Origin of the sequence: Sanguibacter inulinus (assembly GCF_013415325.1) — a bacterium.
Classification (GTDB): Bacteria; Actinomycetota; Actinomycetes; order Actinomycetales; family Cellulomonadaceae; genus Sanguibacter; species Sanguibacter inulinus.
The window spans coordinates 1-56,061 of record NZ_JACBYE010000014.1 but is presented as its reverse complement, the minus strand read 5'-3'; the positions used below and the strand labels follow the sequence as shown (position 1 = coordinate 56,061).

The window sequence follows — 56,061 nt, the reverse complement described above, 5'->3', positions numbered from 1 at the left end:
ACGTCAACGAGGGCTTCTCCGGCGGTGAGAAGAAGCGCCACGAGATCCTGCAGATGGAGCTCCTCAAGCCGAAGTTCGCGATCCTCGACGAGACCGACTCCGGCCTCGACGTCGACGCGCTGCGCATCGTCTCCGAGGGTGTCAACCGCGTGAAGGGGAACACCGACACCGGGTTCCTGCTCATCACGCACTACACCCGCATCCTGCGCTACATCACGCCGGACTTCGTCCACGTGTTCGTCGACGGACGCATCGCCGAAGAGGGCGGCCCCGAGCTCGCCGACCGCCTCGAGAACGAGGGCTACGACCGCTTCCTCACGAGCGCGACGGCCTGACCCTCCTCTGACCCGATGTCGTCGGGCGACCCTGCGGGGTCGCCCGACGAGCCCCGTGGCGGGCTGCACGGCGCAGCCCACCACCACGACCGAATCGAGGGACCATGACCGCGACAGACCTGTCGGGTGCCACCACCCACGCGTCGCTGACCGCTGCCGAGCTGGCCGCTGTCCGTGCTGACTTCCCGCTGCTGAGCCGCACGCTCCGCGGTGGTCGTCCGCTCGTCTACCTCGACTCGGGGGCGACGTCCCAGAAGCCCGACCCGGTGCTCGACGCCGAGCAGGACTTCTACCTCCAGCGCAACGCCGCCGTGCACCGCGGAGCCCACCAGCTCGCCGAAGAGGCGACGCTGGCCTTCGAGGAAGCCCGCGCTCAGGTCGCCGGCTTCGTCGGGGTCGACGAGGACGAGATCGTGTGGACGTCCAACGCGACGGCCGCGATCAACCTCGTCGCCTACGCGATCTCCAACGCGACCGCTGAGCGCGGGGGAGCGGCCGCACGCCGCTTCGCGCTCGCCCCGGGCGACGAGATCGTCGTGACGGAGTCCGAGCACCACGCGAACCTCGTGCCGTGGCAGGAGCTCGCCGCCCGTACGGGCGCCGTGGTCCGCTGGATCGAGGTCGACGACGACGGCCGTCTGCGCCTGGACCAGCTCGCGACGGTGGTCACCGACCGCACCCGGGTGCTGGCCTTCACGCACGCCTCGAACGTCACCGGTGCGATCACGGACGTCTCCGCCTTCGTGGCGCGGGCCCGGGAGGTCGGGGCCCTGACGGTCCTCGACGCCTGCCAGAGCGTCCCGAACCTGCCCGTGGACCTCCACGCCCTCGGCGTGGACTTCGCGGCCTTCTCCGGGCACAAGATGCTCGGGCCGACAGGGGTCGGTGCGCTCTACGGCCGCCGCGAGCTGCTGGCCGACATGCCGCCCGTCACCACGGGTGGATCGATGGTCGAGGTCGTCACGATGACCGAGACCACCTACGCGCCGCCGCCGCAGCGCTTCGAGGCCGGCACCATGATGGTCGCCCAGGCTGTCGCCATGGGCGCCGCCGCGCAGTACCTCGGTGACCTCGGCATGGGGGCCGTCGCCGCCCACGAGTCCGAGCTCGCCGCCGAGATGCTCAAGATCTCCGAGATCCCGGGCGTCCGGGTGCTCGGTCCCCTCGACACCGTCGACAGGCTCGCCGCGGTGTCCTTCGTCGTCGACGGCGTCCACGCCCACGACGTCGGCCAGGTGCTCGACGACGCAGGCATCGCCGTGCGGGTCGGCCACCACTGCGCGCAGCCTCTGCACAGGCGCTTCGGCGTCGCGGCCTCGGCCCGTGCGTCGGCGTCGGTCTACACGACCGTCGACGAGGTCGTGGCCTTCCGGGAATCGTTGGGTACCGTCCGAGCGTTCTTCGGACTATGAGAGGACGTGTGTCATGAGCAGCCCCATGGAGCAGCTGTACCAGCAGGTGATCCTCGACCACTCGAAGAAGCCACACGGCCGGGGTCTGGTCGACCTCACCGCTGCCTTCGCGAGCGAGTCGCACCAGGTGAACCCGACCTGCGGTGACGAGGTCACTCTGCGTGCCCAGTTCACCGAGACCGAGGACGGCCGCAGGGTCGTCGAGTCGATCAGCTGGGAGGGCCAGGGCTGCAGCATCTCGCAGGCCTCGCTGTCGGTGCTGACCGACCTCGTCACCGGCCAGGACGTCGCGACCACCGAGCACCTCGGGTCGGTGTTCCGCGACCTCATGGGCTCGCGCGGCAAGGGCCTCGACGAGGCCCGCGAGGACGAGCTCGGCGACGCAGCAGCCTTCACGGGCGTCTCGCAGTTCCCGGCCCGCATCAAGTGCGCCCTGCTCGGCTGGTCCGCGCTGCGCGACACCCTGGCGACCTCGGGCGTGCTCGAGGATGCACAGACCGCCACAGCGTCGACCACCCACGAGCACGAGCACGTGTGACCACGAACGTCTGCACGACCCACCCGTACCCACCTTCCGAGGAGAGCAGCTGACATGAGCAGCGACACCGCGAACGACACCCCGCAGGGTGCACCGGCCACGGCCGGGGCCCCGGTCAACGTCGCCGACGTCGAAGAGGGGCTCCGGGACGTCATCGACCCCGAGCTCGGCATCAACGTCGTCGACCTCGGCCTGATCTACGGCATCGCCCTGGACCAGAACCACCACGCCGTCATCGACATGACGCTCACGTCAGCGGCTTGCCCCCTGACCGACGTCATCGAGGACCAGGCCGGCCAGGCCCTCGAGGGCCTCGTCGACGGCTTCCGGATCAACTGGGTCTGGATGCCGCCGTGGGGCCCCGAGAAGATCACCCAGGACGGCAAGGACCAGCTTCGCGCCCTCGGCTTCAACGTCTGAGCCGAGCGACGCGGCTGCGGCCTGCAGCCTGACTCTGAAGGCCCGGTACCCATCAGGGTGCCGGGCCTTCGTTCGCGCGGGCGCGGGTCTTGGCGGGCTGGGCGAGCGGCGGTCCGGCGGCCTGGCAGAGCGCCGGTCTGGCGGACCGGCGGGCTGAGGGCGGCCTGCGGTCAGGCGGTCGCCGTGCGCCCGAGGAGGGTCAACCACCGGGTCGGGGTCGCGTCGTCGAAGGGAGCGGAGTGCTCTTCCACCTCGTCTCGCAGCGTGCTCGCGACGGCCTCGAGATGCGTGACGACCTCGGGCGGATAGCCCCACAGCGCCGCGTGCGCCTCGAGCTCATCCTCGTCGTCGACCCAGGTCCCCCGGACCGGGTCGCGGACGACGTCCAGGTCCATGTCGATCCCGACGACCGTCGCCGGAGCGTCCGGCGACCAGCCGACGGAGTGCCCCAGGTCGATGTAGACCTCCAGGCCGGCGGCGTGGCCCGGAGCGTAGAACGTCGCAGCCCAGTCTCCGCCGGGCGGGACGAGCACGACGGTGGCGGTCTCGGCCTCGAAGCTGCGGCCAGGACGCCACGATCTCGTGCCCGGACGCTGCCCGAGCCAGTCGCCGTGCTCGTCCGAGCCGAGCCAGACGCACTCGTGCTCCCAGTGCTCGGTCCCGGGCCACTTGGTCCAGCGGACCGGGACGGGGTCCCCCGGGACTAGGTCAGCCCGGACGTCGGTGCCAGCACGGTCTGGGTGTCGCGGGGCCGGGGACGGCTCGCGGGTGTGAGGCGTCGCGTCGTCTGTCGGGGGCATCAGCGCAGGATATGCGCCGGGGGAGGTGTGACGTGCTGCGTGCCACTGACGGGGGTTGATGATGGGCCCCGCGCTGCCCGTGCCCCCGACGCCTGTGCGCCCCGTTCCCCGCCACCCGGCGACCTGCGCCGGAAGGCTCAGGTCGAGCGTGCCGCCTGCCGATGCTCTCGTCATGGGGGAACATCACGACACCAACCTGCCCGGAGCAGGGGCCGAAGAGCTGGCCTCGCGTGCCTCGAGACGGGCCGCTCGACTGCGCCACGACCAGGCGATGGGCCACGGCGCCGACGCAGCGGTCGACGAGCAGCTCCGGCAGGCAGAGAGGCGGCTGCGGACGTACTCCCAGGGCGCCGAGGGGGAACGGCTCGTCGCGCAGGCCCTCGGGTTCCTCGAGCGGTACGGCTGGGTCGCGCTCCACGACGTCCACTGGCCAGGCCGCCCGAAGGCGAACATCGACCACATCGCCGTAGGCCCCGGTGGCATCGTCGTGATCGACGCGAAGAACTGGACGGGCGACGTCGCCGTCCGGGACGGCGTGCTGCGGCAGAACGGTTACTCGCGCGAGCGGGAGACCACCTCGGCTGCCACGGCGACCTCGGCCGTGGCGGCACGCATCGCGGCGATGCACCGCAGCGCCGTCGTCCCAGTGCTGTGCCTCGTCGCGCAAGACGTCGAGCCGGTGGTCCTCGGGCAGATCACCGTGGTCGGACGCTCATCCCTCGCCGCGCACCTGGTCTCTCTGCCCGTGCGCCTGACGGCCTACGAGGTCGCCGACGTGGCACGGTTCCTCGCGTCCGACCTCGGCGGCCCGAGGTCACCCGCGGTGCTGACATCAGCCGACCTCGCCACGCAGACACTCGCGAGGGCTGGCTTCACGGTGACCACCCCGCGGGCGCCGCGCAGGGCGCCCAGCCGATCACGTGCGTCCAGCATCGCGCGTCAGCAACCGCCGCGCACGCGGACGTCTGCGCCGACCAGCGCCAGACGGGGGAAACGTCAGCGGGTCGGGCCGTTGCTCCTGCGGCTCACGCTCGGGATCGCCCTGGTCCTCTCGCTCCCGTACAGCCTGCCGTGGTTGGCGGAGACCGTCGGACCTGTCCTCGGCTCGCTGGTCGTGCCGGAGGTCCCGACCCAGCAGCCCACCGAGCAGCCCTGACAGCCGACCAGCGTGACCGCCGACCAGCGTGACCACCGAGCAGCCCTGACCGACGGTCAGCGAGGTTCTTCGTCGGGATCCTCGCCGTCGAGGATCCCGCGGGCGGCGAGGGCGTCGCCCGTGCGGTGCGCACGCGCGACGGTCCGCAGCACGAAGGGGACGAGGTAGGCCCTGGGTGAGCGTTCGAGCCCACGAGCGCGGGCGGCGTCACGCACCTCCCACGCGAGCTCGACGAGCAGCGGGACCGACCGGAGCATCAGGGTGACGGTGAGCCCCACGACCTCGGGGGAGACGCCGACCCGTCGCAGCGGCCCCGCTGCCCTGACGACTGTGTCGAGGACCCTGTCAGCGGGGGAGGTCACCGTCACCACCGTGGCCAGCACGACCAGCGCGAGCAGCGTCCCGGTCACCGCGACGGCTGCCGAGAGGTCGCGGGACCACCACTGGAACACCCCGAGCACCACACCCACGACCACGACGGGGAGCAGCGCCCGGGAGGTCTGGCGCAGGGGAGCGCCCGTGGCGAGCAGCAGGACCACCGCGACGCCCAGGGCGCTGAGCCCGACGGCGGGGGTCCGCCACACGGTCAGGACGACCGAGAGCGCGGCGAGAGCGGCGATCTTGTACCCGGGGCTCAGCCTGTGCAGCCAGGTGCTGCCCGGTGTGTAGAGGCCGAGGGGACCTGTCCACCGCGCGCGAGCCGGCCGGCGCCGGGGCGGCTGTGTCGACGGGGACGGCGTCGAGGGGGACTGCGCTGAGAGGGGCTGCGCCGAGCCCGACTGCTCCGAGGGGGACCGCGCCGAGGTAGACCTCGCAGACCCGAACTCCGCCGTCATGGCTCGTCCGTCGTTCCGACCCGGGTCGCCATGAGGTCGCGGTACGCGGCGACGGAGGTCTCCGGGGTGCCGTCGGCCACGACGCGCCCGTGGTCGACGACCAGCACCCTGTCGGCGAGCAGCGCGGCGTCGAGGTCGTGGGTCACGTGGACCACCTGCTGCTCGAGGCGTCCCAGCAACGCCGTGACGTGGGTACGCCAGCGCAGGTCGAGCAGCGTGGTCGGCTCGTCGCAGACGAGGACGCGCGGCTCGGTCGCGAGCACCCCGGCCAGGGCGAGCAGCTGCTTCTGACCGCCGGAGAGCGCGTGCACGCTGACGTCGGCCAGGTGTGCCAGACCGACGGAGCCCAGCACCTCCTCGACCCGCTCCGCACGGAGAGAGCGCTCCACGCCCGTCCGGCGGACCGACAGCGCGACGTCTTCACGGGGGGTCGGCATCACCAGCTGGGCCTCGGCGTCGGAGAACACGAAGCCGACCATCCTGCGCACGGCGCGCCCGTCGTCGTGCGTGTCGAGCCCGTGCACCCGCACGTACCCGCGGGTCGGCAGGACCAGCCCGTTGAGGAGGCGCGCGAGCGTCGACTTCCCCGACCCGTTCGCCCCGATCACCGCGACCGACCGCTCGGTGAGGGACAGCGTCGTCGGGTGCAGGATCGTGATCTCGCCAGGGGGGCCATGGTCGGCCCGGCCCCAGCGTCGCCGCGCGCTCGCGGGCTCCGCACCTGGCGAGGCGGCAGGGGTGCTCGCGCTCGCGGGGACGGCGACCGAGACCGCGTCGAGCTCGATCACCCGCGTCGCCGGCTCACGGGGGCGAGCGTCGGGAAGGCACGCAGGACGGCCGTCGCGACGACACCGACGGCGACGCACTTGACGAGGTCCGCGGGGACGAAGGCTGCGTTCGCCGTGAAGGCGGCACCGAAGGAGAGGTCGGCGCGCCGCATCATCCCGGTGATGCCGAGCGGGTAGACCACGGCAGCCGTCGCGACAGCGCAGGCGAGCATCACGAGAACGCTGCGCAGCGTCTGACCGGCCCGCGCGGGCAGCAGCCTCACCAGCAGCCCGACGACCACCGCGGCGAGCGGGAAGGAGACGGCGTACCCGGCCGAGACACCTGTGAAGATGACGAGGCCCGAGACCCCCATCGAGAACACGGGCACCCCGGCGACCCCGACCGCGAAGTACAGCAGGACCGCGAGCAGCCCGCGCCACGGTCCCAGGACCGCGCCGCACAGCAGCACCGCGAAGGTCTGCAGGGTGATCGGCACCGGGACCACGCCGACGGTGATCGCCGGGAGGATCGAGCAGACCGCGAGCAGGGCCGCGAAGGTCGCGACCAGGGCGACGTCGGTCGCTGTCGTCGACCTCGTGAGGTCTCGGCGCTCCCCGAGCCTGGCGGGCTGCGCGCCCATCGGGTCTGAGGCGTCTGTCGAGCCAGTCGAACCTGTCGTCGTGCCGGTCATCGGAACCTCGTGGTCGCAGGTGTGATGCAGCGAACTCCTCGCCCGCCGGTTGGCCCAGCATCCGCCCACAGCCTCGCGGAGAGCGGGCGTGGTGGCCGTCGGCTGCCCCAGAGCGGCTCCGCGGGTAGGCCCGCAGCGATATCGGGTGCCCTCGGAAGCCTATCCACCGATAGAATCGGTGGCGTTTGTGCCCGCCCCCAAGTCTGGCCCCAGGTCTTGTGGGCATCCTACGGAGGACTACCTGTGATCTCTGCCCATGCCGTCGAGCTTCGAGTCGGAGCCCGTGTGCTCCTCGAAGAGGCGACCTTCCGCATCGCACCTGGCGACAGGATCGGGCTGGTCGGCCGCAACGGTGCCGGCAAGACGACCCTCACCAAGACCCTCGCGGGAGAGACGCTGCCCTCGGGCGGCCAGATCACCCGCACCGGCGACATCGGCTACCTGCCGCAGGACTCCAAGTCCGGCGACATGGAGATGATCGCGATGGACCGCGTGCTCTCCGCGCGCAGCCTCGACAAGCTCGTCCGCCAGATGCGCGACACCGAGGGCGAGATGGCCTCGGCCGACGAAGAGACCCAGACGGCGGCCATGGACCGCTACCCCGGCCTCGAAGAGCGCTTCACAGCGGCCGGCGGGTACGCCGCCGAGAGCGAGGCCGAGCGGATCGCCTCGAACCTCGGGCTCTCCGAGCGTGTCCTGGAGCAGAAGCTCGGCACGCTCTCGGGTGGTCAGCGCCGCCGCGTCGAGCTCGCCCGCATCCTCTTCTCGGGTGTCGGGACGCTCCTGCTCGACGAGCCCACCAACCACCTCGACGCCGACTCGATCATGTGGCTGCGCGAGTACCTCAAGTCCTACGCCGGCGGATTCATCGTCATCAGCCACGACACCGAGCTCATGCGGGCCACCGTCAACAAGGTGTTCCACCTGGACGCCAACCGTGGCGAGATGGACCAGTACAGCCTCGGCTGGGACGCCTACCTCGAGCAGCGCGAGACCGACGAGCGTCGCCGCCGTCGCGAGCGTGCCAACGCCGAGAAGAAGGCCGGCGTGCTGCTCGTCCAGGCCGAGAAGATGCGTGCGAAGGCCACCAAGGCCGTCGCCGCGCAGAACATGATCCGGCGCGCCGAGCGCATGCTGTCCTCCCTCGAGGGGGAGCGCGTGAGCGACCGCGTGGCCAAGCTCCGCTTCCCGACACCGGCCCCCTGCGGCAGGACGCCCCTCACGGCCTCGGGCCTGAGCAAGGCCTACGGCTCGCAGGAGGTGTTCACAGGGGTCGACCTCGCGATCGACCGTGGTTCGCGCGTCGTGATCCTCGGCCTCAACGGTGCCGGGAAGACGACGCTGCTGCGCATCCTCGCAGGAGTCGAAGAGTCCGACAGCGGCGCGGTCAACCCGGGCCACGGCCTCAAGCTCGGGTACTACGCGCAGGAGCACGACACCCTCGACCTCGACGCGACGGTCCTGGAGAACCTGCGCCACAGCGCCCCGAACCTCAGCGACACCGAGGTCCGCTCCGTGCTCGGCTCGTTCCTGTTCTCCGGGGACGACGCCGAGAAGCGCACCAACGTGCTCTCCGGTGGTGAGAAGACGCGTCTCGCGCTCGCGACGATCGTCGTCTCGGGTGCTAACGTGCTTCTGCTCGACGAGCCCACCAACAACCTCGACCCTGCGTCCCGCGCCGAGATCCTCGGAGCCCTCAAGACGTACGAGGGAGCGGTCGTCATGGTCACCCACGACCACGGCGCCGTCGAGGCGCTCTCGCCCGAGCGGGTCTTGCTTCTGCCCGACGGCGACGAAGACCACTGGAACGACTCCTACGCGGAGCTCATCGAGCTCGCGTAGCGGTCCGCACGTCCGTGCTCACGCCGCGCCGCAGCTGGTATGCGGCGACCGAGAAGGAGTAGAAGTGGCAGGACAAGGCCAGAGACGATCTGGGCGTGCGCACGACGCGAAGGGCACCTCAGGCGCGAAGGGCGGCCAGGGAGCCTCCGGCGGCCAGGGGGCCAAGAGCGCCCGCGGGGCGAAGAGCCCCCGGGGCGCGAAGGCGGCTCAGGGGGCGTCCGGCGCTCAGCGCCGCCGTGCCCCGCGCCGGACCCCGCAGGGGATCGTCGAGGTGCTCGTCGAGGTCGCCCGCGACGTCGACGCTGCCGTGAAGCGCCCGCCGTCGAGCCCGGCGGTGCGCACCAAGTTCCAGGTCGTCGCCCTCCTCGTGCGTGAAGAGCGCGCCAGGGTCAAGGCGGACGACAGCCTGACGACGTCCAAGCGCGCCGAGGAGCTCAAGCGCCTCGACGGTGTCGCGACGATGCTCGCGAAGACCGCTGCTCGGGACACGTCGTTGCTCGCCCTGCTCGCCGACGACGCGAGGGTCTCCGACGCGGCCCGGGCGCTCAAGGCGAAGGTGATGCGTGCGGGTGGTCTCGAGCCCCCGGAGCCGTCCGAGGACCCGACGCCCGTGGCCCCCACGACGCCGACCTTCAGCTCGTCACCCCAGGTGGTGCCCCGGTCTGTCGTCTCCCGCCAGATGGCGAACCCCTTCTTGGCCCCGGACTTCGAGGCGGCTGCCCAGCGCGCCGCGCCGCGTGCTCGCAGGCTCGCCGGCTGGGAGCTGCTCGAGCCGCTCTTCAGGTCCTTCGAGAAGGCAGCCACCGGCGCGCCGGCCTGCATGGCCCTGCCCGACCCGCGCCCGGTGCCGGTCCCGAGCGGCCGCGACCTCATGCCGCACCAGGCGCAGGTCGTCACCGCTGCGGCTCGCGGGCACCGGACCTTCTTGCTCGCCGACGAGCCCGGGCTCGGCAAGACGGCCCAGGCCCTGCTCGCCGCCCAGGCCGCTGACGCCTACCCGCTCCTGGTCGTGGTGCCCAACGTCGTCAAGGCGAACTGGGCGCGCGAGGTGGCCCTGTGGACGCCGTCGCGCCGCTCGACGGTCGTCCACGGAGACGGCGACCAGATGGACGGCTTCGCCGACGTGGTGATCGTCAACTACGAGATCTTGGACAGGCACGTCGGGTGGCTCGGCGACCTGGGGTTCCGCGGGATGGTCGTCGACGAGGCCCACCTCATCAAGAACAAGACCTCCCAGCGGTCCCAGCACGTGCTCGCGCTCTCCGACCGGATCCGGACCCGCGTCGCCAGGCCGCTGCTCATGGCGCTGACCGGGACACCGCTGATCAACGACATCGAAGACTTCCGCGCGATCTGGCAGCTGCTCGGCTGGATCGACGCCAAGGGACCGCTCGGCGCGCTCGCAGACGCTCTCGAGGACACCGGGCTCACCCCGGCCGACCCCGGGTTCTCGGCTGCCGCGCGTGCCAGCGTCATCGACATGGGGATCGTGCGACGCCGCAAGATCGACGTGGTGGCCGACATCCCGGCCCGCCGGGTCGCTGACCTGCCCGTCGAGCTCGACGGAGCAGCGGGACGGTCGATCCGCGCTGCTGAGGCAGCCCTGACCGCCCGGCTCGTCCAGCGCTACACCACCGCCCTGGAGCTGCGGACCGGGGGTTCGGTCGTCGACGAGATCGACGGGATCGACCACGAGCTCGTCCGCCGGGTCGCGGCGGCCGAGCTCAAGGACTCGACCTCGAAGGCCGGCGGCGAGAACGTCTTCACGATGGTCCGTCGGATCGGCCAGGCCAAGGCGGGCCCGGCGGCCGACTACGCCGCGCAGCTCGCCCGCAACGTCGGCAAGGTGGTGTTCTTCGCCAAGCACGTGGACGTCATGGACCAGGCCGAGCAGCTCTTCGCCGAGCGCGGCATCCGCTACGCCTCGATCCGTGGAGACCAGACGACGAAGGTGCGGGAGAAGAACATCACCGCCTTCGTCGAGGACCCCGACGTGCAGATCGTCGTCTGCTCCCTGACAGCCGCAGGCGTGGGCCTCAACCTCCAGGTGGCCTCGAACCTCGTGCTGGCCGAGCTCTCGTGGACCTACGCCGAGCAGACGCAGGCGATCGACCGCATCCACCGCATCGGGCAGGCGGAGCCTGTCACGGCGTGGCGGATCATCGCGGCGCAGACGATCGACTCGAGGATCGCCGAGCTCATCGACAGCAAGTCCGGGCTGGCTGCCCGGGCCCTCGACGGGGCGAGCGAGGAGGACGTCACCTCGGCGACGTCCGTCCAGCTCGAGACGCTCGTCGGCCAGCTGACCGACGCGCTCCGGCCGCCTGAGCTGGTCTGATCTCGCAGCAGGACAGCTGGGTCAGCGGGTCGAGCTCGAGTCGATGAGGGCGTCTTCGATCTCTTCGGCGCTCTGACGTCCGCCGCGACGCCCTGGCCGGCTCGAGCGGCCGGTGTGCGGCCCGCCGGTCGAGGAGGGCCCGTCGAGCGGGCCGTCGCCGTCGCGCGCCCCGCCGGCGTCGCCGAGCGCGGCGAAGGGGTGCGGGAGGTCGCCGAGGGCCTCGATGGTCGCGTCTCGGCGCTCGCGTCGGATCAGCACGACGAAGCCTGCGACACCGCCCACGGCGAAGACCCACCACTGGAAGGCGTACGACAGGTGGGACCGCGGGTCTGTGTCGGGGACGGGCAGGGTCGCGAGCCCTTCGGCGGGCTGGCCGTCCTCAGCCGCGAGGGCCCCGTAGCCCCCGTAGGTGCGTCCGTCGGCCCAGGCCGCTCCGTCGGGCCCGGCAGCGAGCACCTGGGACGTGTTGATCGCCTGCACCTGACCGGGAGGCGCGCCGTTGTCCGCTGCCGGCTCGTCGGCGCGCAGGCGGAGCGTCAGCTCGACCTCGCCTCCCGGGGGAGCAGGCAGCGCGTCAGGGGTCGAGCTGTTCGAGCCGTAGGGGATCCACCCGCGGTTCACCACGATGACAGTGCCCTCGTCCGTGACGAAGGGCACCAGCACGTGGAAGGCCGCCTGGCTCTCAACAGGGCGGTTGCGGAGCAGGACGGTCTTGTCGGCCTCGTAGGTCCCCGAGACCGTGACACGTCGCCAGACCTCTGAGGCCGGCACCACGTCGCCGGGGCCGTCGAGCAGCTCGTCGATCGGGACGGGGTCGGAGGCGTAGTTGGCCTCGATGACCGCGATCTGCGCGTCGCGGTCGACGTGCCGGTTCCACTGCCACCGCCCGGCGAGCACACACCCTGTGAACAGCACGGCGACGCCGAGGGCGAGGGCGACCCACTGCCGAGGGGTCCGCAGCTGGACGCGAGGCGCTGCGGCCTCGGGTGCTGGTGCCTCCGCGGTGCGCTGCGCGGTGGTCGCCTCGGTGCGCTGCGCGGCGGTCGCCTCCGCGCCCTGCGCGGCAGTCGGCTTGACGGGCGTCTGCCTCTCGCGGGGCGCCCCGGGGGCAGGGGACGGTGCGTCGGTCACTGTGCCGGCTGCTGCTCGAGGTCGGTGACCGGGACCGTGCCGTGGCGGAACCCGCGTGCGTCGAGGAAGGTCTCGAGGTGCTCGCGGTGGTCGTCGCACGCGAGCCACACCTTGCGGCGCTCAGGGGTGTGGATCTTCGGGTTGTTCCACAGCAGACCCCACCGGGCCTCGGCGCGGCAGCCCTTGCCGCTGCACACGAGGTCGTCGGAGATGGGGTCGGCGAGGCCGAGCAGGTCGATCATGGGTGCCTCTCGTCGTGCTGGGCTGCCGGGGGAGCGTCGTCGGCCGGCGGGGTGGTCGACCCTCCATCTTCGCCCGAACCTGACGTCGGGCGTGACTGCGGGCCGTCGCCCGGCCCCTCGGGGTCCATCACGTGGACGTAGACGGGCGGGTCCTCGGTCGTCGGCCGAGCAGACGCCGGACCGAAGGGCCCTGTCGCGCCCTCGGCAGACGGCAGCTGGTAGTACTCCATGAGCGGACCTTGGGTCTCCTGCCCCTTGACCCTCGTCTCGTTGGCGCTGACGACGGCCACGTAGGGGAGCAGGACCGCGCCGGCCAGCAGAGCCCACATCAGCCACCCGTCGGCGAAGAACGCACCGGCGAAGCACGCGAGGCGGATGCCCATCTGGAGCAGGTACCGCTTGGCGCGTCGGGACTGGTCTTGCCTGAGGGAGTCGGCGGCGTTCGTGATCCGGTGCACCTCGTCGCGGTGCTCGGAGCGCCCGCGGGTGCCAGGAGTCTTCACGCCCTCGAGTTTACGCGCGGAGGGCTCGTGACGCCCCTCACGATCTTTGTCGGTGACGCACAGTGGAAGCCGTGTCCGACCAGCACAGGACCCCCACACTCTGTAGGGTTCCCACTAGTGCTGACCCGCCGACCTGAGGATTCCTGCGCGCCTGGGCGACCTCGTGTCGGCTACCGTTCTGACGCAGGGTCCGCATCGTGCGGGCCCAGAGACCGGCTCACCGCACCCGCGGACCGGTCAGCACGACCCACCAGACGAACGATCTCCAGGAGGACCTGTGGCAGCGGCTGAGACAGCGACGGCTGAGACGGCGGGACACACGCCACGGGTGGTCCTGGTGACCGGTGCGAACCGCGGCATCGGCCGCGCGATCGCGGAGCGCTTCGTCGCCGAGGGCGACCGCGTGGCGACCATCTACCGCAGCGGTGACCTCCCCGAGGGTGTGTTCGGAGCCGTCGCGGACATCAGCGACACGGCCGCAGTCGACGCTGCCTTCACCGCCATCGAGGCCGAGCTCGGCCCCGTCGAGGTGCTCGTGGCGAACGCGGGCATCACCCGCGACCAGCTGCTCATGCGCATGACCGACGAGGAGTTCGAGAGCGTCGTCGACGTCAACCTCACGGGGACGTTCCGCTGCGTGCGCCGGGCGTCCAAGGGCATGATCAAGATGCGCCGAGGGCGCATCGTCCTGGTCTCCTCGGTCATCGGCCTCTTCGGCGGCGCCGGTCAGGTCAACTACGCGTCGTCCAAGGCGGCGCTGGTCGGCATGGCCCGCTCGATCACCCGCGAGATCGGCTCGCGCAACATCACCGCGAACGTCGTCGCCCCGGGCTTCATCAACACCGCGATGACCGCCGAGCTCCCCGAAGAGCGCCAGAAGGCCTACAAGGCGTCCATCCCGGCCGGCCGCTTCGCCGAGCCGTCCGAGGTCGCCGGTGCTGTGTTCTTCCTCGCCTCACCCGACGCCGGCTACATCAGCGGCGCCGTCATCCCCGTCGACGGCGGCCTCGGCATGGGTCACTGACCCGAGCCTGGCTGTCCGTCTCCTCGCACCCCTCTCCTCGCACCACCCCTCCGTCGGAAGGAACAGGCATATGGGCCTGCTCGAAGGTAAGAAGCTGCTCGTCACAGGCGTCCTCACGGACCACTCGATCGCGTTCCACGTCGCGCGCCTCGCGCAGCAGGAAGGCGCGCAGGTCGTCCTGACGTCCTTCGGCCGCCAGTTCCGCCTCACCCAGGCGATCGCCAAGCGCCTCCCCGAGGCCGCGCCTGTCGTCGAGCTCGACGTCACCGACGACGAGCACCTCGCCGCGCTCGAGGCCAACGTGCGTGAGCACGTCGACCACATCGACGGGGTCGTCCACTCGATCGGCTTCGCGCCGCAGTCCGTCATGGGCGGCAACTTCCTCAGCGGAGAGTGGAAGGACGTCGCGACGGCCCTCGAGGTCTCGGCCTTCTCGCTCAAGTCCCTCGCCGTCGCCGCGAAGCCCCTCATGACCAACGGTGGCGGGTCCATCGTCGGTCTGACCTTCGACGGCAGCTTCGCGTGGCCGGTCTACGACTGGATGGGTGTCGCGAAGGCGGCCTTCGAGTCGACCTCGCGCTACCTCGCCCGCGACCTCGGCGCAGACAACATCCGCGTCAACCTCGTCTCGGCAGGACCGATCCGCACCACCGCGGCCAAGTCCATCCCCGGGTTCGAGAAGATGGAGGGCGGCTGGCCCGAGCGCGCCCCCCTCGGCTGGGACCAGACGAACCCGGAGCCGACGGCCCGCGCCGTCGCCGCCCTGCTCTCCGACTGGTTCCCCGCGACCACCGGTGAGATCGTCCACGTCGACGGTGGCGTGCACGCGATGGGTCTGTGACCTTGTCCACTCCCACGGTCCGCCGTCTGGTCCTGCTGCGCCACGCGAAGGCGGAGCCTGGCGGCACCGTGCCGGACGTCCTGCGCTCCCTCGCCCTCTCGGGCCGGTCGCAGGCGTCCGCAGTCGGGCGCTCCCTCGCGGAGGCCGAGATCGCTCCCGAGGTCGTGCTGTGCTCGGACGCCGTCCGCACGCGCCAGACCTGGGACCTCGTCCGTCCCGGACTCGGTGACGTCGAGCCTGACGTGACAGTGACGCCGGACCTCTACACGGCGGACGTCGCGCAGGTGCTGGCCCTCGTCGGAGCCGTCGACGAGCGGGTCCGTACGGTCCTCGTGGTGGGCCACGAGCCGATCATGTCTTCGGTCGCCGAGCACCTCGCCGGCCCCGGCTCGGAGTCGGCAGCACTGCGGCAGGTGCAGGTCGGGGTCCCGACAGCCTCGTACTCCGTGCTGGAGTCCGACGAGCCGTGGGACGCGTGGGGTCGCAAGACCAGCACGCTGCTGCGGCTGGTCCGTCCGAAGGACTGAACGTCTCTCGTGCCGGCCGTCTGACGGTCTGAGCCAGCCCCGGCCGGGCGTCGCTCCCGCGGCGCCTCGCCGGGGCTGTCTGGTACGCGGGCAGCCCGCGTGTGCTCGGGGAGCCAGCGACGGACGGCCCGCACAGGAGAAGGTCCTGCGGTCGGCTCGTCCGGTCTCCCACCGGTGTCGGCCTTCAGACCGCGTCGATGATCTCCAGCACGGCGTCCAGGCGGGGACCGTCGACCGAGTGCGGTGCCTGCTCCCGCACGACAGGCTTGGCCGCGAAGGCGATGCCGATCCCGGCCGCACCGATCATGTCGAGGTCGTTGGCGCCGTCACCGATCGCCACGGTGTCTTCGATCGCGATGCCCTCCTCCGCGGCGAGCTCGCGGAGCGTCTGCGCCTTGTACGCACGGTCGACCACCTGGCCGGTGGTCCGGCCGGTGAGCACACCGTCCGTCACCTCGAGGTGGTTCGCCCGGAAGCGCGTGATGCCGAGCTCCGCGGCGAGCGGCGCGACGACCTCGGTGAAGCCGCCCGACACGAGCGCCACGACCCAGCCCCGCCGGTGGCACTCGTCGACCAGCTCGCGGGCACCAGGCGTGAAGGTGGTGCGTCGGCGCACCTCGTCGAGGGCCGACACCGGAACCCCGGCGAGGGTCGCGACACGCTCGCGCAGCGACTCCGCGAAGTCCAGCTCGCCCCGCATCGCGCGCTCGGTCACCGCGGCGACCTGGGCCTGCGTGCCCGCGTGCGCAGCGATGAGCTCGATGACCTCCTGGGTGATGAGCGTCGAGTCGACGTCCATGACGACGAGGCGGCGGGGGCCCGTGCCGGCACCCTCGGGCTGGGTGGCTGCCGTGGCGGCGGGGACAGCGGGCTGGGCGTCAGGTGCTGGCGTCTCGGTCACCGGGCAAGCCTAGGCGCAGCCTCACGACGCAGAAGGCCGCGCCCGGCCAGCGGACGAATTCATCGTCAGGCTGCGTCGAGGACGACAGCCCGCCCGGACCAGCTGGACCAGAACCGCCGGCTCTCGACGCTGCGGTGCGTCGCACCCCAGCGGGACGGGTCGGCGAAGACAGTTCGGGCCCCGGAGGCAGACTGCCTCTCGCCGAGGAGCACGACGAGGTGACCGCCGCGGCTCCCGTCTTCAGGGAAGGTGATGCTGCACGAGACGATCGACGGGAGCCCGCGCTCGCAGGCCTCGACCAGCTGGTCTCGGCTGTGGGACCCCGTCGGGTGTGCAGGCACGCCCAGTGCGGTGAGCATCTCGGCTAGCCCGGAGTGGATCCAGCCGCGCTCGCTGAGCGCACCGGCGTCCACGCCCGCCCTGACCAGGCCGAGGTAGTCGGGGGCGGCACCTCGGACGAACCTCGTGATCATGTGGACGCATGCGACCCCGCACAGGGTGTCGCCAAGCTCTGTCCTGTCGTGGCCGGGGAAGGCCGCATGGACTTCGTCGTCGGTGTACTCGTCAGGATGCTGGCACCTGCGCACGAGGGAGGCCATCGGGAGGGGTGTTCCGTCGTCGATCATCGGAGCCTAGGTCGGGTCGTGGTCCACATCAGACCATTGTCGGTTTATCAATGTTTTGGGTCAACTCGCGAGTTTTCACTAGTTGTACGGGATCTGTCGTGAGGCTTCCCCTCCCACGACGCACGAGAGCCGCGCCCGCACAGCGGACGCGGCTCTCAGGTGCCGGGCTCGGGACGAGCCGAGGCGAGGCGCTCTCGGGGAGGCAGTCGCCTACTCGACGATCGACCCCTTCGGGACCACGGTGATGCCGGAGTCGGTCACGGTGAAGCCGCGGGCGCGGTCCTCCTCGGCGTTGAGGCCGACGCGGGCGCGCTCCTTGATGATGACGTTCTTGTCGACGATCGCGCGGTGGACCTGTGCGTGCCTGTGCACCTGGACGTCGTCGAGCAGGACGCTGTCCGACACGGCGGCCCAGGAGTGCAGGTGGACACCGGGGGAGAGCACTGAGCCGACGACGGTCGCCCCGGAGATGAGCACACCAGGGGAGACGATCGAGTCGGCTGCGTGGCCGAGACGACCAGCACCGGCGTGGACGAACTTGGCGGGCGGAAGCCCGACGTAGCCCGTGTGCAGCGGCCACTCGTGGTTGTACAGGTTGAACACCGGGGTGACCGCGATGAGGTCTTTGTTGGCCTCGTAGTAGGACTCGATGGTCCCGACGTCGCGCCAGTAGTCGCGGTCGCGGTCGGTCGAGCCGGGCACGTCGTTGCGGATGAAGTCGTAGACGCCCGCGGTCCCGCGGTCGACGAAGTACGGGACGATGTCGCCGCCCATGTCGTGGCGCGACTCGAGGTTGTCGGCGTCCTTGGTCACGGCCTCGACGAGGGCGTCGGCGTTGACGACGTAGTTGCCCATCGACGCGAGGATCTCACCGGGGGAGTCGGCGAGACCGACCGGGTCGGTCGGCTTCTCGAGGAAGGCGCGGATCTTGTCGGGGGAGGCGGGGTCGGTGTCGATCACGCCGAACTCGGTCGCGAGGGCGATCGGCTGGCGGATGCCGGCGACCGTGAGCTCGGCGCCCGAGGCGATGTGCGCGTCCACCATCTGGGAGAAGTCCATGCGGTACACGTGGTCTGCTCCGACCACGACGACGATGTCAGGACGCTCGTCCTCGATGATGTTGAGGCACTGGTAGATCGCGTCGGCGGAGCCGAGGTACCAGTGCTTGCCCACACGCTGCTGCGCGGGGACGGGTGCGACGTAGTTGCCCAGCAGCGCTGACATCCGCCACGTCTTGGAGATGTGACGGTCCAGGCTGTGGGACTTGTACTGCGTGAGCACGACGATGTGCAGGTAGTGCGAGTTGACGAGGTTCGAGAGCGCGAAGTCGACCAGCCTGTAGATCCCGCCGAAGGGGACAGCTGGCTTGGCGCGGTGCGCCGTCAGCGGCTTGAGTCGGTTGCCTTCGCCGCCGGCCAGGACGATCGCGAGAACTTTAGGGGCTGCCATGCCATGACCTTAGAGCCGTGCGCCCCCAGATGCACCCAGAAGCGCTACCGTGTCGACCGTGAGAATCGACCTGTTGACCCGTGAGTACCCTCCGTTCGTCTATGGCGGGGCTGGTGTTCACGTCGCCGAGCTGTCGGCCGTGCTGCGCAGCCGCGTCGACGTGCGCGTCCGCTGCTTCGACGGTCCCCGGACCGCCCCTGACACCCCGGAAGGAGTGACCGGCTACGGCGTCCCCGGCGGCCTGGACGACGTCAACCCAGCCCTGGCCACCTTCGGCGTGGACCTCGCGATGGCTGGCGACGTCGCCGGAGCCGATCTCGTGCACTCCCACACCTGGTACGCGAACCTCGCCGGGCACCTCGCCGGTCTGCTGCACGGGGTGCCGCACGTGCTCTCCGCACACTCCCTCGAGCCGTTGCGCCCGTGGAAGGCCGAGCAGCTCGGCGGGGGCTACGCGCTCTCCGGCTGGGCCGAGAAGACCGCGTACGAGGGCGCCGCGGGCATCATCGCGGTGAGCGCCGGGATGCGCGAGGACATCTTGCGCTCCTACCCGGACGTCGACCCCGCCAAGGTGCACGTGGTGCACAACGGCATCGACCTCGACGGATGGGTCCGACCCACGGGTGACGAGGCGGTCCGTGCCGACTCTGTCGTCCGTGCGCTCGGCATCGACCCCGACAGGCCTGCCGTGGTGTTCGTCGGCCGGATCACCCGCCAGAAGGGCCTGCCGTACCTGCTGCAGGCTGCCGCGCGTCTCCCGGAGGACGTCCAGCTGATCCTCTGCGCCGGTGCGCCCGACACGCCCGAGATCGCCGAAGAGGTGTCCTCGGCCGTCGCCGAGCTCTCGACGCGGCGCAGCGGGGTGGTCTGGATCGAGGAGATGCTCTCGCGCCCCGACCTCGTCGCGGTGCTCGCGGCGTCGACGGTCTTCGTCTGCCCGTCGGTCTACGAGCCGCTGGGCATCGTGAACCTCGAGGCGATGGCCGTCGGGCTCCCTGTCGTCGGCAGCGCGACGGGCGGCATCCCCGAGGTCGTCGACGACGGCGTCACCGGGCTGCTCGTGCCGATCGACCAGGTGCAGGACGGCACCGGGACGCCGACAGACCCGGAGACCTTCGTCAGCGACCTCGCCCGGGCGCTCACCGACGTGGTGACCGACCCCGAGCGTGCCGCGGCGATGGGTGTCGCCGCCCGCCGCCGGGTCGAAGACCACTTCGCGTGGGACGCGATCGCCGACCGCACCCTCGCGGTCTACGAGACCGTCCTCGAGCAGTGGGCGGCGCGCTAGGCGCGAGCAGAGTCAGTCGTCGGCGGGGACGTGCAGCGTCGCCGCCGACATCGCGCGGCGGGCCGCCCTGTCGACCTCGCGCAGGGCTGTCGACCGCTGGTCGGCCTGCCACAGGTTCACTGCACCGCCGTCGTCCATCGTCGCGAGGTCGACGATGGCCCGCAGGCGGGCCGCCGACTGGAACACCTCGGCGCGCCGCGCGTCCACCCCGCGCGGCAGGACCGACCGCAGGTCGACGGGCTCCCGCAACGACGCGATGATCCCGGCAGCGTCTTCGCGCCACCTCGACACGTCGAGCTCCATGAGTGCCTCGGTCGCCTCCCGCAGGCCCAGGCGGAGCTGGCGCTGCGCGTCGTCGAGCGTCCCCACGGCGCCGACGGTCCGCAGCTCCCACGGATCGACCCGGACCCCGTGCCACGTGACGAGGTGACCGGGCTCGAGGTCCGACCCGAACCTCTCGACCTCGGGAGCGAATGCCCAGTGCTCGAGGACCTCGGGGGCGTCGGGCCCAGCGGGGACCAGGGGAGCGGGCGCGGCGTCCGCCGCGACGGTCACCAGGACGCACTCCTCGGCGTCCACGGCCCGGGCGCTCACCGGGGCGGGCACGCCCATCGCGTCGCCCGGGCCGGGGAACACAGCGGCGACCGAGCGCACACGTCCGGCCCAGGCCGTGAACAGGCTGCCCACCGTCGGGGTGTCGAGCCCAGCCGGCACGTCGCCGGCGAGCTGGTGCGGCTCGTCGTCGTCGACGACGGTGCGGGCCGCCGCGGCGGCCTCCTCGGTCGACGAGACGGCCCACAGCCACAGGGCGAGCGAAGCGGATCGGGGCACGATCGCCCCCGGGTCTGGACGCGCCGACGAGCGCGGAGAGAGCGAAGTCACGACGACCAAACTACGCCGCTCACAGCCAGACGTGGCGTGCCACGGTCGGCGACTGTCACCGGATGCGGATAGGGTCGGTGACCATGACCTGGGTGCTTGACCTCGAGAACGTCTCTGTCCGCCGCGGTGAGAAGAACATCCTCGACGACGTGTCGTGGCAGATCGCCGAAGGCGAACGGTGGGTGATCCTCGGCCGCAACGGAGCCGGGAAGACGACCCTCCTGCAGATCGCCTCTGCGCGCATGCACCCGACGAAGGGTGTCGCCAAGATCCTCGACACCCAGCTCGGCAAGGTCGACGTCTTCGAGCTCCGCCCGCGCATCGGCCTGGCCAGCGCAGCGCTCGCCGACCGCATCCCCGCCTCCGAGACCGTCTCCGACGTCGTCCTCACCGCCGCCTACGCCGTGACCGGCCGCTGGCGCGAGTCCTACGAAGACCTCGACGTGGCGCGGGCGGGCGACCTGCTCGCCGTGTTCGGCGTCGACCACCTCGCCGACCGCCGCTTCGGCACGCTGAGCGAGGGCGAGCGCAAGCGTGTGCAGATCGCCCGCGCGCTCATGACCGACCCCGAGCTGCTGCTCCTCGACGAGCCGGCCGCCGGACTCGACCTCGGCGGCCGCGAAGAGCTCGTCGGCGCGCTGTCCGAGCTCGCCGCGTACCCGCAGTCACCCGTCCTCGTGCTCGTCACGCACCACGTCGAAGAGATCCCGCCGGGCTTCACCCACGTCATGCTCATGCGTGACGGCGGCGTGCACATCGCCGGGCCGATCGACGAGGTCCTCACCGACGAGCACCTGAGCGAGGCCTTCGGTCTGCCGCTCGAGGTGACGCGCTCGGGTGACCGTTGGGCCGCCCGCGCAGCCCAGGTCGAGGCCGTGCGCACCGGGGGCCACGCCGACTGAGCAGGGGACTTCTCCCCGCTGCGAGGCCTACCCAGCACATGCCAGACCGACCCGGATAGGGTAAAGTTTAGGCAAAGCCGGGTTTGGCTTTCTCAGAGCGGAGGCACCCATGGACTGGTACTGGTGGATCGGAGCAGCGCTGCTCCTCGTGGTCGTCGAGATGGTCTCTCTCGATCTCGTCCTCATCATGTTCGCCGGGGGTGCGATCGCCGCCGGGATCGCCAGCGCCCTGGGCCTCGGCCTGGTCGGCCAGATCGTCGTCTTCGGCGTCGTGTCGACGCTGCTGCTCCTCGCCCTGCGGCCCTGGCTGCTCAAGTACCTGCGGCAGCGCACGCCTCTCGTCGAGACAGGCGTCGCGGCGCTCGCGGGCCGCACGGGGACCGTCGTCTCTGAGGTCAGCGACGACTCTGGCCGCATCAAGCTCCTCGGCGAGGTGTGGACCGCCCGGTCCCTCGGTGACGTCATCTTCCCTGTCGGCGCGGACGTCCGCGTCGTGAAGATCGACGGGGCGACGGCAGTCGTCGACGCCGTCGAGGCCCCCTACAGCTCACCCGGCGCGCCGCCCGTCCTCTGAGGTCCGGGCCTAGGGCCCAGCACCTGCGACGGCAGCGCCGGTCGACCGACCACACACCGCACCTCGAGAGGACCCTCATGAACGATGGCAACAGCGGCCAGGTCATCGGCCTGGTCATCGCAGCGCTCATCGCGCTGTTCTTCATCATCGCCCTGGCGCGTGCCGTCCGGGTCGTCCCCCAGACCGCCTCGCTCATCGTCGAGCGGCTCGGTCGCTACTCCCGGACGATGGACGCCGGTCTGCACTTCCTCATCCCCTTCGTCGACAGGGTCCGCGCTGGCGTCGACCTGCGCGAGCAGGTCGTGTCCTTCCCGCCGCAGCCGGTGATCACCTCCGACAACCTCGTGGTGAGCATCGACACCGTCCTGTACTTCCAGGTGACCGACCCGAAGTCGGCCGTCTACGAGATCGCCAACTACATCACCGCGATCGAGCAGCTCACCGTCACCACGCTCCGTAACGTCATCGGGTCCATGGACCTCGAGCAGACCCTCACCAGCCGCGACCAGATCAACGGTCAGCTGCGCGGGGTGCTCGACGAGGCGACAGGTCGCTGGGGCATCCGCGTCAACCGCGTCGAGCTCAAGTCGATCGACCCGCCGCAGTCCATCCAGGGCTCGATGGAGCAGCAGATGCGCGCCGAGCGTGACCGTCGTGCCGCGATCCTCACGGCCGAGGGCTTCAAGCAGTCGCAGATCCTCACGGCCGAGGGTGAGAAGCAGGCCGCGATCCTGCGCGCCGAGGGTGGCGCCCAGGCAGCGATCCTCACGGCCGAGGGTGAGGCTCGCGCCATCCTCCAGGTCTTCGACGCCATCCACGAGGGTGACGCGTCACCCGAGCTGCTGGCCTACCAGTACCTGCAGATGCTCCCGCAGATCGCCAACGGCACCTCGTCGAAGATGTGGATCGTCCCGACAGAGTTCACGGCAGCTCTCGGCTCGATCAGCAAGGGCTTCGGCGGCGACAACGGGGACTCCGGCAACGGCGGCGGCAATGGCGGCGGTCGGGGTGGGGACGACGGCGACAGCCCGCGTCCCCGTCGCGACAGGACGGCCAGCCCCCTGCAGTCTGCCCTCGAAGACCCGACCCAGGCCCTCGCGGAGGCTCGCCGCCTCGCAGAGGCTGCGACGGCCGACGCGACGAGCGCCGGCACGCACTCGGGTGCCCCGACGGACCCGTCGCGGACCGCCGGCCAGCAGCCTGCCGGGTCGCACGGCGCACCGCAGCAGGCCCCCCGGACTCTCGGGACCGAGGGTGGGGGAGCGCGCTTCGCGCCGCCCGTCCCGGACTCGCTCGAGAAGCCGGCGACCCCGCCTGCTCCGCCGACACCTCCGACGGCGCCCGGACAGGCACCGCAGCAGTGACGCGACCAGCCCGCGCGCACCTCAGGGACCGCGTTCGGGCAGCGCACGACGCCTCGCAGACTCCTCCGCCCTGAGCGGACCGGGACCTTCTGCGAGGCACACCGAGGGCCACGCACCGTAGGCTGACAGACGGTCAGCACACTGACCGTCTGTCAGTCCGGGGCGTGGCCCTCGGGCGTTCCGCGGGAAAGTCGAGGATGTCTGTGCTCCTCCAGCTGCTCAAGGCCCACCTGAGGCCCTACAGGTCTGCGCTCGTGCTCGTGATGGTGCTCCAGCTGGTGCAGACCATCGCCTCGCTCTACCTGCCGAGCCTCAACGCCGACATCATCGACAAGGGTGTGACGACCGGCGACACCAGCTACATCATCCGCATCGGTGCGCTCATGCTCGTGGTGAGCCTTGGGCAGATCGTCTGCGCGGTGACGGCCGTGTACTTCGGTGCCCGCGCGGCGATGGGCTTCGGGCGCGACGTGCGCGCCTCGCTCTTCTCGACGGTCCAGAGCTTCTCCGGGCAGGACGTCGGCCGCTTCGGGGCGCCGTCGCTCATCACCCGGACCACCAACGACGTCCAACAGGTCCAGATGGTCGTCATGCTCGGCCTGACCATCATGGTCATGGCACCGATCATGCTCGTCGGCGGCATCATCATGGCGCTGCGCGAAGACGTCGGGCTGTCGGCCCTGCTCGTGGTGATCGTCCCGGTGCTCGGCGTGACCGTGGGCATCATCATCTCGCGGATGGTCCCGTACTTCCGGCAGATGCAGAAGCGCATCGACCGGATCAACTCGGTCCTGCGCGAGCAGATCACCGGCATCCGGGTGATCCGCGCCTTCGTGCGCGAGCGTCACGAAGAAGAGCGCTTCGAGGTCGCCAACACCGAGCTCTACGACACGTCGCTGCGCGTCGGCAAGCTCATGGCGCTGATGTTCCCCGTCGTCATGCTCGTGATGAACCTGTCGAGCGTCTCGGTCATGTGGTTCGGCGCGCAGCGCATCGACTCCGGTGAGATGCAGATCGGCGCTCTCACGGCGTACCTCAGCTACATCATGTACATCCTCATGGCCGTGATGATGTCGACGATGATCTTCATGATGGTCCCGCGTGCCGCGGTCTCGGCCGAGCGCATCAAGGAGGTGCTCGACACCGACTCGAGCGTCGTCGAGCCGGCCCGCCCTGTCGCGATCGGTCAGGTGTCGGGGCGCGTCGAGCTCGACCACGTCGAGTTCCGCTACCCGGGCGCGCAGGACCCTGTGCTGAGCGACATCACCTTCACTGCCGAGCCAGGGCAGACCACGGCCATCATCGGCTCGACGGGCTCGGGCAAGACGACGTTGATCAACCTCGTGCCGAGGCTCTTCGACGCCACGGGCGGGACTGTCCGCATCGACGGTGTCGACGTCCGCGAGGCCGCCGGTCAGGACGTCTGGGCGCACATCGGCATGGTGCCGCAGAAGCCGTACCTGTTCTCGGGGACCATCGCCTCGAACCTCGCCTACGGCCTGCCCGGCGCGACCGAGGAGCAGATGTGGGACGCCCTCGAGGTCGCCCAGGCGGCGACCTTCGTCCGTGACCTGGCTCAGGGCCTCGAGACGCCTGTCGCCCAGGGCGGCACGAACTTCTCGGGAGGTCAGCGTCAGCGCCTCGCGATCGCCCGGGCCGTGATCCGCGACCCGAAGATCTACCTCTTCGACGACTCCTTCTCGGCCCTCGACTACGCGACCGACGCCGCCCTGAGACGGGCGCTGGTCCCACGGACACGAGGGGCGACAACCCTCCTCGTCGCCCAGCGGGTCGCGACCATCCGCACCGCCGAGAAGATCATCGTGCTCGACAACGGGCGCATCGTCGGCCAGGGCACCCACGACGAGCTCCTCGAGAGCTGCCAGACCTACCAGGAGATCGTCTTCTCCCAGCTCTCCGCGGAGGAAGCAGCATGAGCGCGCACACCGAGGGGACCCCGGCCCGCAAGAGCATGGAAGAGCCCGTGGCCGACGCCGCCGCGACGGCGGCCAAGACCCCCCGCGCGGGTCGTGGCCGTCCCGGCGGTCCGATGGGCGGCATGGGGATGCCGACCGAGAAGGCCATGAACTTCACGGGATCGCTCAAGCGCTTCGCGGGGTATCTGCGCGTCGAGCGCCTGCGCGTTGTGATCGTGACCGTGCTCGCTGTGGTCTCCGTGACTTTGTCTGTGCTCGGGCCCAAGCTGCTCGGCAACGCGACCAACATCATCTTCGAAGGGGTCATCGGGCGTCAGCTGCCTGCGGGTGCCACCCAGGCCGAGGTCGTGGCTGGGCTGAGGGCCGAGGGGAACGACACCTTCGCCGACCTCGTCTCGGGCATGACCGTGACCCCCGGGCAGGGGCTAGACACCACGGCGCTGCGCAACGTGCTGATCGGCGTGATCGCCGTGTACGTCGGGGCGTTCCTCTTCGGGTGGCTGCAGGGCCGGACAACCGCTGTCGTCGTGCAGAACACCGTGCTGCGGCTGCGCGCCGAGGTCGAGGCCAAGATCAACCGGCTGCCGCTCGGGTACTTCGACAAGCAGCAGCGCGGCGAGGTGCTCTCCCGCGTCACCAACGACATCGACAACGTGGCCCAGACGCTCCAGCAGACGCTGTCTCAGCTCGTCACGTCGGTGCTGACCATCATCGGTGTGCTCGCCATGATGTTCTGGATCTCGCCGTTGCTGGCCGTCGTCGCGCTCGTCACCGTCCCGCTGTCTGTGCTGGTGACCGCGATGATCGCCAAGCGGTCCCAGCCGCAGTTCATCAAGCAGTGGGCGGCGACAGGGACGATCAACGCGCACATCGAGGAGATGTACTCCGGGCACGCGCTCGTCAAGGTCTTCGGCCACCAGCAGGCCGCGATCGAGACCTTCGAGGAGGAGAACGCGGGGCTCTACGAGTCGAGCTTCAAGGCGCAGTTCATCTCCGGGATCATCCAGCCCGCGATGGGGTTCATCGCCAACCTCAACTACGTGATCGTCGCCGTCGTCGGTGGTCTGCGGGTCGCCTCGGGGACCATGACCCTCGGTGACGTGCAGGCCTTCATCCAGTACTCGCGCCAGTTCACGCAGCCGATCACGCAGGTCGCGTCGATGATGAACCTGCTGCAGTCCGGTGTCGCGTCCGTCGAGAGAGTCTTCGACCTCCTCGACGCCGACGAGCAGACCCCGGACCCTGCGCAGCCCGCGCACGTCGACAAGGTCGAGGGGCGTGTCGCCTTCGAGCACGTGAAGTTCAGCTATTCGCCCGACGTGCCGCTCATCACCGACCTGTCGATCGTCGCCGAGCCCGGCCAGACCGTCGCGATCGTGGGACCGACAGGTGCCGGCAAGACGACCCTGGTCAACCTCATCATGCGGTTCTACGAGGTCGACGGCGGGCGGATCACCCTCGACGGCGTCGACACCTCGACCATGACCCGTGACGAGCTGCGGTCCAGCATCGGCATGGTGCTGCAGGACACCTGGCTGTTCAAGGGCACCATCGCCGACAACATCCGCTACGGGGCGACGGGCGAGGTCTCCCAGGAGCGCCTGCTCGAGGCGTCGGTGGCCACGCACGTCGACTCCTTCGTCAGGTCGCTGCCGGACGGGTACGAGACCGTGCTCGACGACGAGGGCGGGAGCGTCAGCGCGGGTGAGAAGCAGCTGCTCACCATCGCACGGGCGTTCCTGGCCGACCCGCCGATCCTCATCCTCGACGAGGCCACGAGCTCGGTCGACACCCGCACCGAGGTGCTCGTGCAGAAGGCCATGAACGCGCTGCGCCAGGGCCGGACGAGCTTTGTCATCGCGCACAGGCTGTCGACCATCCGGGATGCCGACGTGATCCTCGTGATGGAAGACGGCGACATCGTCGAGCAGGGGACGCACGACGGGTTGCTCGAGGCAGGTGGGGCGTACGCGCGGCTGTACCAGAGCCAGTTCGCTGTGGCGGAGGACTGAGGGCGGGCGGTCGTCGGGGAGAATGGTCTCGTGCCTCTCATCCCGATCACCGACTCGACCGATCCGCGCCTCGACGACTACACGAACCTCACGGACATCGTGCTGCGCTCCAAGCACGAGCCTGAGAAGGGGCTCTTCATCGCGGAGAGCTCCAACGTCATCCGTCGCGCTCTGGCTGCCGGGCTGCGGCCGCGGTCGTTCTTCATGGCGGAGAAGTGGGTCGAGTCGATGGCCGACGTCGTCGCGGAGTGGCCTGAGGTGCCAGTCTTCGTCGGGGAGCCGAAGCTGCTGGAAGAGATCACCGGGTTCCACCTGCACCGTGGGGCGCTCGCGGCGATGCACAGGCCTGTTGAGCCGACTGTTGCCGAGCTGCTGGCTGGTGCGCGGGGCGGTGCCGGGGCTCGACGCGTGGCGATCTTCGAAGACGTCGTGGACCACACGAACCTCGGTGCCGCGTTCCGTTCAGCGGCGGCACTCGGTGTCGATGCGGTGCTGGTGACGCCGCGGTGCTCGGACCCGCTGTACCGCCGGAGCGTGCGGGTGAGCATGGGGACGGTGTTCCAGGTCCCGTGGACGCGCATCCCGTGGCCATCGGGGATTGGCGAGCTGCAGGCTGCTGGGTTCACGGTGGCGGCGTTGGCGCTGTCGGACGACTCGGTGACGTTGGACGAGTTCGTGGAGCAGAAGAACGAGAAGACGGCGTTCATCTTCGGCACCGAGGGCCACGGCCTCGCGCAGGAGACCCTGGAGGCTGTGGACTCGGTGGTGAAGATCCCGATGGCCGGGGGAGTGGACTCGCTCAACGTGGCGGCCAGCGCGGCTGTGGTGTTCTACGCGACGCGGTAGCGTGACGGGACGCGTCGTCCCTCGTCGACCCACCACCTCCGGAGAGTGAGCCCTCAGTGAAGCGCCAGACCGCCGCAGCATCCCTGCTCGCCCTCGTCTTGGTCGTCTCCGGTTGCTCCTCGTCGGAGCCCAAGGACGCGGCCCCTGTCGCCATGACCACCTCGACTCCGACGGCCACAGCAACCCCGTCAGCCACACCTGAGCCGTCCCCGTCAGAGCCATCGAGCGAGCCGACCGCTGTCCCTGACGTCGTCGAACCCCCCGCCTCCGACACCCCCGACGACAGCGCCTCGGACGTCCCGGACGACCTCGAGGACATGCTCGTCCCCGACGACCTCAAGGACGTCACGGCTGACGACATGTACGGCAGCGGCATCGACGACCTCATGGCGGCCTTCGACGCTGGGGACAAGAACCGGAAGGTCGGCGTCTGCCGGACCGGGGCGGTCATCGTCTCCGAGCTGACCCGCACGGAGATCGACGAACGCCGGGCGTCGATGACCCCGGACCAGGTCGAGACCTTGGAAGACTTCATCGAGCAGTGCGGTCGTGTCCTCGCCAGCTAGTCCCGCAGCATCCCCGGGGGACAGCGTGACCGGCCTAGACTCCGTCGTGTGACCGACCGACCTCGTAGCCCGCGCACCGTCGACGCGTGGGTCGCGGGCTGTGGCTGGCTCTTCGCAGCCCTCGCCCTCGTGGCCCTCCCGCTGCTCGACACCGGCGACGACGAGGTGCTCCTCGAGCTGCCAGGCAGCATCGGGTGGTGGCTCGTCCTCGTCACGGTGACTGCCCAAGCCCTCGTGCTCTCGCGTGCCCGGTCGGCTCCTCGCCCAGTGCTCCTGACCGTGGCGGCGATCCCGGTGCTGCTCGCCGTCGCCGGGCCCGGGGCGGTCTACGGCCTCACGGGGATCGCGACGATCCTCGCGGTCTTCCTCGTCACCCTCGCCCTCTCGCTGCCCGACCTGCGCACGCTCCTCCCGGTCGTCGCGGCCTCCGTCGTCCTGGGGGAGACGATCAACGCCGTCCGCAGCACCTCGACCGAGATCCCTGCGGCGCTCGGCTCCGCGCTCCTGCAGGCTGTCGGTGTCGTCGGACTGCCCTTCGTCATCGCCCTGGCCGTCGCGGCCCGGCGCGAGGCCCGCACGGCGCACCGCGGGGAGGAGCAGGCTCTCGTCCGCGAGCGCGACGCGCTCGTCCAGGCCGCGGTCGCCGACGAACGCACGGCGATGGCGCGCGAGCTGCACGACATCGCTGCGCACCACATGTCCGGCATCGCGATCATGTCGGCGGCCATCGCCCTGCAGATCGACACCGACCCCGAGGCTGCCAAGCGCTCGGTGCAGCAGGTGCGCGAGCAGAGCACCGCGGTGCTCGACGACCTGCGTCGCCTGGTCGGGCTGCTGCGGTCCGACGACGGGGAGGCGACGCGCTCGGTCGAGACGCTCTCCGCGCTCCGCGAGCTCGTCGCGAGCCGTCGCGAGGCGGGCCTGACACTCGAGCTGCGCCTGCCCGAGCAGGCGGGACCTCACGGACGGCGGCTGACCGACGATGTCGGGCCGCTCGCCCAGCTCGTGGCGTACCGCATGGTCCAAGAAGCCCTCGCGAACGCCGTGATGCACGCCCCCGGTGCGGCCTGCATCGTCGAGATCGCGAACTCAGGTGACCGCGCGATCCTGGTCCGCGTGGTCAACGGTCCGCCCGAGCAACCTGTCGACCGCGAACGCTCGACCTCAGGCTTCGGGCTCCTCGGCATGCGTGAGCGGGCCGCCCTCGTCGGCGCCGACCTCGCCTACGGCAGCACCGTCGACGGCGGCTGGGAGGTGCGGCTGACCCTGCCCACCGAGACGGGCCGTCCGCCACGCACGACGACCGACCCTCACCCTGGAGACCTCGCATGATCCGCGTCCTCGTCGCCGACGACCAGCCCCTCGTCCGCGCGGGGCTGTCGGCACTCCTGTCGGCCGAACCTGACATCGACCTCGTCGGGGTGGCCTCCGACGGCGTCGAGGCCCTCGACATGGCGCTCGCGCTGCGCCCGGACGTCGCGTGCCTGGACATCCGCATGCCTGGGCTCGACGGCATCGAGGTGACCCGCCGCCTCAACGGCCCCGACTCCGACACCCCGGTCCCGGTGCTCGTGCTCACCACCTTCGACATCGACGACTACGTCTTCGGCGCCCTCGAGGCCGGGGCCTCAGGGTTCCTCCTCAAGGACGCCGACCCCGACGTGATCATCTACGCCGTCCGCCAGGTGGCAGCCGGTCACGGGACCATCGACCAGACGCTGACCCGGCGGATCCTGCGCGAGTTCGTCGACAGGCGCAGCCTGCGGCCCGTCTCCGTGGACCGCGCGGACGGTGTGCTCACCGACCGCGAGCGGGAGATCTTGCTGCTGCTCGCCCAGGGCATGTCGAACGAGGAGATCGCCCGGGAGCTGGTCGTCGAGGTGTCGACGGTCAAGTCTCACCTGGCGCGCATGCTGCCCAAGCTGGGTGTGCGGTCCAGACTGCAGGCCGTCGTGTGGGCGTACCAGAACAGGGTCGTCGCGCTGCCCGACGTCTGAGTTCGGCCGGCCTGCATCGAAAGATGCAAGCCTCCAGGTCCCGCCGGAAGCATCTAGGTCCGCCACCACACGCTCCGTAGCGTCGAGAGCATCACCTCAGAGCCCTCGACACCAGGAGCATCGTCATGCCACTCCGCCCTCAGAATGCGCGCCCTCAGAATGCGCATCCTCAGGATGCGCGCCCTCAGACCTCCCACCCGCACACCGCCCATCCGCAGGCGTCGCTGCCGACCCTCTCGACCGACACGGCCGTCCGCCTCGTGCAGGTCACCAAGACCTACCCTGACGGCCCCGACGTCGTGGCCGCCCTGCGGTCTGTCTCCCTCGCCATCCCGCGCGGGTCCTTCACAGCGATCATGGGTCCTTCAGGCTCAGGCAAGTCGACCTTCCTCAGCTGTGCGGCCGGGCTGGACTCGCCGACCAGCGGTCAGGTGATCGTCGGTGACGTCGACATCACCGCGCTCTCGCCCGACGCCGTCACCAGGTTCCGCCGCGACCACATCGGCTTCGTCTTCCAGGCCTACAACCTCGTGGGCCACCTGACGGTCGCCGAGAACATCCAGCTGCCCATGCTCCTGGGTGGCACCCGGCCCGACCCGGGGTGGCAGGCCTCGCTCGTCGACGCCGTCGGGCTCACCGGGATGGAGGACCGCCTGCCCGGTGAGCTCTCCGGTGGCCAGGCGCAGCGGGTCGCGATCGCCCGTGCCCTCGTGACCCGCCCTGCGGTGGTCTTCGCCGACGAACCCACGGGTGCCCTCGACACGCGGACCGGTCAGCAGGTCCTCGGGCTCCTGCGGCGGATGTCCGACGAGCTCGACCAGACCCTCGTGGTCGTCACCCACGACCCCGGCGTCGCCGCCACGGCCGACCAGGTGCTGTTCCTCGCCGACGGGGTCGTCGTCGGTGACCTCGTGTCACCCACGGTTGCTGACGTCTCGGCCCGCCTCGCAGAGCTGGGGCGGTGAGCCGGATGTGGTCTTTCGCCCGCTCAGCACTGCGTGCCCACGCCTCGAGCGTCGCCGGCAGCTTTGTCATGGTCGCCCTCGCCTCAGCCCTGCTCACAGCGACAGGCGCCTGGATGGAGGCCGGGATCCGCGGCACGTCCTCGGGGGAAGACCTGTCGATGCTCTCCGCCGCGACAGGCTCCTTCGCGGGGACGACGATCCTCGTGGTCGTGCTCGTCGTCGCCTCCGCCTACGCCGCCGCCCTGCGCGAGCGGCGCTCGCAGTTCGCGCTGCTGCGCGCGGTCGGTGCGACACCGACCCAGGTGCGCAGGATGGTCGCGACCGAGGTCGCCCTCGTCTTCGCTGCCGCGACGCTCGTCGGCGCTGTCCCGGGTCTGCTGCTCGCCCGCTCGGCGACGTCCGTGCTCGTGTCGGGGGAGATCGTCCCCGACGGCTTCGTCCTCCAGCTCTCGCCCTGGCCTGTCCTCGCGACAGCCGTGCTGCTCGGCGGGACCGGCGCGCTGACCGCCCGCCTCGCGGCACGGGAGACGGCCCGGCTCAGCCCGACCGCCGCTGTCAGGCTCAGTGCGACCGAGCCGTCGACGCTCTCACCCGTGCGGCGCGCGGCGGCCTGGTGCTGCGCCGTGCTGGGGCTCGGGGTCGCGGTGGTCCCCTTCGTCGTCCCCGGTCTCATCGGGAGCGCGTCGGGTGCGTCGTCGGCATTCCTGCTCATCACGTCTGCGGCGCTCGCCGGCCCGGCGATCGTCGCAGCACTGGCTCGCCGTGGTCTCGCGGCGGCACAGGGCTCGGGGAGCACGAGCCTCACGCTCGCCCTCACCAACGCTCGCGGTTTCTCCCGCCGGCTCACCGCGGCGATCGTGCCGCTCGCCCTGCTCCTGTCCCTCGGCACGGTCCAGCTCGGCGTCAACCGGGCGGTCTCGACAGCAGCCGGTGTCCAGCTGGGCGACGGCATCACGGCTGACCTCGTGGTCCAGAAGACCGGGGGACTGGGCACGACCGACCTCGAGGCCGTCCGCTCGACGCCCGGTGTCGAGGCCCTCACGACCCTCCGATCGCAAGAGGCGCAGGTGCGCACCGACGACGAGATGGACGACGTGGCCTTCCTCTCCGGCCTCGCCTGGGAACCGACCGCCCTCCAGGTCCTGTCCGGCGAGGACGTGCTCGTCGACCCCGACGTGAGGTCTGGGTCGCTCGACGACCTCGCGGAGCCCGGCACCGTGGCTGTCGGCCGGGACTCGCTGCTCGGCACGGGCACGGGGCTCGGTGACAGCCTCACCGTCCGGCTCGACGACCAGGAGCGAGAGCTGACCATCGTCGCGGTCTACGACAGGACGCTCGGCTTTGGCGACTACCTCGTCGGCGAGGCGACGCTCGCCTCGGACGACGCGCAGACGGGCACCGGGACCGCTGCCGACGCGGTCTTGCTCCGCACCGCACCTGGGCAGGCCGACGCTGTGGAGACCGCGATCGTCGCAGCAGGACTCGACGTGCTGACGACCGCCGAGTACGCCGACGCGGCGACCGACGCTGCCGCAGGCCAGCAACAGCTCTCCGCCATCCTGGTGCTCGCGCTCCTGGTCTTCGTCGCCGCCGCAGCCGCCAACACGCTCGCGATGCTCGCCTCATCCCGCCGCCCCGAGCACGCCCTCCTGCGCCGGACCGGGGCGACCCGGCGCCAGCTCGTGACGACAGCAGCCGTCGAGGCTGGGGTCGTGGCCCTGGCAGCGCTGGTCATCGGGACAGCCTCGGTGCTGCCCGCGCTGATCGGTGTCGGGTACGGGCTCGTCGGGTCGATCTTTGCCGGGATCGACGTCATGGCCTTCGGGGTGCTCGCGCTCGCGGTCGTGCTGGTCGCCGGTGCCACGACGGTGATCGGTGCCGTCAGGGCGACCGCGGTGCGACGGGTCGTCCAGGTGGGGTGATGTGCGGTCTCGGTCCTCAGATGAGAGGGTCGATGGTTCGACACAAGGTCATGGCACCGTGCGGTGGCCGTCGACGCAGGGGGAGATCATCGATGACACCATCGAGCACGACGACCGTCCGGGGCCTGGTGGCTGGAGCGCTCGCCATGGCCGTGCTGGCAGGGTGCAGCAGCCCAGACCAGGAGTCTGCGCCGCAGGAGGTCGCGGACATGATCCCGATCCTCGGGGTAGAGCCGCAGCCGCGCGACACCTTGCCCGAGAGCATGGTCACGAACCTCGGCGAGTCGGACGACCTCGTTCAGGGTTCGGCGCGGCTCCTGCGGGAGAGCGACATCGACCGTCAGTGGGTGGCGCTCGACTCAGCAGGCAACGTCTGCCTCATGAACGAGTACGCCGCCGAGGGTGACCTGACGGCCGGCCAGAACGCCGTGGGGTCGTCGTGCATCGCGCCGACGGTCTTCCAGCGGCAGGGTGCGTGGATGGCGAGCGGTGGGCTCGACTACCCGACGAAGGTCGTCTATCTCGTGCCCGCCGACGTCGACGCGGCTGCTGTCACAGACGCCGGTGTCCAGCAGGTCGAGGGTGGGACGAGCTACGTCCCCGAGATCTTCGTTGTGAACCCCGGCGATGCCGACGATGCTGAAGGTGTGGCCGTCGAGCGCGAGTCGGGTGGGAAGTTCTTCATCGCGCGGATGCGCTGATCCAGACCCCGACCCAGACCCAGGCGCAGGCGTGGTCCGGACCTGACCGGACCACGCCTGCTCGAGCCGACAGGGCTGCGCTGGACCCGTCGACCCGGTCTCATTCCTCCGCGACGTACCGCACGAGGGCGCTCATGTTCTCGATGTACCGGCCTGTCGAGATGCCGACGACGGGGTCGTCGGTCGTGAACGGCGACGTGTCGGTCGAGTCGCCGACCTCGGTCTGGGAGTAGTCGCCCTCGGCAGGTGTCGCCGAGCCGTCTCCTGCATAGGGGTTGCTCGTCGAGACGAGCTCCGTCGGCCAGTAGCCCTCGTCGTTGAGCTCGTCGACGAGCTCGCCGACCTCTGTGTCGCTCGGACGCTCGTCGGCCGGGCTCAGCGTGCCGACGTTGAGGTCCGACACGGAGATCTCGCCGGTCGTGAAGTACTCCGGGATGGTCGCGCCCTGGTGGAGCAACGGCGACCCGGCTGTGACCTCGTCGACAGGTGCGGCCCGCAGCTCCTCGTACCGGGCACGCAGGCCCGAGACGTCGATCTTCCGGAACGAGCTGTAGTGCACGATCGTGCCGGCAGGGTCCTTGTCGACTACGTACTCACCGTTGACGACGTTCGACCCCGTGCGGTGCACGTACAGCGGGTCGTTCGTCCCGAGCTCGACGAAGGTCGGGTACTGCCGACCGTCGTCGGTCCACAGGTCCTCCGGGAGCCGGACCGAGTCCAGCCAGTCGAGCGCCGCGGGGACACCGTCGAGGTAGGACGTGTCACCTGTGAGCTCGTAGAAGCCCAGCAGCTTCTCGACGTTGCTCGCCGTCGTGTGGGTCGCGAGCGACACCGGCTCGTAGCTCCGTGCACCGGCCGGCGCGAGGTCGTCGACGGTGTGCTGGAGCGACCAGCCTGCCTGCGGTGCCGGCTGCTGGGTCACCGTGAAGGCATCCATCGCCGCCCGCACCGCAGGTAGCACCGACTCGTCACCCAGGGCCTGGTAGGCCATGAGCAAGATCTCGATGTTCTCCGCCGCGACGTCGTCGTTGAAGGTGACGTGCCCTGTGTAGTCAGGTGCCCCGTCCTTCTCGAAGCCCTCGGCAGGTGCTGGGTAGCGCTGCGGCCAGCCGCCCATCGGGTACTGGCTCTCGAGCACGAAGGCGACGGCCTGGTCGAGCGCAGGCTTGAAGGTCTCGTCGTCCTTCTCGGTGTAGAGCCGCAGCAGCAGCTGTGTGCTCTCCGCGGTGCCGGCATCGTCGAAGGTCGCGTTGCCGTAGTAGTGCTGGAACTCTTCGAGCCGCCAGCCGTTCGCACCGATCGTGTCGTACCACTCCTGGGTCGACTCTTCCCCGGCGAAGTCGTACATGTAGTTCCAACCACCTGTCGGCAGCTGAGCCTCGGCGAGTGCCTGACCGACCTTCGTCGCGGCCTCGTAGTAGAGCTCGTCGCCTGTCGCGTGGTACGCGTCCAGGTAGAGGTGGCCCATGGTCGCCGTGCCGGGCGGCTGGATCCAGATCTGCGTCGAGTACGCCTCCATCTCGCCGAACTGGCGGGACCTGTCCGGCAGGTACGACCACACGTAGCCGCCCTCGTAGGAGAGGTCCTCGGTCATGAACTGGGTGGCGCGCCGCATGGTGTCGAGGGCGGCCTCACGTGTCGCGGCCCCCGTCCCGCCGCCCGGGCCGGAGGGCTGTGCGCCTTCCGGCCCGCACGCGACGACGCCCAGCGCCAGAGCCACGACGATCGGACCCGCGAACCTGTGGTGCCCAGCCCTGCGCCAGGGCGTCATCGCGTTCTTCACGGCGGCCCGATCAGCGGATCTGGTCGACGGGGACGGCGTCCATGTCGTCGAAGGCCTGGTTCTCACCGGCCATCGCCCACACGAAGGAGTACGCCGCGGTGCCGACCCCCGAGTGCAAGGACCACGACGGCGAGATGACGGCCTGACGGTCGGCGACCACGAGGTGCCGCGTCTGCGTCGGCTGCCCGCAGAGATGGATCACCCGGGCGTCCTCGGGCAGGTCGAAGTACAGGTAGCACTCGGTCCGTCGCTCGTGGGTGTGCGCCGGCATGGTGTTCCACATCGAGCCCGGGTGCAGCGACGTCACTCCCATGACGACCTGGCAGGACTGGACGCCGCCGGGGTGGATGAGCTGCTCGAGGGAGCGACGGTTGCTCGTGAGCTGGTCACCGAGCTCTCGCGTGGTCCCCTCGCCCGGCAGCACGAGCCGGGTCGGGTAGGTGGTGTGCGCGGGGGCGGAGAACAGGTAGAGCTGCGCGCCACCTGCCGGGTGCTCTGCGGCGCCAGGACCGTCGGCGAAGACCACGTCCCGCACACCGCGCCCGAGGTAGAGGCAGGCTCCCGTCGGCAGCGTGAAGGTCTCGCCGTCGGCGGTCACCGTGCCGGTCCCGCCGACGTTGACGATCCCGATCTCACGGTTCTCGAGGAAGTACTCGGCGCGGATCTCGTCCGAGGGCAGCAGCGCGAGCTCCTGGCCGGCAGGCTGCGCGCCGCCGACGACCACCCTGTCGTGGTGGGTGTAGACGAGCGTGATCTCGCCCGGGACGAACACGGCCTCGACGAGGAACCGCTCGCGCAGCTCGTCGGTCCCCATGCCGGGGATCTGGTCGGGGTTCGTGGCGTATCGCTGTTCCATGTGGTTCTCCTTGTGGTGCGGTCAGTCAGAGGGGGAGCGCTGATCGGCACGGATCGGTGCCGATCAGCGCTCGTCGCGTCGGTCAGGGCTGGTGAGAGCGGCTCAGCGCACGAGCCAGCCGCCGTCGACCGGGATGATCGCCCCGTTGAGGTAGTCCGAGGCTGACGAGGCGAGGAACACGAAGGGTCCTGCGAGGTCGTCGGGGGTGCCCCACCGCCCTGCGGGGATGCGGTCCAGGATGCTGCGCTCGCGGGCCGCGTCGGCGCGGATGGGTGCGGTGTTCTCCGTCGCCATGTAGCCCGGCGCGATGGCGTTCACGCAGACGCCGTGGACGGCGAGCTCGTTGGCGAAGGACTTGGTGATCCCCGCGACGGCGTGCTTGGACGCCGCGTACCCGGGCACGAAGACGCCGCCCTGGAACGAGAGCATCGACGCGATGTTGATGATCTTGCCCGAGCCCTGCGCGACGAACCTGTGGCCGACCCGCTGCGAGAGGTGGAAGACGGCGTCGAGGTTGATCGCCAGGACGTCGTCCCAGTCCTTCGCGGAGTGCTCGAGCACCGGCGCGCGCCGGATGATCCCGGCGTTGTTGACGAGGACGTCGATCCGTCCGAGCGTCATGACCACCTCGGCCACTGCAGCCTCGAGGTCGTCTGCTGTGGCCTGGACGAGGTCGAGCCGGATGCTGTGCGCGCGGCGGCCCAGCGCCTCGACCTGGGTGACGGTCTCGGTCGCCTCGGCGTAGTCGATCACGGCGATGTCTGCGCCGGCCTCGGCGAGGGCGAGCGCAGCGCTCTGCCCGAGCCCTTGGCTGGCGCCGGTGACGAGGGCGACGCGTCCGTCGAGCCTGAAGGATGGGAGTGTCATGGGTGTCCTTGTGTGTCGTGGTGCCGGGTCCGGCACTCGGGTGAGCCGGTGGTCCCGGCAGCGGTCGTGCAGTCGTGGGGTGGTCGTCGTCGCAGCCCTGCGGCGCAGCCCGGGGTCACACCGTGGTGGTCGAGGGCTCGAGGATGACCCTGTCCATGCGGGGCATGAGGAGATGGATGACCGTGAGCGCGATGAGGTAGGCGAAGGCGCACACCATGAAGATCGGGGTGTAGTTGCCGACCCTGTCGAGGATGTAGCCGGCGTACTGGGCCATGAACATGCCGCCGATGCCGCCGAGCATCCCGCCGAGCCCGACGACCGTGCCCACGGCGCCGCGTGGGAACACGTCGCTGGGGAGCGTGTAGAGGTTGGCTGAGAAGCCCTGGTGCGCGGCTGTCGCGATGCCGATGATCGCCACGGCGACCCACAGGTTGCTCAGCTGCCCGGCGAAGACCATCGGGAGGGCGAGGAGCCCGCACAGGAACATGGTCGTCTTGCGGGAGCGGTTGATGCTCCAGCCACGGTTCATGAACTTGCCCGAGAGCCAGCCGCCGGAGACGCTGCCGATATCGGAGATGAGGTAGATCGCGATGAGCGGGGGGCCGAAGGACTTGAGGTCGAGCCCGTGCTGCTTGCCGAGGAAGTCGGGGAGCCAGAAGAGGAACATCCACCAGATCGGGTCGGTGAGGAACTTGCCGATCGCGAAGGCCCAGGTCTCGCGACGGCGCAGGATGAGCCTCCAGTCGACCTTCTCCTCGGGCTCTTCAGGGTCCTGGGTGATGTGCGCCAGCTCGGCCTCGGAGACGTGCTTGTTCTCCTGAGGGCGCTTGTAGAGCAAGAACCAGACCGGCAGCCAGATGAGACCACCGAGACCCGTCACGATGAACGCGGCCTGCCACCCCCAGGCGAGGACGATCGCGGGGACGACCAGGGGTGTGACGATCGCGCCGATGTTGGTTCCGGCGTTGAACAGACCTGTCGCGAAGGCGCGCTCCTTCTTCGGGAACCACTCGGCGACGGCCTTGATGCTCCCCGGGAACCCGCCTCCCTCACCGACACCGAGTGCTGCTCGGGCGATGATGAAGCCTGTCAGGCTGCGCATCCCCGCGTGGGCGATGTGCGCGATCTGCCAGATGGCGAAGGCCATGCCCAGGCCCCACCGGACGCCGATCCGGTCCATGACGCGACCCCACACGAGGTAGGACGCGGCGTAGGCCGCCTGGAACCAGAAGATCGCGTTGGCGTAGTCCTGCTCGGACCAGCTGAACTCCTCGGAGAGGTCCGCCTTCATCAGCCCGAGCGTCTGCCGGTCGATGTAGTTGATGACCATCGCGGAGAACAGCAGGGCGACGATCACCCACCGGTACTTCGTGATGCGATCCGTGGCCGAGGCCACGTACCTCTTCTTGTCTGCGCTGCTGAGCTCGGGGAACAGCTCCTTGCCGTCCCCGCTCGTCTTCTGCTCGCTCATGTGTCTCCAACTCACGTCTTCGGGATGGACTTGCGACTGGTGTCAGGCCTCGACGACGTCGAGGTCGACCTGGAAGATCTCTCCGAACCTGATCCGGGCGTGCTGCCCGGGGACCACGTCGTGGATCCCTGTGACAGCACCTGTGGCGATGTGGGTCCCTGCGGGGATGTCGCGGCCGCGGCCGCTGACCGTGGCCAGCGCGAACCTGAAGGCTTCGAGGGCGCCACCGGCGATCGAGGTCGCGTCGGCTCTGCCCACGAGCTCTCCCGCGATCCAGGTGCTGGCCTCGAGCTGCTCCCACGCGCCCGAGCGCCACTCCGGGACCTGGGGGCCGAGCACGAGCCCGGCGTTGTTGCCGAGGTCCGAGGCGACGGCCATGGGACCGAGGCCGTTGATCTGCGGGACCGGGCTGCCGGCGAGCTCGACGGCGACGTGGACGCCGCCGAGGAGCTGTCGCGCGTCGTCGAGGGTCTGGACGGCTGTGCCGGCCGGGACGTCGACGCCGACGGTCATGACGATCTCGGCCTCGACGCACGAGGTGCCGCCGACGATCGCGGGGAGCGGTATGACGACGCCTGGCTGAGCAGGCCACAGGTTCGTGGCGAAGACCGGCCCGACGAGGCGCTCAGCACCCGCCCGCTCACGCAGTGCGGGAGCGATGAGCCCGACCTTCCAGCCCACGACGGTGTCGTCGGTGAGGGCGATCACCTCGTCCTGGATCGTGTAGGCCTCGTCGACGGTCGGTGGGATCTCGCCGGGAAACCCCGTGAGGGCCCTCCTGCTGGCTCGGGCTCGCACGAGGAGCTCGGCCGTCTTGGTGGTGTCGTGCTGGGTCACGGTCTTCTCCATCTGCTTGGTAAGCGGTTACGCTAGACCCGGAGTAACCGCTTACGCAAGGCCGGGTCGGAGGTGAGAGGGGAGGCGAGCAGCCCGACGGCACGAGCGGGGGAGCACCACCAGAGGTCGCTGACCCCATCGGTTCCTCCGGCCCTCCGGCATGCCCTCGCGACCTGTGCAGACACTCCGGTCGCGTACTGTGGTCGCGTACTTCTGCGCGCTCTGGACGCGTCGTCTCGAGGAGGGCAGCACCCCATGGCACACGACCGCGAGGCACCGGCGTCGGTCGACCGGCGCCAGGGGAGCCTGACCATGCGGGACATCGCCAGGCTCGCGAACGTCTCGAGCAAGTCGGTCTCGCTGGTCGTCAACGGGCTGCCCGGTGTCGGCGACGAGACGCGTGCCAGGATCGAGGCGCTGATCGCCGAGCACGGCTACGTCCCGCAGGCGCGTGCCCAGGGGCTCGCGACAGGTCGCGCCTTCCTGGTGGGGCACGTGTACAACAACCCCAACCCCGAGTACCTGATCACCATGCAGCAGGGGTTGCTCGACGGGCTCGAGGGCACGGGGTACGCCCTCGTCACCTTCCCGCTGGACCGAGCCCACCCGCAGTTCAGCGAGCGTCTGCGGGAGTTCGTCAGCCGGCACCGCCTCGACGGCGTCGTCTTCTCGTCCTCGGTCGCCGAGGACGAACGGCTGGACCCTCTCCTGGCAGACCTGCGGGTCCCGTACGTCAGGGTGGCATCGACAGCCGTCGACGTCCCCGAGCGCAGCGTCGTGGGAGTCGACAGGGACGGGGCCGTCCTCGCGGGGGAGCACCTCGTCGAGCTCGGTCACGTGCGCATCGGGATGGTCTCCGGGCCGATGTCCTTCTTGTCGGCGAGAGAGCGCCGGAACGGGTTCGAGCAGGCTCTCACCGCCGCTGGCTCGCCGCTGGACGACACTCTGGTCGTCGAGGGTGACTACACCTTCGAGGCTGGTCTGCAGGCAGGTCAGGCGTTGCTCGACCTCGACGACCGTCCGACGGCTGTGTTCGCTGCGAACGACGAGATGGCGGCCGGTGTGCTCCAGGCGGCCCAGCGCGCAGGCCTCGAGGTGCCGCGCGAGCTGACTGTCGTGGGCTTCGACGACTTCAGCATCGCGAGCCACGTGCAGCCACGTCTGACGACGGTGCGGATACCGACCCGTGCCATGGGACACCTGGCGATCCTCGCCCTCCTCGAGACGCAGGCCGGCGCGACGGACCGCGGCCAGGCGCGGGACACCCCGAGCCCTGAGCTCGTGGTCCGTGAGACGTCAGCACCCGCCGTGAGCCCCGAGGGCCCGCGATGAGGGCCACGGGAGCACGCGCCGGCCTGGTCGCTCTCCTGATCGCGGCTGCAGCGACAGGGTGCTCGCCGACGGCGCCGAAGGACGCGTCTCCTGTGCTGACGGCACCGAGCCAGCCGAGCTCCTCTGCGCCGGCCGAGACCTCACCACCGGAGAGCACTCCACCCGACGACCCCACGACCCCGGTCCCGTCCGAGGAGCCCACGTTCACCGAGCCCTCTGCCGAGCCCACGGTCACCGCTGACCCCGACGGGTCGACAGGACAGGACGACTTCCTCATCCCTGACGAGGAGGTGCTGTTCACCGCGGACGAGCTGTACAGCAGCGAGGTGCAGACGCTGTACGCCGACGTCGAGGCTGCCGACAGGCCCAACCGGATCGGCATCTGCCGCTCGGCCGCGATCGTCGTCGGCAAGCTCACCTCCGCGGAGATCGAAGAGCGTCGCGAGGCCATGGCGCCCGAGGACGTCGAGGTCCTCGAAGACTTCGTCTCCCTGTGCCAGCGGGTCCTCGCGAGCTGACGTGCGCCTCGCGCGCCAGCCGGTTCACCCCGCCTGGGCGGCCTCGGCCTCGGCCAGGTCGGCGTACCCGACGAGCAGCACGGTCCACCGCAAGGTCTGCTCGGTGAGGTTGCCGCCCGAGGCCGCGGTCTCCTCGACGAGGCGGGCGTAGCCCTCGAAGGTCCGGTCGGAGTAGGAGCCCAGCTCGCCGCGCAGGTAGGTCTCGAAGGACGTGTCGACGAAGGTGTCCTGCGTCGTGCGCAGCGTCCGCATCGCCCGGCCGAGCCGCGGGTACCGGGCGCAGAAGTCGACTGCCCACGCGACCTGCCTCGCGACGACGTGCTCTTGCTCGGAGACCCGGCTCGGGTCCAGGGCGGGCAGCTGTGGGGCGATCTCGCGCGCGTAGCGACCGGGTTCTGTCGATGCCATCATGCGGGCGTACTTCTCGGTGAGCAGGTTCCTCCCGGTCGACCCCGCCTCGTCGAGATCGGCCGCATAGCTGCGGAGCAGGTCGGTCGGCCAGGTGAGGAACTGGCTCAGGCGCATCTGGTGGAAGGTCGACAGGTCGTCCTGGCACGCTGCAGGTCCGCCCTCGTTGGTGACCTGCGTGAACTGCGCCCACTCTCGCTCGACGACGCTCTCGGCCACCTCCAGCCGTTCCTGCATCGTGCTGGTGTCCTCCGTCGGGGTGGTACTCATCGCTGGTCCTCCGTCGTCTCTCACAGTGCCTTCAACCAGGGGTCGGTGATGTGCGCGGCGACGTGCTCGCGCTGTCGCTCGAGGAAGGTCTCGCCGCTGCTGCTCAGACCTCGGGCCTGGAGCTCGGCGGCGATCGTGGCGCAGAGCCTCTCGATCCGCTCTTCCAGCCGTGCTCGCGCGTCGGGAGAACCCGGTCCGAAGCACGCTGCCGACGCGAGCCTGAGGATCTCGGAGAGGTCGTCGACAGCGCCGGGCAGGCTCGAGCCCATGCGACGGCTCAGACGGCGCAGCGCCGCGAAGTGCCACTTGTAGTACGGCAGGTACCCGGCCGACGAGGGCCCGGTGAGCAGGAAGACCAGTGAGGCGACGGCCCGGGTGAGCTCGCCGACCGACAACCACGCTGCCTCCCCGTCGCCGCGGTCGAGCATCCTGGGGACGTTGTACTGACCTGCCTGCGAGATCATCCCGAGCCTGCGCGAGACGAGAGCCCACCTGACGTCGCGGGACATCCTCGTGAAGGACCCCCGGACCGCGCTGAAGGCGCCGTGCGGGTCGGCGAAGACCGCGCCGTCGGTCGCTGCCGCGAGCGTCGCCTCGTCGAGCATCAGCCATTCGTGAGCGGTCGTGGGCGCCTGCCTGTAGCCGGTGATCTGCTCGTAGAAGGCGCCGATCTCGAAGACACCGACGCGGCGACCTGCACCGTGCGCACGAGGGGTCGTGGGCGTGCGGTCCACGCCGCGGAAGGTGCGGGGCAGCGCGTCGTAGTCGGCCTGGAGCGCGGCGCCGATCTCGGCATGGTCCTCGGCGGTGAGCCACAGGCAGAATCCTGGGCCCGTGTCGTGGTCGCGGGAGATCGCGTCGTCGAAGCCGTAGCACTCGGAGCCGTGGCCGACGAGACCCGCGGCGATCCGACCGCTGTACGCCGGGTACCGGGACTCGAGCATCGGGCGTCCGTGCTCTTCCCAGAAGGCGCGGGCGAGATCGAGGCCAGAGTCGAGCGTGCGCGTCGTCGGGACCGCGGCGGCCGGTCGTGACGCGGCCGCGGCGGTGACAGGGGTGGCGGTGCTCGGACGGTCTGACGGGCCGGTCCCGGGCGCGGCCCCCGCGGCGGCTGCAGCCGCAGCCTCAGCCTCAGCCTCGGCGAGGTTCTCCGCAGTCACCGCGTAGTAGTCGTTGTCCGCGCCGTAGCACTCGGTGATGATCGCGAGCGCCTGGCGGTACATGGTCACGGCGTCGGCGTAGCGCCCGACCCTGAAGCACGCCTCGGCGTGCCCTGCGACGGCCGACGCGTAGTGGGGGTCGTCTTCGTGCCCGCCGTCCTGGTAGATCGCGAGAGACCTGTCGACGTACCGGGCGGCGTCCTCGTGCTGCCCGAGCGTGAAGCTCACCAGGGCCAGGTTGGTGCAGGTGGTCGCGATGTCGAGGTCGCGCTCGGGGTCGACCGACGAGGCCTCGAGGATCGACATCGCCGCTCGCAGCTCTGCCAGCGCCTGGGCGTGGTCCTGCCGCTCGCTGCAGAGGATCGAGAGGTTGTTGTGCAGCCCTGCGAGACGCCGGTCAGTCGGTCCGAAGGCAGCGTCTGCCACGGACAGCGCCTGGCTGTAGAGCGCGCGGGCGTCGTCGGGGCGGCCCGCCGCACGCATCGCTGTGGCCGCGTTGATGAGCGTGGTCGCGTGGGCGTCGGTGCCCGTGAGGCCCATGCTCTCGACGAGGGTGAGGGCAGACCGGCTCGCCATGACGGAGTCGTCGTGCAGGCTCTGCGAGCGGTACAGGCCGACGAGCTCGTTGAGGAGGGTCAGCCGGGCTCCGTCGTCGCCCTGACGCTCGGCATCGGCGAGGGCCTCCTGCAGGTAGGGCGCGGCTCGGGTGGGACCGTCGTGGGCGGCGAAGATCGCGTCGAGACCGCGGAGCACGGCCGCGACGTCGACGGGCTGCGGAGGAGCTGCTGGGCGGGCGTCCGGTGTGCGTGACGTCATGGTGCCGGTCGTGTCGCGCGGTCGGTGTGCATCTGTCCACCGTGCCATGCTGCGCGGCCTGAGATGTGGGGCTTTGGTCGGTCGCGCCAGCGAGGACACGTGGCGTGGAGCAGGCGTTCCCAGCGGCGAGGCATCCCGCTACGGTGGTCCGATGGCAACCGTCAGAGAGCTCCAGGTGACCTTCGACTGCGCAGAGCCCGTGCGGCTCGCCAGGTTCTGGTGCGAGGTGCTCGGGTACGTCGTCCCGCCCGGCCAGGACGAGGCGGCCGTCGAGGGCGGCGGAGACGACGCGCCGGAGGACCAGCCCGGGGGAGCGGTCTGCGTCGACCCGACGGGTGCCGGGCCGCGGCTGTACTTCCAGCGAGTCCCCGAGGGCAAGGTCGTCAAGAACCGGGTGCACCTCGACGTCCGGGCTGGCACCGGCCTGGTGGGGGCAGAGCGTCTCGCGACGCTCGAGGCCGAGGGGGCGCGGCTGGTCGCGCTCGGTGCCACCCGCGTCAGGCTGCTGCCCGCCGACGACGAGGAAGAGTCGTGCCTCGTGATGCAGGACGTCGAGGGGAACGAGTTCTGCCTCGACTGACCCGTTCGACGGACCCGCTCAGCTGATCCTTCGGCGGTAGACGGCCACGGCCGAGGCGTAGGCGATCGCGATGACGCCCACGAGCCAGGCGAGCGCGACCCAGATGTCGTCGCCGACGGGGCTCTGGGAGAACAGCGCCCGGAGGGTGTCCACGACGGCCGTCACCGGTTGGTGCTCGGCGAACCAGGCGACGGGACCGGGCATCGTCTCTGTGGGGACGAAGGCCGAGCTGATGAACGGCAAGAAGATGAGCGGGTAGCTGAAGGCGCTCGCGCCGTCGACAGTCGTCGCCGAGAGCCCGGCGATCACGGCGACCCAGGTCAGCGCCAGGGTGAACAGCACGACGATCCCGGCCACAGCGAGCCAGGCGCCCGCCGACGCCCCGGTCCGGAACCCCAGGAGCAGCGCGACGACGACGACCACGGCGACCGAGACGAGGTTCGCGACCAGCGACGTGAGCACGTGCGCCCAGAGGATGCTGGACCGTGCGATCGGCATGGACTGGAACCGCTCGAAGATGCCGCTCTGCAGGTCGAGGAACAACCTGTACGCCGTGTAGGCGACGCCCGAGGCGACGGTGATGAGCAGCACGCCCGGGAGCATGTAGTCGACGTACGAGCCGTCGGCCCCGGTGTCGATCGCGCCCCCCAGCACGTAGACGAACAGGAGCATCAGCGCGACGGGTGTGACTACCGTGGTGAGGATCGTGTCGGGGCTGCGCAGGATGTGGCGCAGCGAGCGACCCGTGAGGGTCCAGGTGTCACCGAGCGGTCGGGGGAGCATCAGGAGTCCTCTCGTGTGGTGCCGTCACGGTCCGGGTCGCCTGCGGGCGGTCCGTCGTCGCCGACGAGCGCGAGGAAGACGTCTTCGAGGGAGGGCTTCTTCTCGACGTACTCGATCTCGGCGGGTGGGAGGAGGGCTCTCAGCTCGTCGAGGGTGCCATCCTGGATGATCGTGCCCTGGTGCAGGATCGCGATGCGGTCTGCGAGCTGCTCGGCCTCGTCGAGATACTGGGTGGTCAGCAGCACTGTCGTGCCCCGCCCGGCGAGGTCACGGATGGTCTGCCACACCTCGAGTCGGGCCTGGGGGTCGAGGCCCGTCGTGGGTTCGTCGAGGACGACCACGGGCGGGTCGCCGATGAGGCTCATCGCGATGTCGAGCCGGCGGCGCATCCCGCCTGAGAACGTCGCCGCCTTGCGGTCCCTGGCCTCGGTGAGCGAGAAGCGCTCGAGCAGCCTGTCGGCGATCACGCCTGGAGCGTCCAGGTGACGCAGCCTGGCGACGAGCACGAGGTTCTCCCGCCCGGTGAGGACGTCGTCGACCGCGGCGAACTGGCCCGTCAGGCTGATGGACTCGCGGACCTTCTCCGGGTGGGTCGCGATGTCATGTCCGTGGACCGTCGCTGTGCCGGTGTCGGCCTTCAGCAGCGTCGAGAGGATGCGCACGAGGGTGGTCTTGCCGGCGCCGTTCGAGCCGAGCAGCGCGACGATGCTGCCTGCTGCGACGTCGAGGTCGACTCCGCGCAGCACGCGCACGGCCTTGAACGACCTGGTGACGCCGCGGACGCTGATCGCGGGTGCGGGGGACCGGTCGTCGGTCATGATCGTGGTTTGTCCCCTGTGGTGCCAGGGTCGGTGCCGTCAGGGCTGGCGCTGCCTGTCGCAGCGCTGGTCGCCGTGTCGATCGCGGAGACGAGGCGGGCGCGCTCCTTGTCGATCCACTGCTTGCCGGCGTAGGCCTGCGCGAAGGTCTCGGCGAACTCGACGGGGTCGTCTCCGACGATGTCTCGCACGGGTGTGTCGTCGACGGCCGCGCGCTCCCAGAGGTCGGCCAGGTCGCCGAGCATGGTGACGAGGGTGTCGCCGTCAGTCACGGCGGCGAAGTACGTGATGTACCTGTGCATGGCCTTCGCTGCGGCCCCGTAGGGATCGGGGAGAGCGTCGATGCGGGCCTTGTCCTGCCGGTACTGCTTCTTCTGCGAGAGGGGCCCGGTGAGGGTCTCGAACCAGTGTGCCGCCATGATCAGCTCTCTTTCTCGGCCTGTGCGTGATCGGTCTCGTGGAGGTGCTCGATGCGTCCTGCGAGGAAGCTCCAGGACTTCCAGAACTCGTCGAGGTACTCGGTCCCCGCCGTGTTGAGCGTGTAGACCTTGCGTGGTGGTCCCTTCTCTGACGGGACCTTCTCGACGTCGACGAGGCCACGGCGCTCGATGCGTACGAGCAGTGCGTAGACAGTGCCCTCGACGATGTCGGCGAAGCCCTCGTCGCGCAGCCGTGCGGTGATCTCGTACCCGTAGGCCGGTCGCGTGGCGAGGATCGCGAGGACCATCCCTTCGAGGGTGCCCTTGAGCATCTCGGTCATCTGCTTGCCCATACGAGCCCTCCTCTTCACTACTCGGTGTTGCTGACTACCACTAGATAGTAGCACCGAGTACTGAGCGTGCAAGGGTCACGTGCGAGCCGCTCTCACGACGTTCCACGACGCCCCGCACCGGGTCGAGCAGGTGCGCTGCGAGATCGTCGCGCACGGCCGTCGCGCGCAGAGCCCGCGCCGGGGTGCCTGGCGCGGGCTCAGCGAGAGGTCGTCGCCGGCTCAGGAAGAGTGGGCAGGACCGGCGGTCTGCGCCTGCCACGCCACGGCCTCGCCCGCCCGCAACGACGCAGGCACGTCGAGGACGCGCTGGTTCCGGCTGCCGCGGAAGGGCAGCGTGAGGTCGCGCTCGGCCAGCGTGAACGGACCGTCGACGAGCACGTCGAGCATGCCGAGCAGCTCGACCTTGTCCGCGCTCGCGGCGAGCAGCTCTTCGAAGGTGTAGCCCGACCACGCCCAGACGTCTCGGGCGTGGCCGAGCTCGGCGCGGAGACGGCGCGTCACCTGCAGGCACACTCCCGTGTTGAGGAAGGGCTCGCCTCCGAGCAGGCTGAGGCCCTGCACAGACTCGTGCGCGAGGTCGGTGAGGATCCGGTCCTCGAGCACAGCCGTGTACGGCGTGCCGTAGCGGAAGCTCCACGCGGCCTCGTTGAAGCAGCCCTCGCAGGCGAAGAGGCAGCCGCTCACGTACAGGCTGCAGCGCACACCCTCGCCGTCGACGAAGACGAAGGGCTTGTAGTCGGCGACGTGATCCCGGCTGAGCCTCGACGACAGCCAGTCGGGCTGCGGCTCGCGCACGGGTCAGCCCTCGGTGAGCTGCCGGGGAGCGTCAGCCGCCGGACCCGACGTCACGCCGTCCGGTGCGCCGGACGACACCGGCAGGTGCTTCACGCGAGACGAGATCTCCACGTGCCGCCCGTGCACCATCGGCCGGGCCTGCGGGTTGCCGAGGTAGCCGCAGGTCCGCTTGACCACGTCGCAGGTGCGGGGGTCGTCGTTGGCGCACTCGGGGCACGCGAAGCCCCGGGCTGTGGGTGTGAAGTCGCCCGAGAACCCGCAGGCGTAGCAGTGGTCGATCGGGGTGTTGGTGCCCAGGTAGCCGACGCGGTCGTAGGCGTAGTCCCACACGGCCTCGAGTGCCTTCGGGTTCTGCTGCAAGACCGGGTACTCGCAGTAGTGGATGAAGCCGCCCGCAGTGTACTCCGGGTAGTCCTTCTCGAAGTCGAGCTTCTCGAAGGGGGTCGGGTTCTTGCGGACGTCGTAGTGGAAGCTGTTGGTGTAGTAGTCCTTGGCGGTGATGTCCTCCACCTCGCCGAACTTCGCGGTGTCCAGGCGGCAGAACCTGTCGGTGAGGCTCTCGGACGGCGTCGAGTAGACCGAGAACTTGTAGGAGTACGTGTCCGTCCACACCTGTGCGCTCGCGGACAGCGTCCGGAGGATGTCGAGCGTGAAGGCCTTGGCCTCGGCGTCGTGCTCCCACGACCCGCCGAAGAACGCCGCTGCGGTCTCATAGAGCCCGATGTAGCCGAGGGACACGGTCGCCCGCCCGTCGCGGAACAGCTGGTCCACGTCGTCGTCCGGGTCGAGGCGCTGGCCGAAGGCGCCGTACCTGTAGAGGATCGGGGCGTTGCCGGGGGTCGCCTCGCGGCACCGGGCGACGCGGAACAGCAGGGCGTCCTTGACGGTCTCGAGACGCTCGGCGAGCAACGCCCAGAACGCGTCCCTGTCGCCGCGGGTCTCGAGGGCGATGCGCGGCAGGTTGAGCGTGACCACACCGAGGTTCATGCGCCCCTCGACGGTGTCGTTCCCGTCGGCGTCTTCCCAGCCCTGGAGGAAGGACCGGCACCCCATCGGCGCCTTGAAGCTCCCGGTGAGCTCGACGATCTTGTCGTAGCTGAGCACGTCGGGGTACATGCGCTTGGTCGAGCACTCGAGGGCCGTCTGCTTGATGTCGTAGTTGGGGTCGCCCACCTCGAGGTTCACACCGCGCCGCAGCGTGAAGATCAGCTTGGGGAAGATCGCGGTGCGGTGCTCACCGCCGAGACCTTCGATCCGGATGTGCAGGATCGCCTGCTGGATCTCACGCTCGAACCACCCGAGGCCGAGCCCGAAGCCGAGGGACGTGAACGGCGTCTGCCCGTTGGACGTGAACAGGGTGTTGATCTCGTACTCGAGCGACTGCATCGCGTCGTGGATGTCCTTGCGGGTCTTCGCCTCGGCGTAGTCCCGGCGTCGGTCCGGCTCGCTCACCCATTCCTGGGCGTCGGCGAGGTGCTTGGCGTAGTTGCGCTCGGCGTAGGGCGCCAAGAGCTCGTCGATCCGGTTGACCGTGCACCCGCCGTACTGGCTCGACGAGACGTTCGCGATGATCTGCGTGATCTGGGCCGTGGCGGTCTGGATCGAGCGCGGCGGCTCGACCTCGGCGTTGCCGATGCGGAATCCCTCGCTGAGCATCGACCGGAAGTCGATGAGGCAGCAGTTCGTCATCGGTGAGTATGGGTGGTAGTCGAGGTCGTGGTAGTGGATCTCGCCCTTCTGGTGGGCGTTGGCGACGTGCGGTGGGAGCATCGTCAGGCCCACGGCCTTGCCGACGGCGCCGGCCGTCAGGTCGCGCTGGGTGTTGAAGACGTCGCTGTCCTTGTTGGCGTTCTCGTTGACGACGGCGCTCGCCTTGCTCAGCAGCTCGCCGATCGAGTGGTTGACGTCGGTCGACCGGTTGCGGGCGATGTCGCGACGCACGCGGTAGCCGATGTACGCCTCGGCGACGTCGTAGTGGCGGCTCTCGAGCAGCACGTGCTCGACGACGTTCTGGATCTCGTAGATCTGCACGGTGTCGGTGAAGCGGCGCGCCACCTCGGTGCTGACCTGCCGGGTGAGGTCGAGGACCGTCGGCCGCACGAGCTGGGGCGGGCCGTGGTGGACGTCGTCGAAGGCAAGGGTGAGCGCCCGCTCGACGCGGGCCGGGTCGTAGTCGGCGACCCGGCCGTCCCGCTTGAGGACTGCGGGCGCAGGGGGAGCGGCGGGGCGCCGGCGCCCGGTCGCCTCCGTCCCGTCCTCTGCTCGTGCGGTCTGGTCTCCCTCGACGACAGTCACTGCGGGTCCTGCTCCCTCTGGTCACGGCTGCTGGTCCGACGCCCGCCGTCGTGGTGCGCTCGCACGTCTGAGGTCGCGGTGGTCGCGGGAGCCTTCTCACGGATCAGAGACACTACATACGGGGGCTGGGGCGTCTAGAAGAGACTAGATCTTGTGTCTCCCTCGCAGCGGGTCCTAGGTCCCGGGTGAAGCCCGCAGGGCAGTCGTCAGGCCGCACCTGACCCCGCAGCTCAGGCTGCGCTCACCTCGACCTCGCCCGACCCTGTCGCACCGAAGACGATCCGTCGCGTGGCGATCTTGTCGGTGAAGAACCTGTCGTGGCTGACGACCACGACGGCGCCGGGGAAGTGCACGAGGGCGCGCTCCATCACCTGCGTGCTCGACAGGTCGAGGTGGTTGGTCGGCTCGTCGAGTACCAGCACCGAGGCGCCGGAGAGCAGGCACTGCGCCATCGCGACGCGGGAGCGCTGACCACCGGAGAGGTTGCCGATCTTCTGCTTGAGCTCGGCGTCGGAGAACTGGAACATCGCGAGGAAACGGTTGACGGACTTGCGGGTCGCGGTGAGGGCGAGGCTGTCGGGCATCGCGTTGACGGCGTGGCTCACGGTGTCGGCGTCGTCGAGCTCGTCGAGCACCTGGTTGTAGGAGATCACCGACGTGCCCTTGGTCCACGTGGCCTGGCCGGAGTCGGCGTCCTCCTGGCCGGTCAGCACACGCAGCAGCGTCGACTTGCCCGAGCCGTTCGCGCCGAGCACCACGATCCGGTTGCCACGACGGATCTCGAAGGTGAGGTCGTCGAAGAGGCGCTTCTCGCCGTAGGCCTTGCTCAGGCCCTCGACGCGGCACATGACGTCCTTGACGTGCAGGCCGCCGTAGATCTCCGTGATGATCTGGTCGACCGGGCGGGGAGCGCGCGACTTCTTGATCTTCGCGAGCTGGTTGCCCAGTCCCTTGCTCGCGGCCTTCGCCGCCTCGCGACGATCAGCGATGCCTTCGGACTCGAAGGCCAGCAGCTCGGACTCGTGGACGAACTGCGACTCGAGGGTCTTGAGACGGAACTGCTTCTGCACCACGTACTCCTCGAAGTTCCCGGAGTACTCGTGCAGGTGGAAGTTCTCGACCTCGATGGTGCGGGTGATGACGGCGTCGAGGAACTTGCGGTCGTGCGAGACGACGATGGCCGCGCCGCGGAAGTCGCGGAACCACGCCTCGAGCCACTCGACACCGGCGACGTCGAGGAAGTTGGTGGGCTCGTCGAGCAGCAGCACGTCAGGGCGCTCGAGGACGATCTTCGCGAGGGCTGCGCGGTTGCGCCAGCCGCCCGACAGCTCGTCGATCGAGCAGGTGCGGTGCGCCTCGTCGAAGCCGAGGGTCGTCAGCGCGGTGTCGATGTGCCGGGAGTAGTCCCAGCCGTCGAGGTGGTCCATCCGCTCGAAGAGGTCTGCCTGGCGCTGCACGAGGGCGTCGAGCGCGGGACCGTCGGTCGGGTCTGCGGCGATCGCGGTGTCGATTGACGCGAGCTCGGCCTCGACGTCCTTGATCTCGACGAAGAGCCCGTCGAGCACCTCGGAGATGGTCGCCGTACCGTCGAGCTCGGAGAACTGCGAGAAGTACCCGATCTTCAGCCCCTGGTCGAGGGTGACAGTCCCGCTGTCCGGCTCGACCTGCCCGAGCACGAGCTTGAGAAGCGTCGACTTGCCCGAGCCGTTCTTGCCGATGAGCCCGACGCGGTCGCCGGCCTCCAGGCGGAAGAAGGCCTCGCGGAGGATCTGGGTGGAGTCGAAGCGCACGTGGACGTCGTGCAGCCGGATCAGGCTCATCAGGGGGTGACCTCTCGGGTGGGGCGCACAGCTCGGAGAAGTCCGGCCTGGGGGCGGGGTCGATCTTACCGAGTCGGGCGCGGACCCGAGGCGGCGGCCGTCAAGTCAGCTGGACGGGCGGATCGGCACCAGGCAGTCCACCTCGCCCTCGCGACGGTAGTGCTCGATGTGCGGTCTGCTGGTGTCGTGGTCGGCGCGGCCGAAGAGCACGTCGAAGGCCTCGCCGATCTGCTCGTAGACGGCCGGTGCCGTCCCGCGCAGCCGGAGCCGCAGGTAGTCGCCGCCGGGGATCACGGTCTCGTCCAGAGCGAGCGGGTTGTCGGCGTCCCGGTCGAGACGCACGGTCGACAGGCGGTACACACCGTCGTAGACCAGTCCCATCATCGAGCGGCCCCTGAGAGAGTCGAACGTTCCCTCGAAGTCCGGCCAGGCCGCCTGCACCGCTGCGAGGTCGTCGGGCACGTCCCGACTCAGTGCTGGTCTCTCGTCGAGCGTCACGACGTCGATCCGGCCGAGATCGTGGGCTGCGGGATGGTTCCTCATGGGGACAAGGTACCGAGGTCGTCCGTCCATCGTGCCTGGTCTTCGCCTCGAGACGAGCGTCCAGCGAGCGGGGTCCCCGCCGTCCCGGCCACGGGACGCCGTGGCTTGTCAGGTGTCCGCGTAACCCGCGATGCGCCGGGCTGCCTCGTGAGGGGTGAGGTGAGTGGTGTCGACGACCTCGGCCTCCTCGCGGAGCCAGGACTCGTAGGCGTCGGCGTAGAGCTCCAGGTGGCGCATGCGGAAGTCCGAGAAGCCCATCACCGTGTCGTTCTCGATGCGACCTCGGAGCGTGTCTTGGTCGGCGTGGAGCAGCACGTGACGGACCGGGATCGCGTGGGCGGTGAGTCCGTCGTGGATCTCCCGCCAGTAGGGCTCGACGAGCACGGTCATCGGGATCACGAGCGTCCCACCCGTGTACTCGAGCACGCGCCGCGCCGTCTCGACCACGAGCGGACGCCACGGCGGCCAGTGCTGGAAGTTGTCCGTGGCGGGCAGCCCAGGCTTGATGTCCATCAAGGTCTCGCCGACCTTCTCGGCGTCGAAGACTCGGGAGTCCGGGACCAGCGCCTGGACGAGCGCACTGGTCGTCGTCTTGCCTGCGCCGTGGGTGCCGTTGAGCCAGATGATCACCGCACGAGGGTACCGCCGCCCCGGAGACGAGCAGCTCAGGGGGATTCATGGTCCTAGGTGACTAGTCCTCGATGGTGCGGACCACCCGGGCCGGGGAGCCGACGACGACGGTCCGGGCCGGGACGTCCTTGGTGACGACAGACCCGGCACCCACGACGGCGTCGTCGCCGATGGTGACGCCGGGGAGCACGGTGACGTTCGCGCCGAGCCACACGTTGTTCCCGATGACCACGGGTGAGGGGATGAGGTCGCCTCGCCGGGAGGGGGCGATGTCGTGCTGGAGCGTCGCGATGACGGCGTTGTGGCCGATGAGGCAGTCGTCGCCGATGGTGATGCCTCCTTGGTCCTGGAACCTGCAGCCGGCGTTGATGAACACGCGGCGCCCGAGCCGGATGTTCTTGCCGAAGTCTGAGGTGAAGGGTGGGAAGAGGGTCACGGACTCGTCGACGGTGGATCCGGTGAGCTGTGAGAGCAGCTCGCGGACCCGCGCTGGCTCGTGGTACCCGGAATTCAGGTCGCCGGTGATGCGCAGAGCCTCTTGGCTCGTCTCGTGCATGATCGCGTGCGCGGGGGACCCAGCGGTGATGGTCTCGCCCGTCGCGAGTGCGTCGAGCAGGTCGGTGAGTGTCATGGTGCTCCGTTCTCGATGGGGGAGTCGTCTGCGCAAGAGTGTCCCCGGCCCTGCTGCCGGAGCCGCAGGCAGGTCCTGCGCCTGGAGCGTGGTGAGGGGTCGAGCGTGCCACGGGGGCGGGGCGTCTCGCCTGCAGTCTCTCAGGGCACGATGCTGATGGTGACGTCCCCGCCCTCCAGGCCAGACAGCTCGTCCTCGGTGGCGTCGTAGGTGCCGATGTGGACTGTCTCGTCGGAGAACCCGATGTCTGAGGCGTCGTAGTAGAACCCCAGGTTTCCCCAGGGCGTGAAGTAGATCAGGTCACCATCCTCGGGGTCGGACCCTGGTGACCCCGAGGTATCGAGCTGACGGCCGACGGAGGCGATCTTCTCGCGGCCGGCGAACTCCTCGACCGTGGTGGTCACGGGCAGGATCGAGAGAAGGTCACGGACTGTCGGGTTGTCTTCTCCGAGGGTGACGTCGACCGTCGTCTGGCCGGAGGAGAACCGGACGACTGTGCCCTCGACCTCGTCGACCGGCGCAGCCGGTGATCCGGGTACGACGGGTCCCGGAGACTCAGGCGTGGGTCGGGGAGGTGACGCGGGTGACGGCGCGGCGCTCGACGGTGCGGCGCTCGACGGTGCGGCGGGCGCCGGTGGTGAGCCGGCGGTGCTGCACCCGGTGAGAGGGAGCAAAGCCGTGAGCGTGGCGCTGACGATGGCAGTCGTGCGCATCGGGTGTCTCTCCAGTCCCTCGGGGCGTGCAGCAGTGTGCTGATCTCCAGGTCAGCACACCTGATGCAGGTGCCCCTCAGGAAGGCTCTGCTGAGAGGTGTACCAGCAGTACGTCGTCTGGCGGGCCGGCGCCGCGTAGCGTGGCGGGCATGAGCAGCTCGAGCGAGGCACGTGACTTCTTGGTCTCTCGCCGGGCACGGGTGCGACCCGAGCAGGTAGGGCTGACCGCCGGTCCCAACCGACGCGTCGCAGGGTTGCGTCGTGGAGAGGTCGCCGACCTCGCGAACATCAGCGTCGAGTACTACTCCAAGCTCGAGCGGGGCAACCTCAGCGGAGTCTCCGACGCGGTGCTCCGCTCTGTGGCTCATGCCCTCCGTCTCGACGACGCGGAGACCGCGCACCTGTTCGACCTCGCTCGTGCGCTCACCACGAGTCCCACCAGGCGCGGGCGCCCCACCCGCCGCACGCCCACGATCCGAGCAGGGTTGCAGCAGACGCTCGACGCGATCACCGACGGTCCGGCGATCGTCCGCAACGGACGCATGGACCTGCTCGCCGCCAACGCCCTGGGACGTGCGCTCTACTCCGACGTCTACCTGGACCCGCGCCGTCCGGCGAACTTCTCCCGTTTCACGTTCCTCGACCGAGAGCGGTCCGAGCGCTTCTACCCCGACTGGGACGCAGCCGCCGACGTCGCCGTGGCGATCATGCGCCTCGAAGCTGGACGCGACCCTCACGACCGTGACCTCCAGGACCTCGTCGGTGAGCTCTCGACCTGCAGCGCGGACTTCCGTGAGCGGTGGGCCCGCCACAACGTGCGCCTGCACGCTGCAGGAGTGAAGCCTTTCCACCACGCCGCAGTCGGTGACCTCGTCTTGACCTACGAAGCCTTCGACCTGGCCGCGGACCTCGGCCTCAACCTCACCGTCTACTCCGCACCCGCCGGGTCTCCCACGGCAGACGGCCTCCGGCTCCTGGCGCGGTGGGCGGCTACGGGCGAGTCCGAGGAGGCTCCCTCCACCCGTCC

At 70.1% G+C, this 56,061-nt stretch carries 56 protein-coding genes (1 of these 56 only partly in view); 27 read left to right on the top strand and 29 right to left on the bottom strand.

From position 1 onward, the window contains the following. From sufC to HZZ10_RS07845, 4 genes are all read left to right on the top strand, one after another. Positions 1-335: the end of a Fe-S cluster assembly ATPase SufC gene (gene sufC, locus HZZ10_RS07860; protein WP_056133792.1), read on the top strand. The gene continues 427 nt to the left of window position 1, outside the view; the window shows 335 of its 762 coding nt (coding positions 428-762); the start codon falls outside the window, past its left edge; the stop codon is at positions 333-335. Positions 336-439: 104 nt separating this feature from the next. Beyond that, positions 440-1,747: a SufS family cysteine desulfurase gene (locus tag HZZ10_RS07855; protein ID WP_179913092.1), complete on the top strand. Its 1,308-nt coding sequence runs from the start codon at positions 440-442 to the stop codon at positions 1,745-1,747. A 13-nt stretch (positions 1,748-1,760) separates the two neighbouring features. After that, positions 1,761-2,285 (top strand): Fe-S cluster assembly sulfur transfer protein SufU, encoded by a 525-nt coding sequence (gene sufU / locus HZZ10_RS07850; protein WP_179913091.1) that lies wholly within the window; start codon positions 1,761-1,763, stop codon positions 2,283-2,285. Positions 2,286-2,339: 54 nt separating this feature from the next. Then, positions 2,340-2,705: a metal-sulfur cluster assembly factor gene (locus HZZ10_RS07845; RefSeq protein ID WP_012867177.1), complete on the top strand. Its 366-nt coding sequence runs from the start codon at positions 2,340-2,342 to the stop codon at positions 2,703-2,705. Between the two features lie 170 nt (positions 2,706-2,875). On the opposite strand, the gene HZZ10_RS07840 is transcribed toward HZZ10_RS07845, so the two are convergent. Continuing rightward, the gene (locus tag HZZ10_RS07840) at positions 2,876-3,505 is read right to left on the bottom strand and encodes a DUF402 domain-containing protein (RefSeq protein WP_179913090.1); all 630 of its coding nucleotides are present in this window, start codon (positions 3,503-3,505) and stop codon (positions 2,876-2,878) included. Between the two features lie 172 nt (positions 3,506-3,677). On the opposite strand from HZZ10_RS07840, the gene HZZ10_RS07835 reads away from it, so the two are divergent. Continuing rightward, entirely contained in the window at positions 3,678-4,661 is a 984-nt protein-coding gene (locus HZZ10_RS07835; RefSeq protein WP_179913089.1) for a nuclease-related domain-containing protein, read from the top strand. A gap of 56 nt (positions 4,662-4,717) precedes the next feature. Here the strand turns inward: HZZ10_RS07835 and HZZ10_RS07830 are convergent, their stop codons facing one another. The 3 genes from HZZ10_RS07830 to HZZ10_RS07820 are packed head-to-tail and all read right to left on the bottom strand — an operon-like array spanning position 4,718 to position 6,956. Further along, a complete protein-coding gene (locus HZZ10_RS07830) occupies positions 4,718-5,497 on the bottom strand; it encodes an energy-coupling factor transporter transmembrane component T family protein (RefSeq protein ID WP_179913088.1) in 780 nt (259 codons plus the stop codon). Further along, on the bottom strand, positions 5,494-6,285 hold the full coding sequence (locus HZZ10_RS07825; protein WP_179913087.1) for an energy-coupling factor ABC transporter ATP-binding protein: 792 nt from the start codon (positions 6,283-6,285) through the stop codon (positions 5,494-5,496). The genes HZZ10_RS07830 and HZZ10_RS07825 overlap by 4 nt, the downstream gene beginning before the upstream one ends. Further along, positions 6,282-6,956 carry a biotin transporter BioY gene (locus HZZ10_RS07820; protein ID WP_228087254.1) on the bottom strand — a complete coding sequence of 225 codons (675 nt, stop codon included), beginning with the start codon at positions 6,954-6,956 and terminating at the stop codon, positions 6,282-6,284. Before HZZ10_RS07820 ends, HZZ10_RS07825 begins: the two co-directional genes overlap by 4 nt. A 243-nt stretch (positions 6,957-7,199) precedes the next feature. Here HZZ10_RS07820 and HZZ10_RS07815 point away from each other — a divergent pair, with 243 nt between their 5' ends. Next, positions 7,200-8,798: an ABC-F family ATP-binding cassette domain-containing protein gene (locus HZZ10_RS07815; protein ID WP_056133775.1), complete on the top strand. Its 1,599-nt coding sequence runs from the start codon at positions 7,200-7,202 to the stop codon at positions 8,796-8,798. Positions 8,799-9,069: 271 nt separating this feature from the next. Beyond that, a complete protein-coding gene (locus HZZ10_RS07810) occupies positions 9,070-11,136 on the top strand; it encodes a DEAD/DEAH box helicase (protein ID WP_179913109.1) in 2,067 nt (688 codons plus the stop codon). 21 nt (positions 11,137-11,157) lie between these two features. Here HZZ10_RS07810 and HZZ10_RS07805 read toward each other — a convergent pair whose 3' ends face one another. Genes HZZ10_RS07805 through HZZ10_RS07795 form a run of 3 tightly spaced genes read right to left on the bottom strand, consistent with a single transcriptional unit; the run spans position 11,158 to position 13,012 of the window. After that, positions 11,158-12,267, bottom strand: coding sequence for an SURF1 family cytochrome oxidase biogenesis protein (locus tag HZZ10_RS07805; protein ID WP_308507528.1), 1,110 nt, complete (start codon positions 12,265-12,267; stop codon positions 11,158-11,160). Further along, positions 12,264-12,509: a hypothetical protein gene (locus HZZ10_RS07800; RefSeq protein ID WP_179913086.1), complete on the bottom strand. Its 246-nt coding sequence runs from the start codon at positions 12,507-12,509 to the stop codon at positions 12,264-12,266. The genes HZZ10_RS07805 and HZZ10_RS07800 overlap by 4 nt, the downstream gene beginning before the upstream one ends. After that, complete coding sequence (locus HZZ10_RS07795) at positions 12,506-13,012, bottom strand: DUF3099 domain-containing protein (RefSeq protein ID WP_179913085.1); 507 nt, start codon at positions 13,010-13,012, stop codon at positions 12,506-12,508. The genes HZZ10_RS07800 and HZZ10_RS07795 overlap by 4 nt, the downstream gene beginning before the upstream one ends. A gap of 328 nt (positions 13,013-13,340) precedes the next feature. On the opposite strand from HZZ10_RS07795, the gene fabG reads away from it, so the two are divergent. The 3 genes from fabG (at position 13,341) to HZZ10_RS07780 (ending at position 15,404) form a co-directional block, all read left to right on the top strand. Further along, the gene (gene fabG / locus HZZ10_RS07790) at positions 13,341-14,036 is read left to right on the top strand and encodes a 3-oxoacyl-ACP reductase FabG (protein WP_308507531.1); all 696 of its coding nucleotides are present in this window, start codon (positions 13,341-13,343) and stop codon (positions 14,034-14,036) included. Positions 14,037-14,106: 70 nt separating this feature from the next. Beyond that, entirely contained in the window at positions 14,107-14,877 is a 771-nt protein-coding gene (fabI, locus tag HZZ10_RS07785; protein ID WP_179913083.1) for an enoyl-ACP reductase FabI, read from the top strand. After that, positions 14,874-15,404 (top strand): SixA phosphatase family protein, encoded by a 531-nt coding sequence (locus HZZ10_RS07780; RefSeq protein ID WP_308507527.1) that lies wholly within the window; start codon positions 14,874-14,876, stop codon positions 15,402-15,404. Before fabI ends, HZZ10_RS07780 begins: the two co-directional genes overlap by 4 nt. A 184-nt stretch (positions 15,405-15,588) precedes the next feature. Here the strand turns inward: HZZ10_RS07780 and serB are convergent, their stop codons facing one another. From serB to HZZ10_RS07765, 3 genes are all read right to left on the bottom strand, one after another. Further along, positions 15,589-16,305, bottom strand: a complete 717-nt coding sequence (serB, locus tag HZZ10_RS07775; RefSeq protein ID WP_308507526.1) for a phosphoserine phosphatase SerB — start codon at positions 16,303-16,305, stop codon at positions 15,589-15,591. 65 nt (positions 16,306-16,370) lie between these two features. Then, entirely contained in the window at positions 16,371-16,931 is a 561-nt protein-coding gene (locus tag HZZ10_RS07770; protein WP_179913082.1) for a papain-like cysteine protease family protein, read from the bottom strand. Between the two features lie 210 nt (positions 16,932-17,141). Next, positions 17,142-18,380 (bottom strand): glucose-1-phosphate adenylyltransferase, encoded by a 1,239-nt coding sequence (locus HZZ10_RS07765; protein WP_056133761.1) that lies wholly within the window; start codon positions 18,378-18,380, stop codon positions 17,142-17,144. 58 nt (positions 18,381-18,438) lie between these two features. Here HZZ10_RS07765 and glgA point away from each other — a divergent pair, with 58 nt between their 5' ends. Further along, positions 18,439-19,668 carry a glycogen synthase gene (gene glgA / locus HZZ10_RS07760; RefSeq protein ID WP_056134335.1) on the top strand — a complete coding sequence of 410 codons (1,230 nt, stop codon included), beginning with the start codon at positions 18,439-18,441 and terminating at the stop codon, positions 19,666-19,668. Positions 19,669-19,680: 12 nt separating this feature from the next. On the opposite strand, the gene HZZ10_RS07755 is transcribed toward glgA, so the two are convergent. Next, on the bottom strand, positions 19,681-20,550 hold the full coding sequence (locus HZZ10_RS07755) for an Rv1486c family protein (protein WP_179913081.1): 870 nt from the start codon (positions 20,548-20,550) through the stop codon (positions 19,681-19,683). Between the two features lie 83 nt (positions 20,551-20,633). Between HZZ10_RS07755 and HZZ10_RS07750 the strand changes: the two genes are divergently transcribed. The 12 genes from HZZ10_RS07750 (at position 20,634) to HZZ10_RS07695 (ending at position 34,336) form a co-directional block, all read left to right on the top strand. After that, positions 20,634-21,452 carry an ABC transporter ATP-binding protein gene (locus HZZ10_RS07750; protein ID WP_056134332.1) on the top strand — a complete coding sequence of 273 codons (819 nt, stop codon included), beginning with the start codon at positions 20,634-20,636 and terminating at the stop codon, positions 21,450-21,452. 109 nt (positions 21,453-21,561) lie between these two features. Next, complete coding sequence (locus tag HZZ10_RS07745) at positions 21,562-22,026, top strand: NfeD family protein (protein ID WP_179913080.1); 465 nt, start codon at positions 21,562-21,564, stop codon at positions 22,024-22,026. A gap of 77 nt (positions 22,027-22,103) precedes the next feature. Further along, positions 22,104-23,390, top strand: a complete 1,287-nt coding sequence (locus tag HZZ10_RS07740) for an SPFH domain-containing protein (RefSeq protein WP_179913079.1) — start codon at positions 22,104-22,106, stop codon at positions 23,388-23,390. 203 nt (positions 23,391-23,593) lie between these two features. Next, entirely contained in the window at positions 23,594-25,327 is a 1,734-nt protein-coding gene (locus HZZ10_RS07735; protein WP_179913078.1) for an ABC transporter ATP-binding protein, read from the top strand. Next, complete coding sequence (locus HZZ10_RS07730) at positions 25,324-27,339, top strand: ABC transporter ATP-binding protein (protein ID WP_179913077.1); 2,016 nt, start codon at positions 25,324-25,326, stop codon at positions 27,337-27,339. The genes HZZ10_RS07735 and HZZ10_RS07730 overlap by 4 nt, the downstream gene beginning before the upstream one ends. Positions 27,340-27,369: 30 nt before the next feature. After that, the gene (locus tag HZZ10_RS07725; RefSeq protein ID WP_179913076.1) at positions 27,370-28,185 is read left to right on the top strand and encodes a TrmH family RNA methyltransferase; all 816 of its coding nucleotides are present in this window, start codon (positions 27,370-27,372) and stop codon (positions 28,183-28,185) included. Positions 28,186-28,241: 56 nt separating this feature from the next. Next, the gene (locus HZZ10_RS07720; RefSeq protein ID WP_179913075.1) at positions 28,242-28,751 is read left to right on the top strand and encodes a hypothetical protein; all 510 of its coding nucleotides are present in this window, start codon (positions 28,242-28,244) and stop codon (positions 28,749-28,751) included. Positions 28,752-28,799: 48 nt separating this feature from the next. Next, positions 28,800-30,083, top strand: coding sequence for a sensor histidine kinase (locus HZZ10_RS20035; RefSeq protein ID WP_179913074.1), 1,284 nt, complete (start codon positions 28,800-28,802; stop codon positions 30,081-30,083). Next, on the top strand, positions 30,080-30,748 hold the full coding sequence (locus HZZ10_RS07710; RefSeq protein ID WP_179913073.1) for a response regulator: 669 nt from the start codon (positions 30,080-30,082) through the stop codon (positions 30,746-30,748). Before HZZ10_RS20035 ends, HZZ10_RS07710 begins: the two co-directional genes overlap by 4 nt. Positions 30,749-30,873: 125 nt before the next feature. Further along, positions 30,874-31,713 carry an ABC transporter ATP-binding protein gene (locus HZZ10_RS07705; protein ID WP_373367323.1) on the top strand — a complete coding sequence of 280 codons (840 nt, stop codon included), beginning with the start codon at positions 30,874-30,876 and terminating at the stop codon, positions 31,711-31,713. 5 nt (positions 31,714-31,718) lie between these two features. Next, positions 31,719-33,635 carry an FtsX-like permease family protein gene (locus HZZ10_RS07700; RefSeq protein ID WP_179913072.1) on the top strand — a complete coding sequence of 639 codons (1,917 nt, stop codon included), beginning with the start codon at positions 31,719-31,721 and terminating at the stop codon, positions 33,633-33,635. A 92-nt stretch (positions 33,636-33,727) separates the two neighbouring features. Continuing rightward, positions 33,728-34,336 carry a hypothetical protein gene (locus HZZ10_RS07695; RefSeq protein WP_179913071.1) on the top strand — a complete coding sequence of 203 codons (609 nt, stop codon included), beginning with the start codon at positions 33,728-33,730 and terminating at the stop codon, positions 34,334-34,336. Positions 34,337-34,436: 100 nt separating this feature from the next. Here the strand turns inward: HZZ10_RS07695 and HZZ10_RS07690 are convergent, their stop codons facing one another. The 5 genes from HZZ10_RS07690 to HZZ10_RS07670 all read right to left on the bottom strand — a co-directional run bounded on the left by HZZ10_RS07690 (position 34,437) and on the right by HZZ10_RS07670 (position 40,150). Beyond that, positions 34,437-36,119: a pectate lyase gene (locus HZZ10_RS07690; RefSeq protein ID WP_218928547.1), complete on the bottom strand. Its 1,683-nt coding sequence runs from the start codon at positions 36,117-36,119 to the stop codon at positions 34,437-34,439. A gap of 10 nt (positions 36,120-36,129) precedes the next feature. After that, entirely contained in the window at positions 36,130-36,975 is an 846-nt protein-coding gene (gene kduI, locus HZZ10_RS07685) for a 5-dehydro-4-deoxy-D-glucuronate isomerase (RefSeq protein WP_179913070.1), read from the bottom strand. A 102-nt stretch (positions 36,976-37,077) separates the two neighbouring features. Next, positions 37,078-37,842: a 2-dehydro-3-deoxy-D-gluconate 5-dehydrogenase KduD gene (kduD, locus tag HZZ10_RS07680; protein WP_179913069.1), complete on the bottom strand. Its 765-nt coding sequence runs from the start codon at positions 37,840-37,842 to the stop codon at positions 37,078-37,080. 115 nt (positions 37,843-37,957) lie between these two features. After that, positions 37,958-39,313, bottom strand: a complete 1,356-nt coding sequence (locus HZZ10_RS07675) for an MFS transporter (RefSeq protein ID WP_179913068.1) — start codon at positions 39,311-39,313, stop codon at positions 37,958-37,960. A gap of 42 nt (positions 39,314-39,355) precedes the next feature. After that, on the bottom strand, positions 39,356-40,150 hold the full coding sequence (locus tag HZZ10_RS07670; RefSeq protein ID WP_179913067.1) for a 2-keto-4-pentenoate hydratase: 795 nt from the start codon (positions 40,148-40,150) through the stop codon (positions 39,356-39,358). 255 nt (positions 40,151-40,405) lie between these two features. Between HZZ10_RS07670 and HZZ10_RS07665 the strand changes: the two genes are divergently transcribed. Then, positions 40,406-41,482 carry a LacI family DNA-binding transcriptional regulator gene (locus tag HZZ10_RS07665; RefSeq protein WP_179913066.1) on the top strand — a complete coding sequence of 359 codons (1,077 nt, stop codon included), beginning with the start codon at positions 40,406-40,408 and terminating at the stop codon, positions 41,480-41,482. After that, positions 41,479-42,000, top strand: a complete 522-nt coding sequence (locus tag HZZ10_RS07660) for a hypothetical protein (RefSeq protein WP_179913065.1) — start codon at positions 41,479-41,481, stop codon at positions 41,998-42,000. The genes HZZ10_RS07665 and HZZ10_RS07660 overlap by 4 nt, the downstream gene beginning before the upstream one ends. A gap of 24 nt (positions 42,001-42,024) precedes the next feature. On the opposite strand, the gene HZZ10_RS07655 is transcribed toward HZZ10_RS07660, so the two are convergent. Both HZZ10_RS07655 and HZZ10_RS07650 read right to left on the bottom strand, forming a co-directional pair. Next, on the bottom strand, positions 42,025-42,678 hold the full coding sequence (locus tag HZZ10_RS07655; RefSeq protein ID WP_218928546.1) for a DUF4125 family protein: 654 nt from the start codon (positions 42,676-42,678) through the stop codon (positions 42,025-42,027). 20 nt (positions 42,679-42,698) lie between these two features. Continuing rightward, complete coding sequence (locus HZZ10_RS07650; RefSeq protein ID WP_179913064.1) at positions 42,699-44,654, bottom strand: tetratricopeptide repeat protein; 1,956 nt, start codon at positions 44,652-44,654, stop codon at positions 42,699-42,701. A 151-nt stretch (positions 44,655-44,805) separates the two neighbouring features. Between HZZ10_RS07650 and HZZ10_RS07645 the strand changes: the two genes are divergently transcribed. After that, positions 44,806-45,234, top strand: a complete 429-nt coding sequence (locus HZZ10_RS07645) for a VOC family protein (protein ID WP_179913063.1) — start codon at positions 44,806-44,808, stop codon at positions 45,232-45,234. 18 nt (positions 45,235-45,252) lie between these two features. Here the strand turns inward: HZZ10_RS07645 and HZZ10_RS07640 are convergent, their stop codons facing one another. From HZZ10_RS07640 to HZZ10_RS07590, 11 genes are all read right to left on the bottom strand, one after another. Next, positions 45,253-46,017 (bottom strand): ABC transporter permease, encoded by a 765-nt coding sequence (locus tag HZZ10_RS07640; RefSeq protein ID WP_179913062.1) that lies wholly within the window; start codon positions 46,015-46,017, stop codon positions 45,253-45,255. Next, positions 46,017-46,835 (bottom strand): ABC transporter ATP-binding protein, encoded by an 819-nt coding sequence (locus HZZ10_RS07635; RefSeq protein ID WP_179913061.1) that lies wholly within the window; start codon positions 46,833-46,835, stop codon positions 46,017-46,019. The genes HZZ10_RS07640 and HZZ10_RS07635 overlap by 1 nt, the downstream gene beginning before the upstream one ends. Next, a complete protein-coding gene (locus tag HZZ10_RS07630) occupies positions 46,832-47,254 on the bottom strand; it encodes a DUF1048 domain-containing protein (RefSeq protein ID WP_179913060.1) in 423 nt (140 codons plus the stop codon). Before HZZ10_RS07630 ends, HZZ10_RS07635 begins: the two co-directional genes overlap by 4 nt. Positions 47,255-47,256: 2 nt before the next feature. Beyond that, positions 47,257-47,607, bottom strand: coding sequence for a PadR family transcriptional regulator (locus tag HZZ10_RS07625; RefSeq protein ID WP_179913059.1), 351 nt, complete (start codon positions 47,605-47,607; stop codon positions 47,257-47,259). Positions 47,608-47,826: 219 nt separating this feature from the next. Then, the gene (gene nrdG / locus HZZ10_RS07620; protein WP_179913058.1) at positions 47,827-48,402 is read right to left on the bottom strand and encodes an anaerobic ribonucleoside-triphosphate reductase activating protein; all 576 of its coding nucleotides are present in this window, start codon (positions 48,400-48,402) and stop codon (positions 47,827-47,829) included. 3 nt (positions 48,403-48,405) lie between these two features. Further along, the gene (gene nrdD / locus HZZ10_RS07615; protein ID WP_179913057.1) at positions 48,406-50,697 is read right to left on the bottom strand and encodes an anaerobic ribonucleoside-triphosphate reductase; all 2,292 of its coding nucleotides are present in this window, start codon (positions 50,695-50,697) and stop codon (positions 48,406-48,408) included. A 230-nt stretch (positions 50,698-50,927) separates the two neighbouring features. Then, positions 50,928-52,517, bottom strand: coding sequence for an ABC-F family ATP-binding cassette domain-containing protein (locus tag HZZ10_RS07610; RefSeq protein ID WP_179913056.1), 1,590 nt, complete (start codon positions 52,515-52,517; stop codon positions 50,928-50,930). Positions 52,518-52,622: 105 nt separating this feature from the next. Beyond that, complete coding sequence (locus tag HZZ10_RS07605; RefSeq protein ID WP_179913055.1) at positions 52,623-53,060, bottom strand: GyrI-like domain-containing protein; 438 nt, start codon at positions 53,058-53,060, stop codon at positions 52,623-52,625. Positions 53,061-53,168: 108 nt separating this feature from the next. Further along, positions 53,169-53,690 carry an AAA family ATPase gene (locus HZZ10_RS07600; protein ID WP_179913054.1) on the bottom strand — a complete coding sequence of 174 codons (522 nt, stop codon included), beginning with the start codon at positions 53,688-53,690 and terminating at the stop codon, positions 53,169-53,171. Between the two features lie 61 nt (positions 53,691-53,751). Next, positions 53,752-54,321 carry a sugar O-acetyltransferase gene (locus HZZ10_RS07595; RefSeq protein WP_179913053.1) on the bottom strand — a complete coding sequence of 190 codons (570 nt, stop codon included), beginning with the start codon at positions 54,319-54,321 and terminating at the stop codon, positions 53,752-53,754. Positions 54,322-54,461: 140 nt separating this feature from the next. After that, positions 54,462-55,034 carry a cyclophilin-like fold protein gene (locus HZZ10_RS07590; RefSeq protein WP_179913052.1) on the bottom strand — a complete coding sequence of 191 codons (573 nt, stop codon included), beginning with the start codon at positions 55,032-55,034 and terminating at the stop codon, positions 54,462-54,464. A gap of 149 nt (positions 55,035-55,183) precedes the next feature. Here HZZ10_RS07590 and HZZ10_RS07585 point away from each other — a divergent pair. Beyond that, on the top strand, positions 55,184-56,061 hold an 878-nt coding region (locus HZZ10_RS07585), incomplete at its 3' end, for a helix-turn-helix domain-containing protein (RefSeq protein WP_179913051.1).

Coding starts and splice junctions, on each gene's coding strand:
- HZZ10_RS07855 (WP_179913092.1), top strand. CDS start 440: ATGACCGCGACAGACCTGTCGGGTGCCACCACCCACGCGTCGCTGACC.
- sufU (WP_179913091.1), top strand. CDS start 1,761: ATGAGCAGCCCCATGGAGCAGCTGTACCAGCAGGTGATCCTCGACCAC.
- HZZ10_RS07845 (WP_012867177.1), top strand. CDS start 2,340: ATGAGCAGCGACACCGCGAACGACACCCCGCAGGGTGCACCGGCCACG.
- HZZ10_RS07840 (WP_179913090.1), bottom strand. CDS start 3,505: ATGCCCCCGACAGACGACGCGACGCCTCACACCCGCGAGCCGTCCCCG.
- HZZ10_RS07835 (WP_179913089.1), top strand. CDS start 3,678: ATGGGGGAACATCACGACACCAACCTGCCCGGAGCAGGGGCCGAAGAG.
- HZZ10_RS07830 (WP_179913088.1), bottom strand. CDS start 5,497: ATGACGGCGGAGTTCGGGTCTGCGAGGTCTACCTCGGCGCGGTCCCCC.
- HZZ10_RS07820 (WP_228087254.1), bottom strand. CDS start 6,956: ATGACCGGCACGACGACAGGTTCGACTGGCTCGACAGACGCCTCAGAC.
- HZZ10_RS07800 (WP_179913086.1), bottom strand. CDS start 12,509: ATGATCGACCTGCTCGGCCTCGCCGACCCCATCTCCGACGACCTCGTG.
- fabI (WP_179913083.1), top strand. CDS start 14,107: ATGGGCCTGCTCGAAGGTAAGAAGCTGCTCGTCACAGGCGTCCTCACG.
- HZZ10_RS07770 (WP_179913082.1), bottom strand. CDS start 16,931: ATGATCGACGACGGAACACCCCTCCCGATGGCCTCCCTCGTGCGCAGG.
- HZZ10_RS07765 (WP_056133761.1), bottom strand. CDS start 18,380: ATGGCAGCCCCTAAAGTTCTCGCGATCGTCCTGGCCGGCGGCGAAGGC.
- HZZ10_RS07750 (WP_056134332.1), top strand. CDS start 20,634: ATGACCTGGGTGCTTGACCTCGAGAACGTCTCTGTCCGCCGCGGTGAG.
- HZZ10_RS07745 (WP_179913080.1), top strand. CDS start 21,562: ATGGACTGGTACTGGTGGATCGGAGCAGCGCTGCTCCTCGTGGTCGTC.
- HZZ10_RS07740 (WP_179913079.1), top strand. CDS start 22,104: ATGAACGATGGCAACAGCGGCCAGGTCATCGGCCTGGTCATCGCAGCG.
- HZZ10_RS07730 (WP_179913077.1), top strand. CDS start 25,324: ATGAGCGCGCACACCGAGGGGACCCCGGCCCGCAAGAGCATGGAAGAG.
- HZZ10_RS07710 (WP_179913073.1), top strand. CDS start 30,080: ATGATCCGCGTCCTCGTCGCCGACGACCAGCCCCTCGTCCGCGCGGGG.
- HZZ10_RS07705 (WP_373367323.1), top strand. CDS start 30,874: ATGCCACTCCGCCCTCAGAATGCGCGCCCTCAGAATGCGCATCCTCAG.
- HZZ10_RS07700 (WP_179913072.1), top strand. CDS start 31,719: ATGTGGTCTTTCGCCCGCTCAGCACTGCGTGCCCACGCCTCGAGCGTC.
- HZZ10_RS07695 (WP_179913071.1), top strand. CDS start 33,728: ATGACACCATCGAGCACGACGACCGTCCGGGGCCTGGTGGCTGGAGCG.
- kduI (WP_179913070.1), bottom strand. CDS start 36,975: ATGGAACAGCGATACGCCACGAACCCCGACCAGATCCCCGGCATGGGG.
- kduD (WP_179913069.1), bottom strand. CDS start 37,842: ATGACACTCCCATCCTTCAGGCTCGACGGACGCGTCGCCCTCGTCACC.
- HZZ10_RS07675 (WP_179913068.1), bottom strand. CDS start 39,313: ATGAGCGAGCAGAAGACGAGCGGGGACGGCAAGGAGCTGTTCCCCGAG.
- HZZ10_RS07665 (WP_179913066.1), top strand. CDS start 40,406: ATGGCACACGACCGCGAGGCACCGGCGTCGGTCGACCGGCGCCAGGGG.
- HZZ10_RS07660 (WP_179913065.1), top strand. CDS start 41,479: ATGAGGGCCACGGGAGCACGCGCCGGCCTGGTCGCTCTCCTGATCGCG.
- HZZ10_RS07655 (WP_218928546.1), bottom strand. CDS start 42,678: ATGAGTACCACCCCGACGGAGGACACCAGCACGATGCAGGAACGGCTG.
- HZZ10_RS07650 (WP_179913064.1), bottom strand. CDS start 44,654: ATGACGTCACGCACACCGGACGCCCGCCCAGCAGCTCCTCCGCAGCCC.
- HZZ10_RS07645 (WP_179913063.1), top strand. CDS start 44,806: ATGGCAACCGTCAGAGAGCTCCAGGTGACCTTCGACTGCGCAGAGCCC.
- HZZ10_RS07640 (WP_179913062.1), bottom strand. CDS start 46,017: ATGCTCCCCCGACCGCTCGGTGACACCTGGACCCTCACGGGTCGCTCG.
- HZZ10_RS07635 (WP_179913061.1), bottom strand. CDS start 46,835: ATGACCGACGACCGGTCCCCCGCACCCGCGATCAGCGTCCGCGGCGTC.
- HZZ10_RS07630 (WP_179913060.1), bottom strand. CDS start 47,254: ATGGCGGCACACTGGTTCGAGACCCTCACCGGGCCCCTCTCGCAGAAG.
- HZZ10_RS07625 (WP_179913059.1), bottom strand. CDS start 47,607: ATGGGCAAGCAGATGACCGAGATGCTCAAGGGCACCCTCGAAGGGATG.
- HZZ10_RS07610 (WP_179913056.1), bottom strand. CDS start 52,517: ATGAGCCTGATCCGGCTGCACGACGTCCACGTGCGCTTCGACTCCACC.
- HZZ10_RS07605 (WP_179913055.1), bottom strand. CDS start 53,060: ATGAGGAACCATCCCGCAGCCCACGATCTCGGCCGGATCGACGTCGTG.
- HZZ10_RS07595 (WP_179913053.1), bottom strand. CDS start 54,321: ATGACACTCACCGACCTGCTCGACGCACTCGCGACGGGCGAGACCATC.
- HZZ10_RS07590 (WP_179913052.1), bottom strand. CDS start 55,034: ATGCGCACGACTGCCATCGTCAGCGCCACGCTCACGGCTTTGCTCCCT.